Source organism: Streptomyces sp. NPDC059852 (genome assembly GCF_042731455.1).
Lineage (GTDB): Bacteria > Actinomycetota > Actinomycetes > Streptomycetales > Streptomycetaceae > Streptomyces.
Window position 1 is genome coordinate 1 of record NZ_JBHWJK010000025.1, and the last position, 56,975, is coordinate 56,975.

The following is a 56,975-nucleotide window of genomic DNA, read 5'->3' on the forward strand; positions in this document are numbered from 1 at the left end:
CCCCGGCACCCACCACGGGAGCCGGGGCCTTCGCCGTGCCGCGGGGCGCCATGTGTGTGTACCGGACGCCGCGGGCTGTGCGATGCGGGTGTCAGCCGCCCGTCACCGGGCGGGCCGTGGAGGCGGCGCCGCGCGTGGTGCGCTCCGTGTGCGGCGGCCGGCGGCTCCCGGTCGGCGTCCCCGGGGCGCGCTCGGCACGGGCGGTGTGCGGGCCGGGCGCCAGATAGACCGGCGCCCGGGGGGAGCGGGAGGGAAGGCCCGCCTCCCGGGCCGCGACCTCCTCCTCCGCGGCCGTGGGGCGCGAGGGCAGCAGCACCGGGGCCTCGACCGGCGTGACCGGCACGGCCGCTCCGGCGGCCCGGCGCTCCCGCCAGCGGTCGCGCAGGTCCAGCAGCCAGGTCTCGGCGCGGGCGATCAGCGGCTCGAACCAGGGCAGGGCGAGCAGGATCAGCAGGCCGGCGGTCCAGCCGAGCACCACGTCGCTCAGCCAGTGCGTACCGAGGTAGACGGTCGACATGCCGACGCCCAGCGAGGTCACCGCCGACAGGGCGGACAGCCAGCGGCGGGCTCTCGGGGTGGAGGCCAGGTAGGCGAGGATGCCCCACGTGACCACGGCGTTCGCGGTGTGACCGCTCGGAAATATATCGCCGCCGAGCCACATCTCGTTCGAGCCGATCGTGGTCGCGTAGTGCGGTCCGAGACGTCCCATGCCGAGCTTGGCCGCGCCCACGGTCACGTTCAGCAACAGCAGGGAGACGCCGAGGGCGAGCAGCGGGCGCAGGGTGTGCTGGCGCCAGGAGCGCCAGCCCAGCCACGCGGCGACCATCACGGCGGTGGGGCCGCGCTGGCCCAGCACCACGTAGTAGTCGACGAAGGCGTGGATCTCGGCCCACTGCTGGTACGGGCGGAAGAACATGACCTGCCAGTCCAGCCGGACCAGCCACGAGGTGACGACGACGGCCCACACGATGGCCCCGTAGAAGGCGAGGGCCGCCGCGAACAGCACGACCCGGTGCGGGGTCATCCGCGGCACATCGATGTGGGCCGGGCGTTCGGGCTCCCGGTCCAGCCTGGCGAAGACCCGGTCCAGACGGGTCAGCTTTGGTTCGGTACACACCCAATCGACGTTACAGCGAGTGAGCGGGGTACAACGGCGATTCCCCGTCTTTGTGATGACGATGTGATGTGGCATTCCTCTCAGCGGGGCTGCCAATTCCTGTGAATCGCCAATCGGCAGGCGTTCTCTCCTTCAATTCCATTGATCGCCGCGGCCCTTTGTTATTCGCGCCTTATGAATTCGTTCATCGGAGCCTCGGGTGACCTTTGCCCGCCGATCACCCTCCGGGGTGGGCCGGACGGGGGGCCGGTACGGCCGATGGTGTGGCGTACGCCACAGAGGTGCGGCGGAGCTCTGAGAGGTCCGCCACTCGGCGCCCTCGTGGACTCGCGTACTCTGACGAGTCACTCGCCCTTCGTCGCGCGGGCCGGAGACACACCGCTTGCTCCGGCCGAGTCTCGGGGAGTCCCCACCCCGTGAGCCCGCCGGGGCGAGGGAACATCTGGGAGGTACGTACATGTCCGGGACGACCACGGCCGCCGCTGCGCTGCGCCGTCGGGCGGCCGGGGCCGGTGCCAACCGCTGGGTCGTCCTCGTCGTCCTCTGCGTCAGCCTGCTGCTGGTCGCCGTCGACGCCACCGTCCTGCACGTGGCGGTGCCCGCCGTCACCGAGGACCTCCGGCCCGGCGCGATAGAACTGCTCTGGATCGTCGACATCTACCCGCTCGTCTGCGCCTCGCTGCTGATCCTCTTCGGCACGCTCGGCGACCGCGTGGGCCGCAGACGGGTGCTGCTCCTGGGGTACGGCCTCTTCGGCCTCGCCTCCGGGCTGGCCGCCCTCGCCCACGATCCACAGGTGCTGATCCTCGCCCGCGCGCTGCTCGGCGTCGGCGGCGCCATGATCATGCCGGCCACCCTGTCCCTCCTGCGCCAGGTCTTCCCCGACCGGCGCGAACGCGCCCTCGCCATCGGCATCTGGAGCGCCGTCGCCGCCGTGGGCGCGGCGGTCGGGCCCCTGCTCGGCGGCTTCCTGCTGGAGCACTTCTGGTGGGGCTCGGTCTTCCTCGTCAACATCCCGCTGATGCTGGTCAGCCTGCCGGTGGGACGCCTGCTGCTGCCCGAGTCGAAGGGTGACGGCCGGGGCCCCTGGGACGTCGTCGGCGCCCTCATGGCGGCGGCCGGACTCTTCGGCGTCGTGCTGGGCGTCAAGCGGCTCGGCGGCGGGGAGCCCGTCGTCAGCGCGCTCACCCTGGCGCCGCTCCTGGCCGGCGCGGCCCTGCTGGTCCTCTTCGGGCGACGGCAGCGGCGGCGCACGTACCCGCTGGTGGACCTCCGGATGTTCGCTCGGCCCGCGTTCAGCACCTCCGTCGGGTGCATCGTGCTGGCCATGCTCGCCCTGGTCGGCCTCGAACTGATCGCCGCGCAGTACCTCCAGCTGGTCCTCGGGCTGTCCCCGCTGGAGACCGGGCTGCGGCTGCTCCCGCTGACCTTCGCCGCGATGGCGGCCGGCCTCGCGGGGGCGCGGATGCTGCGCCGGTTCGGGCCACGGGCCATGGTGTGCTTCGGCTTCTGCCTGACGGCCGCCGCCGTGGTGCTGCTGACGTTCATGGGACGGACCGACAACTCCGCCCTCATGGTCGCCGGTTTCATCCTGCTCGGCTTCGGGCTGGAGACGACGCTCTTCGGGGCGTACGAGTCGATGCTCTCCGAGGCGCCGCAGGAGCAGTCAGGCGGCGCGGCGGCCATCGGCGAGACGTCCTACCAGCTGGGCGCCGGCATCGGCATCGCACTGCTCGGCAGCGTGATGAACGCGGCCTACGCCCCCGGGCTCAGCCGCGTCGACGGCGTACCCGCGTCCGCCTCCTCGTCCGCCTCCCACTCCCTGGGTGAGGCCTACGAGGTCGCCACGCAGCTCGGCGGCCGCGCGGGCCTGGCCCTGCGGCACGCGGCCCGCGACTCCTTCGTGCACGGGCTGCATGTGACGCTCCTCGTCAGCGCCGGCCTGCTGCTGCTCGGGGCCGTGATGGCGCTGCGCCTGCCCCGCGTCATGCAGTGCGAGGCCCCGCCCGTGGAGCTGCCCAAGCCGCGGGAGGCCGTGGAGCCCCGCGTCTCGGCCTGAGGCTGGTCCGCGCGGTCCCGGTGCGCACTGGACGTGCGGGGGAGCGCGTCGTAGCGTCGGGCCAGTCGATGATGATGAGCGGTGCTAGTTTTCGTGCTGCCGGAGGGTGTCCCATGTCCGCGTCCGTGAAGTTGCCCCCGTTCGACCCCGCCGACCCCCTCGGCATCGACGACCTGCTCGAACCCGAGGACCTCGCGGTCCGGGACACCGTGCGGCAGTGGGCGGCGGACCGGGTCCTGCCCCATGTCGCCGAGTGGTACGAGAAGGGCGAGCTGCCCGAGATCCGGGAGCTGGCGCGGGAGCTCGGCGGGATCGGCGCCCTCGGGATGTCCCTCACCGGCTACGGCTGCGCCGGCGCCTCCGCCGTGCAGTACGGCCTGGCCTGCCTGGAGCTGGAGGCCGCCGACTCCGGCATCCGCTCCCTCGTCTCCGTACAGGGCTCCCTCGCGATGTACGCCATCCACCGCTTCGGCAGCGAGGAGCAGAAGCAGACCTGGCTGCCCCGGATGGCCTCCGGCGAGGTCATCGGCTGCTTCGGGCTGACCGAGCCCGACCACGGCTCCGACCCCGCGTCCATGCGCACCTACGCCAAGAAGGACGGCGCGGACTGGGTGCTCAGCGGCCGCAAGATGTGGATCACCAACGGGTCCGTCGCCGGGGTCGCCGTCGTCTGGGCGCAGACCGACGAGGGCATCCGCGGATTCGTCGTGCCGGCCGACAGCGCCGGGTTCTCCGCACCGGAGATCAAGCACAAGCTGTCGCTGCGGGCCTCCGTCACCAGCGAGCTGGTCCTGGACGACGTACGGCTTCCGGCCGACGCCGTACTGCCGGAGGTCGTCGGGCTGAAGGGCCCGCTCAGCTGTCTCTCGCACGCCCGGTACGGGATCGTGTGGGGGGCCATGGGGGCGGCGCGGTCCTGCTTCGAGGCCGCCGTCGACTACGCGAGGACGCGGGAGCAGTTCGGCCGGCCGATCGGGGGCTTCCAGCTCACCCAGGCCAAGCTCGCCGACATGGCGCTCGAACTGCACAAGGGGATTCTGCTCGCCCACCATCTCGGGCGGCGGATGGACGCCGGCCGCCTGCGTCCCGAGCAGGTCAGCTTCGGCAAGCTCAACAACGTCCGCGAGGCCATCGACATCTGCCGTACGTCCCGGACGATCCTCGGTGCCAACGGGATCTCGCTCGAATACCCGATCATGCGGCACGCGACCAACCTCGAATCGGTGCTCACCTACGAGGGCACCGTCGAGATGCACCAGCTCGTGCTGGGCAAGGCGCTCACCGGGCTGGACGCCTTCCGGTGAACCCCGTGCGGGGCAGGGCCGGTGAGCGGCCCTGCCTCAGCTCTGGTTGTAGAAGCCGTCCGCGCGGTGCGCCGCCGGCTCGCCGCTGACGATCTCGGTGTCGGCCGGGGACAGCAGGAACACCCGGTTGGACACGCGGTCGATCGAACCGCGCAGACCGAAGATGAGCCCCGCCGCGAAGTCGACGACGCGCTTGGCGTCGGCGGGCTCCATGGCCGTGAGGTTCATGATGACCGGGACGCCCTCCCGGAACAGCTCGCCGATGGCGCGGGCGTCCCGGAAGCTGTCCGGGGTGACCGTGCCGATGCGGCGGCCCTTCTCCTCGGCGACGTCCGTGGCCACCTTGACCCGCGGGTCGGTGACCCAGGCATCCCCGGACTCGGTCCCTTCGGAGTAGTCGTCGTCGTAGTAACGCTCGTCATCGTTGTCGTCAACGAGGCCCAGCCAGGCACTCGCCTTGCGCACCGATCCCATGGACGCCTCCTCTCACAGCGGTCTTTCTTTCCATTCCGCATCCCTATGGTCATCCATGATGCGGACGTCGCGCCAAGTGGATAGACGCCGCGCGGGGGGTTTGTGACGGTACTGGTGCACAGCGAATCCGTCGAGAGTCCGTGTCCCCCAAGGGGCGTGCCACAAACGGCTGCTGACTGTGAGTGAAATATGATTCTTCGCGGCGTCCGGGTGATCAGGGGTGCGTCCGGGTGAACGACGCGCCCGGGGGAAAGGCACGGACGGCCGGTACGATGCGGCAGCTCGGCACAGCGGAACAACCTCGGGGGAGTGTCATGTTCGGAATGGTCAGGCCCTGCCGGCATCGGCTCGGAGAGCGGTTCACCGGTGAATGGATGGCGCATCTGTGCGGGCTGTGCCTCGCGCTGCGCGGGGACCACGGGCAGCTGGCCCGGGTGGTCACGAACTACGACGGGCTGCTGATATCCGTCCTGACGGAGGCTCAGTCCGACCCGACCGGAGCGCTGCGGCGTACGGCGGGGCCGTGCCCGCTGCGGGGAATGCGCACCGCGTCCGTCGCTCAGGGTGAGGGCGCCCGGCTCGCCGCCGCCGTCTCGCTGGTGCTCGCCTCGGCGAAGGTGCGTGACCATGTGGCCGACGGGGACGGGCTGCTGGCCCGCAGGCCGGTGGCGCTCGCCGCACGGCGGGTGGCCGCGGGCTGGGGTGCGGCGGGGCTGCGCTCCGGCTCCGCCGTCGGCTTCGACACGGGCGTCCTCGTCGACGCCGTCGACCGGCAGCTCGGCATCGAGACGCTCGCCGGGCCCGGCACGCCGATCCTGACCGTCACCGAGCCGACGGAGACCGCGACCGCCGCCGCCTTCGCGCACACCGCCGTCCTCGCCGGGCGGCCGGGCAACGCCGGGCCGCTGGCCGAGGCGGGGCGGCTCTTCGGGCGGCTGGCGCACCTCCTGGACGCGGTGGAGGACCTGGCCGCCGACGCCGAGGCCGGTGCGTGGAACCCGCTGACCGCGACCGGGACCTCGCTCGTGGAGGCGCGGCGGCTCGCCGACGACGCCGTGCACGGCGTCCGGCTGGCGCTGCGCGAGGTGGAGTTCACCGAGCCCGGGCTCGCGCATCTGCTGCTCGTGCACGAACTGCGCCGCTCCGTGGACCGGGCGTTCGGCACGACGCCGGTCTGCTCCTCCCATCAGCCGGGCCCGTACGGGCAGCCACCGCAGCAGGGGCCGTACGGCGCGCAGCAGAACCCGTACGCCGGTGGCGGGAATCCGTACGCCGGGGGCAACCCCTTCGCCGGGGGCGGGGGAGTGCCCGGTGGGGGTGGGGGAGGCTTCGGCGGCTTCGGTGGCGGTCCGGCACCGCAGCCCCCGAAGGGGCGGCGCGGGTTCTGGGCCGGCTGCGGGATGTTCTGGCTGCTGTGCTGTACCTGCAAGCTGTGCTGCGCGAAGGAGTACGAGGGCCCCTGGTCCCGGAAGAAGCGCGAGGGCTGCTGCCGTGACTGCGACTGCGACGGGTGCGACTGCTGCTGCCCCTGCGACGGTTGTTAAGGGGGAGCGAGGGTCGTTCGCCCGGATCAGGTGAGGGCGTGGGCATCATCCGGAGGGGCTAATTCCGGCCACGCGGTGGACGGCGGAGGCGTGCGCGGGAGCGGGGCCGGCGGGTCGATGCGCGGCGGGGCGCGTGGCGCGGGAAGTCCCGGGGGCGTGCACGCCGGGTGCCGGAGTGGGGTGCCGGGCGTCGGCCGGTGCCCCGCCGCGACCATGGCCCGCGCCCCTCTTGTGCGGGCGCCGGGTGCCTCGCCGCCCCCTTGTGGACCGCTGGGGGCGCAGGGGGGCGCAACCTGCGCTGACCGGCGCCGATGGGGACAGCCTCGGCCAAGACGTGCACATCGTTCAAATGTTGACGGCCGAAAGGCACCCTTGTGCCGACCGGTCGTTCGGCCGAATACTCCCCTCAGCGCTTGTCAGGGGCACGGCATGTTCGGAACCCGGACATCCGGCCCGCTGACTGCGCCTCACCGGCCCCGACCCCACGCGGGCCCCCGACTTCCCTTGGAGGGAACGAAACGTGAGGATCAAGCGCACCACTCCCCGCAGCGGCATCACCAGACGGACCCGGCTGATCGCCGTGTCCTCCGGACTCGTCGCCGCGGCGGCGTTCGCGATCCCCAACGCGACCGCCGCGGAAACCCCCACCACCTTCAGCGCGTCCCAGCTCAAGAGCGTCAGCGGCTCCGTGCTGAAGGCCGACGTCCCGGGCACCGCCTGGGCCGTCGACAGCAAGACCAACCGCGTGACGGTGACCGTCGACAGCACGGTCTCCCAGGCGGAGATAGCGAAGATCAAGGAGCAGGCCGGGTCCAACGCGGACGCGCTCATGATCAAGCGCACCCCCGGCAAGTTCCAGAAGTTCATCCAGGGCGGCGACGCCATCTACGCGAGCAGCTGGCGCTGCTCGCTCGGCTTCAACGTCCAGGACAGCAGCGGAAACCAGTACTTCCTGACCGCCGGCCACTGCACCGACGGCGCGGGGACCTGGTACTCCAACTCCGCCCGCACCACGGCGATCGGCTCGACCGCCGGTTCCAGCTTCCCGGGCAACGACTACGGCATCGTGCGCTACACCGGCTCCGTCAGCCGGCCCGGCACCGCCAACGGCGTGGACATCACCCGCGCCGCCACGCCGAGCGTGGGCACGACCGTCATCCGGGACGGCTCGACCACCGGTACGCACAGCGGCCGGGTCACCGCCCTCAACGCGACCGTCAACTACGGCGGCGGCGACATCGTCTCCGGCCTGATCCAGACCACGGTCTGCGCCGAGCCCGGCGACTCCGGCGGTTCGCTGTACGGCAGCAACGGCACGGCGTACGGTCTGACCTCCGGCGGCAGCGGCAACTGCACCTCCGGCGGCACGACCTTCTTCCAGCCGGTCACCGAGGCCCTGTCCGCCTACGGCGTCAGCGTCTACTGACCGTCGTGCCGGCACGGCACATGTGAGGTCCGCCCGGCATCGGGCCGAGCCCCCGCACGCGATCCGCGTGCGGGGGCTCGTCGTTGTGCCCGCACACCCGAGGAGCGATTTCAGGACAGGAGTAGACCTCACCCGCTGCTGATGCCCCGCTCGCTCGCGGTGTTTGCTGTGCGAACACGGCAGGCGTGACTGTGCATGGTCAAAAGTTGGGGGGTGAGTGCGTGCGTTCTGTGCCCGTCCTGAAGTCGACCTTGTGTGCTCCTGTCGAACATAGGAATAGTGAGGCGTGTTCAACCGGCGCGGGTGTGGCTTTTGTTGTGAGTCGCCCCCGTGGCCGTACGCCTTCCGGTCCGACGAGGTCCCCACAACCTCCCGGGCCGACCCCCCCACAGGAGGACGTGAGTTGAAGCACCGACGCATACCCAGGCGCCGTGTCGCCGTGGCAGGTGCGGGCATCGCCGCGCTGGTCGCCGCGGGAGTGACCTTGCAGTCCGCGAACGCGAGTGAGACGCCGGAGGCGTCCGCGCCGAAGACCCTGTCGGTCGGCGCGGCCGGAAAGCTCGCCTCGACGCTCGTGAAGGACCTCGGCGCCGACGCCGCGGGCACCTACTACGACGCCGAGGCCAAGAGCCTCGTGGTGAACGTCCTCGACGAGGCCGCCGCCGGCGCCGTCGAGGCGGCCGGCGCCCAGGCGCGGGTCGTCCAGAACTCGCTCGCCGAGCTCAGAAGCGCCCGCACCACGCTGCGGAAGGACGCCACCATCCCGGGCACCGCCTGGGTGACGGACCCGACCGCCAACAAGGTCGTGGTCACCGCCGACCGCACGGTCTCCAAGGCCGAGTGGGCCAAGCTCACCGAGGTCGCGGGCAAGCTGGGCGCCACGGTCGAACTGAAGCGCTCGAAGGGGGAGTTCAAGCCCTTCGTCGCGGGCGGTGACGCGATCACCGGTGGCGGTGGGAGGTGCTCGCTCGGCTTCAACGTCGTCAAGGGCGGCGAGCCGTTCTTCCTGACGGCCGGCCACTGCACCGAGTCCATCTCGACCTGGTCCGACTCCAGCGGTCAGCAGATCGGCACCAACGCGGACTCGAGCTTCCCGGACAACGACTACGGCCTGGTCAAGTACACGGCCGACGTCGACCACCCGAGCGAGGTGAACCTCTACAACGGTTCCGCGCAGGCCATCAGCGGTGCCGCCGAGGCCACCGTGGGCATGTCGGTCACCCGGAGCGGTTCGACCACCCAGGTGCACGAGGGCAAGGTGACCGGCCTGGACGCCACCGTGAACTACGGCAACGGCGACATCGTCAACGGGCTGATCCAGACCGACGTCTGCGCCGAGCCCGGCGACAGCGGCGGCTCGCTGTTCTCCGGCGACAAGGCGGTCGGCCTCACCTCCGGTGGCAGCGGTGACTGCACCTCCGGCGGCGAGACCTTCTTCCAGCCGGTGACCGAGGCGCTGTCCGCCACGGGTACCGAGATCGGCTGACGCCTCTGCACGAGAGCCCCGCCCCCGCTGTCGGGGGGCGGGGCTCCTCGCCGTCTGGTCACGGGGTGCCGGCGGTGTCCGCCCGGTCCCGCTCCCGGCCCCGCAGGACCGCCATCAGCAGGGCGACGGCCACGCCGCCGACCGCCCACGCCGACATGACCAGCAGGGAGCCCGTGGAGTCGTTGCCCCGGAAGTAGGCGATCGAGCGGGCCGCCCAGGTGCCCGCGCCCGGGGGCAGGGCGGGGCCGATGTCCTTCCAGAACGGAGGGAGCAGCGGGGGCGGCAGGGCGCCGCCCGCGCTCGGGTTGCCCAGGATCACCACGATCAGGATGGCCAGGCCGATGCCGGCCAGACCGATGAGGGACTGGAAGGCGAGGGTGGCCGCGCCGACCGCGAAGACGGTCAGGGCGCCCAGGCCCCACAGGGCGGGGACGCCGCCCGGGAGCGCGCCGAGGATCGGCCCGACGATCAGGGCGCCGCCGAGTCCCGCGACGGCGGCGACGACGGCCATCGCGAGGAGGCGGATCAGGGTGCGCCGTGGGGTGGGGCGGCGGGCGCCGGAACTGATCGTCATGATCGACGCGCACAGATAGCCGCCCACGCACCAGCCCACGACCAGGTAGAACGACGTGAGCCCGTTGGCGTCCTGGGGGTCGGCCGGGACCACGTCGACCGTGCGCAGGGTGCGGCCCTGCGTCCGCTCCAGGTCGGCGAAGACCGTCGTCAGCGTGAGGGCCAGGACCTTCCCTCCGCCGCTGGCGACCAGGAGGGTGTCCCGGGTGCCGGCCGGGTCGATCACCAGGGCGCCGTCGATGTCGCGGTTCAGGATCTGGGCGCGGGCGGTCTTCGCGTCGGGGAGCGCGCGGGGGTCCAGGGGGCTGCCGGGCAGCCCGGCCAGCCGGTCCACCGTCTGTCCGGCGACCGCCGGGGGCGCCACGACACCGACGGGGACGTCCTTGGGCTTCGGGTCGTGGAGCGCGCCGACGTAGGACGTGATGAAGAGCAGGCTGAGGGCGAGCACGCCGGCCACGAGCAGGGTGGCCCGGGGGGTGACGGCCTCCTTCACCTCGGCGAGGAAGGGGACGGGCTGCGTCATGCCTCCACGGTCCGTGGGCGGCGGCGTCCGCGCAGGTGGGGGAGGCCCGAACAGGTGTCGTACGGGTGTTCGATAAGGGGGTCGAGATGGTCTATGGTGAGGGAGTAGGGAACTGATGTTCGAGGGTCGATCTCGGGCCCGCGAGGGAGGTGCGTGTGTCGGGCTTCACGCATCTGCGCACCGTCTCCGGGTTCTCCCTGCGGCACGGCGCCTCCCATCCGGAGCGGCTGGCCGAGCGGGCCGCCGAGCGGGGCATGGACGCCCTGGCCCTCACCGACCGCGACTCGCTCTCCGGTGCCGTCCGCTTCACCAAGGCCTGCGCCGCGGCCGGGGTGCGCCCCCTGTACGGCGTGGAGCTCGCGGTGGAGGAGGCCGCGCCGCGCGGGGAGACACCGGGGCGCCGGCGGACCCCGGTGCGCGGCGGCGCGTTCGTCGACGAGCCCGCGCAGCGGGTCACCTTCCTCGCCCGGGACGGGGCCCGCGGCTGGGCCGACCTGTGCCGGCTGGTCTCCGCCGCCCACCGCGGCGACGGCCCGCCCCTGCTGTCCCGGGCGGACAACCGGGGCGACGGGCTGACCGTCCTGCTCGGACCCGCGTCCGACGTGGGCCGCGCGCTCGCCGCCGGCCGCCCCGACCGGGCGGCCCGGCTGCTCGGGCCCTGGCGGGAGGTCTACGGCGACGCCCTGCGGCTGGAGGCCGTGTGGCACGGGCGCCAGGGCACCGGGCCGGGGTCGCTGCGGCTCGCCGCCCGGACCGTGGGCTTCGCCGCCGAGCAGCGGGTCCGGCCCGTACTGAGCAACGCCGTGCGGTACGCCGACCCCGGCCTCGGACCGGTCGCCGACGTGCTGGACGCCGCCCGCCGGCTCATGCCCGTCGACGCCCTCGGGGAACGGGACTCCGGTCAGGCCTGGCTCAAGGGCCCCGAGGAGATGGAGCGGGTCGCCGAACGGATCGTGGAGGCGGCGGGCTTCCGGCCCGACACCGCCCGGCGGCTGCTGGAGCAGACCGCGGCGACCGCCGCCGAGTGCCGCGTCGACCCGGAGGACGACCTCGGCATCGGCACCGTCCACTTCCCCGAGCCGTATCTCGTCGGCGCCGGCCGGCGCACCGCCCAGCGGGCGCTCGCCTCCCGGGCGGTGGCCGGAATGGTGCGGCGCGGCTACGACGGGCGGCGGGCGTACTGGGAGCGGATGCACCACGAGCTGGACATCATCGCCCACCACGGGTTCGCCTCCTACTTCCTGACGGTGGCCCAGGTCGTCGACGACGTGCGGGCCATGGGGATCCGGGTGGCGGCCCGGGGGTCCGGCGCGGGCTCGCTCGTCAACCACCTGCTGGGCATCGCGCACGCCGACCCCGTCGAGCACGGGCTGCTGATGGAGCGTTTCCTGTCCAAGCGGCGGCTGGTGCTGCCGGACATCGACATCGACGTGGAGTCCGCGCGACGGCTGGAGGTGTACCGCGCGATCATCGACCGGTTCGGGAGCGAGCGGGTGGCGACCGTCTCCATGCCGGAGACCTACCGGGTGCGGCACGCGATCCGGGACGTGGGCGCGGCCCTGTCCATGGACCCGGCCGACATCGACCGCATCGCCAAGTCCTTCCCGCACATCCGGGCCCGGGACGCCCGCGCGGCCCTGGACGAGCTGCCCGAGCTGCGCCGGCTGGCCGGGGAGCGGGAGCGGTACGGCAGGCTGTGGGAACTGGTGGAGGCGCTGGACGCCCTGCCGCGCGGCATCGCCATGCACCCGTGCGGCGTGCTCCTGTCCGACGCCACCCTGCACTCCCGGACGCCCGTCGTGCCGACCAGCGGCGAGAGCCTGCCCATGTCGCAGTTCGACAAGGAGGACGTGGAGGACCTCGGGCTGCTCAAGCTCGACGTGCTCGGGGTGCGGATGCAGTCGGCGATGGCCCACGCGGTCGCCGAGGTGGAGCGGGCCACGGGCGAGCGGATCGACCTGGACGGGGTGCCGGACGGCGACCCGGCGACCTACGGGCTGATCCGGTCCACCGAGACGCTCGGCTGCTTCCAGATCGAGTCGCCGGGCCAGCGGGACCTCGTCGGACGGCTCCAGCCGGCCACCTTCCACGACCTCGTCGTGGACATCTCGCTCTTCCGGCCCGGACCGGTCGCCGCCGACATGGTGCGGCCGTTCATCGAGGCCCGGCACGGACGGGCGCCGGTGCGCTACCCGCACCCGGACCTGGCGGAACCGCTGCGCGACACGTACGGGGTCGTCGTCTTCCACGAGCAGATCATCGACATCGTGCACCTGATGACCGGCTGCGGACGGGACGAGGCCGACCGGGTGCGGCGCGGGCTCTCCGACCCGGAGTCGCAGGCGCGGATCCGGGTGTGGTTCGCCCAGCACGCGGCCGCCAAGGGGTACGACGCGGAGACCATCGGGCGGACCTGGGAGATCGTCGAGGCGTTCGGGTCGTACGGCTTCTGCAAGGCGCACGCGGTCGCCTTCGCCGTGCCGACCTACCAGTCGGCCTGGCTGAAGGCCCACCACCCGGCCGCCTTCTACGCCGGGCTGCTCACCCACGATCCCGGGATGTACCCGAAGCGGCTGCTGCTGGCGGACGCGCGGCGGCGCGGGGTGCCGATCCTGCCGCTGGACGTGAACGTCTCCGGCGTCACCCATCGGATCGAACTGGTGTCTGATTCAGGGGTGTCCGGCGGCGCCTGGGGGCTGCGGCTCGCCCTCTCCGACGTGCACGGCATCAGCGAGGCCGAGGCGGCCCGGATCGCGGCCGGGCAGCCGTACGCCTCCCTGCTCGACTTCTGGGAGCGGGCCCGCCCCAGCCGCCCGCTCGCCCAGCGGCTCGCCCAGGTCGGCGCGCTGGACGCGTTCGGCGCCAACCGGCGTGACCTGCAACTGCATCTGACCGAACTGCACCGGGGCGCCCGGGGCGGCGGCGGGGACCAGCTCCCGCTGGCCGGCGGCCGGCGGACGGCCCCGGCCGGGCTGCCGGACCTGACCTCGGAGGAGCGTCTCAGCGCCGAGCTGGGGGTGCTGTCGATGGACGCGTCCCGCAATCTCATGGACGACCACCGGGAGTTCCTCCAGGAGCTGGGCGTGGTCGGCGCGCGCCGGCTGCGGGAGGCGCGGCACGGGGAGACCGTGCTGGTCGCGGGCGCCAAGGCGGCCACCCAGACCCCGCCGATCCGGTCCGGCAAGCGGGTCATCTTCAGCACGCTCGACGACGGGACGGGCCTGGTCGACCTCGCCTTCTTCGACGACTCGCACGACGCCTGCGCCCACACCGTCTTCCACTCCTGGCTGCTGCTGGTGCGGGGCGTCGTGCAGCGGCGCGGGCCGCGCAGCCTCAGCGTCGTGGGCTCTGCCGCCTGGAACCTCGCGGACCTGCTGGAGGTGCGCCGGCGCGAGGGGCTGGAGGGCGTCGCCGCCCGGCTGGCCGGTGACGGCGGCCCCGGTGACGGCCCGGGCGCCGACGGCGAGGGAGCGGCGCGCCGCCGGCTCGCCGGGTCGGAGGGGGCACCCGCGCCGGCCGGCTCCGCGGCCCAGGACCGCATGGAACGGCAGCGGACGATCCGCATGTCCACGGGGTACGAGATGCACCCCTGGGCCGATCTGCGTCCCGCGGGCGAAGGGCCCGCGGGTGGACGGAAGTTGTGGCACCAGAGTCCGGGGAGTGCGGGATGACCATCCTCTGCGTACGTTTCCAGCTGCCGACCGGGGACGGGACGGCCCTGCCCGGGCTGCTCGGACTGCTGGAGGACTTCACGCCCGTCGTCCAGGCGCTGCCCCCGGATCTGGCGCTGGCCGATCTGCGCGGCGCCGAACGGTACTTCGGCCGGGACGCCGTCGAACTGGCGTCGGTGATCCGGGTGCGGGCCCTCGCCCACCACGGGGTCGACTGCGCGATCGGCGCGGGCCCCGGACCGATGCTGGCCCGCGTGGCCCTGCGGGACGCCCGGCCCGGCGTGACCGGCGTGGCTCCCGCCGAACCGGACGCCCTCGCGGAGTTCCTGGCCGGGCGGCCCGTCGCCGCGCTGCCCGGCGTCGGCCCGGCCACCGCCCGCACTCTCGACGCGTACGGCCTCGGCACCCTCGGCCAGGTCGCCGCCGCGCCCCTGTCCACCCTCCAGCGGCTGATCGGCGTCCGGGCCGGCCGGGACCTGCGCGAGAAGGCGAACGGGATCGACCGCGGCCGGGTCGTCCCGAACGCCGTGTCCCGCTCGCTGGCCGCCGAACGCCCCTTCCCCCGCGACGAACTCGACCCCGGACGGCACCGCCGCGCCCTGCTCTCCGCCGCCGAGGAACTGGGCGCCCGGCTGCGCGCCCTGGACAAGGTCTGCCGCACCCTCACCCTCACCGTGCGCTACGCGGACCGGTCGTCCACGACGCGCAGCCGCACCCTGAGCGAACCGACGGCCCACTCGGCGGCGCTGACCGCGACCGCCTACGGCCTGTACGAGGCCCTGGGCCTCCAGCGCGCCCGGGTCCGGGCGGTCGCGCTGCGCGCCGAGGGCCTCGACCCGGCCGAACGGGCCTCGTACCAGCTCACCTTCGACCCGGTGGACGAGAAGGCGCGCCGTGTCGAGGAAGTCGCGGACCGGGTGCGGGCGAAGTTCGGGGCGCGCGCCGTGGTGCCGGGGGCGCTGGCCGCGTGACCCTCAGCGGGCCCACGGGGGTGCGATGCGCGTCCCGTCCGCGAGTTCGGCCTCCAGGCCGACGAGCGTGGTCACCCAGGTGATCGCGGGACGCGCGCCCGGGTTCTCGACGGTGAGGGTGGCGCCGGCGTTGACGATGAGCGTGTCGCCCGCGGTGACGCGGGTCGTCTCCCCGTCGAGGGTGACGCGCAGTTCACCGTCGAGGACGTGCAGGATCTCCTCCTTGCTGACGGTGTGCGCGGGCGCGCGGGTGCCGGCGGGCACCTCGCCGCGCCAGGCGCACAGCTCCCTGCTGCCGGTGAGCGGGGTGGCGTACGAGACGAAACGGGCGCCGTGCATCTCGTGCACCACGGCGTCGGACGGACGGACGACGGGCATGACGGACTCCTTCACATTGGTCAAGTTGCTTGACTACATGGTCAAGCAGCTTGACCAATTGCGCAAGGGTGTTTCAATGCCTGCGTGCAGAACTCCGACGCCATGGCCCTGTCCGCCGCCCTGCTCGCCGCCGCCGGCGACCTCACCCGGCGCATCCACGACGGCGTGGTCGCCCGGGGCTTCGAAGGGCTGCGGCCCGCGCACGGGTTCGCGTTCGCCCGGCTCGCCCCGGACGGCGCCACGGTCACCGAGCTCGCCGCCCACCTCGGGGTCACCAAGCAGGCCGCGAGCCAGCTCGTCGACGAGATCGTCCGCAAGGGCTACGCCGAGCGCCGGCCGCACCCCGGTGACGCGCGCGCCCGGCTGATCGTGCTCACCGAGCGGGGGCGGGCCTGCACCCGTGCCGCCGAGGAGGCCGCGGCGGAGGTTGTGGGGACCTGGGCCGAGGAGCTGGGCGAGGGTGACCTGCGGGCTCTGCTGCGCGGGCTGACGCGCATCGCCTCCGACGGGCCGGTCCGTCCCGGTTGGTGACGTTCTGTCAGGGGCACTATCAGATCCCCCGGTTACCACTGGAAGTTTTTACCGACGCGTAACTTCCCACTGGTGCTACTCGCCCGTAACTTGACGAGTGAACAGCATCCTTCGTGATCCGGATCACAGGGCGCAAGGCCGTCGCACCTCCCCCCTGAGCCGCGAGGAGATCACCCGATGCTGCCCTGGAAACGAGTGCTCAGACCGCTGGCCGCACTGCTGCTGACCGCCGCGGTCGCCGTCGTCCCCGCCACCGCCGCCCACGCCGCCCCCACGGCGGCGGCACCCAGCAGCGGCTGGAACGACTACTCCTGCAAGCCCTCCGCCGCCCACCCCCGCCCCGTCGTCCTGGTGCACGGCACCTTCGCCAACTCCGTCGACAACTGGCTGTTCCTCGCGCCCTACCTGACCGACCGGGGCTACTGCGTCTTCTCCCTCGACTACGGCCAACTGCCGGGCGTGCCGCTCTTCCACGCCCTCGGACCCATCGACAAGTCCGCCGAACAGCTGTCGGCCTTCGTCGACAAGGTGCTCGCGGCCACCGGCGCCGCCAAGGCCGACCTCGTCGGCCACTCCCAGGGCGGCATGATGCCCCGCTACTACCTCAAGTTCCTCGGCGGCGCTCCCAAGGTGAACGCCCTCGTCGGCATCGCGCCCAACAACCACGGCACCACCCTGTCCGGGCTCGCCAACCTGCTGCCGTACTTCCCCGGCGCCGGCGACCTCCTGAACGCCGCCACCCCCGCCCTCGCCCAGCAGGTCGCCGGATCCGACTTCATGAACCGGCTCAACGCGGGCGGCGACACCGTCCCCGGGGTGCGCTACACCGTCATCGCCACCAGGTACGACGAGGTGGTCACCCCGTACCGCACCCAGTTCCTGTCCGGCTCCTCCGTGACGAACGTCCTCATCCAGGACAAGTGCGCGATCGACCTGTCCGAGCACGCCCTCGTGGGCCTGACCGACCGCATCGCCTTCCACGAGGTGGCCAACGCGCTCGACCCGGCCCACGCCACCCCGACCACCTGTGCGTCCGCGATCAGTTAGCGGCTGACCGCGGACACACCGCCGGGGCCTGACCGGCCTGAGCCGCCGTTCAGGCCCCGGAACCCAGGGGGCGTCCTCCCGGGGTCAGCGCCGGGCGCCGCCCGCCGCCCGCCGGCGCACCGACGCGAACAGGACCGCCGAACCCAGCGCCAGCGTCGCCGCCCCGCCCACCGCCAGATACCCGGTGGAGGCGTCCCCTCCCGTCTCCGCCAGGTTCTCCCCGGCGCTCGCCGCCTTCGGCCGGTTCGCCGCGACGGACGGCGCCGCTTCGGCAGCGGCCGGCTCCGCCGACGTGCGGGCGTCCTGGTCCCCGTGCCCGCCGTGCTCGACCGTCGACTTCTCCGTACCGGCCTCGATCTGCTCCTCGGAGGGCGCGGACGCGCTGGGTGCCGCCGACGACTCGGGAGCCGTCGGGGAACCGCCGCCCGCGGTGCCGCCACCGCCGCCGCCGAAGGTGACGTCCGAGCAGGAGTAGAACGCCTCCGGGCTGTCCGAGCGCTGCCACACCGCGTAGAGGACCTGCTTGCCCGACCGCTCGGGCAGCGTGCCGGAGAACGTGTAGAAACCGCCCTCCGCCACCGGGTCGACGGCGCTCGCCACCGGGTGGGCCAGATCCAGGTCGCCCCAGGCCAGCGGCTTCGACGGGTCGTAGCCCTGCTTGGTGACGTACACCTTGAAGGTGCCCTTGTGGGGGGCCGTGACCCGGTACTTGAAGGTGTACGACCCGCTGCTCACGCTCGTCGCCGGCCAGTCCGCGCGGGCCAGGTCGAGCCCTTTGAACTCCTCGTGGCCCGCGCTGCACAGCCTGCCGTCCGGGATCAGCTCCTGGTGCCGCCCGCCGGCGTCCCCGATGCGGATGCCGTTCCAGTCGTACAGGGCCTGGGTGCCGCCGGCCGCGACGGCCGCCTTGCAGGCGGCGGACTTCGGGCTCTCCGGGCCCTCCGCGTAGCACTGCGAGACCCGGCTGACCGGGTCGCCCATCGACCCGTGCGCCGAGGCGGGCGCGGCGGCGAGTGCGGTCAGGGCGAGCGGCGTCAGACCGAGCGCGGCGACGGCGGCGGCCTTGCGGCGTGCGGGCATGGCGGATCTCCTCAGGGGCCTGGTGCAGGGGGTGAATCCCGTGGGGGCGATCAGAAGTTAGCCCGTACGAACGGCGAAATCGCCTGCCGGAGAGGCGTGATGGCGATCTTTAGGGTCGCCTTAAGGAACCGCTCAGCCTGGGATCAGGTAGCTACCGTCGTCCCATGACGAGCGAGCAGATCCGGCCGGCCACCGCCGCCGACGTGCCGGCCGTGAAGGCGGTGACCGAGGCGGCGTTCACGCCGTACATCGAGCGCATCGGGGTGGTCCCCGTGCCCATGGAGGCCGACCACGCGGCGAACGTGGCCGCGGGGAAGGTGTACGTGACGGGGCGGCCCGTCACGGGACTGGTCGTGGTCGAGGCGCACCCCGACCATCTGTACCTCGACACGGTGGCCGTGCACCCCGACGCCCAGGGGCAGGGTGTCGGGGGACGGCTGCTGCGGTTCGCCGAGGCACACGCGCGTGCGCTCGGCCTGCCCGAGGTCAGGCTCTACACGAACGCGATGATGTGGGAGAACCAGAAGATCTACCCGAAATACGGCTACGAAATCGTCGAGCGGCGCGTGAGCGGTCCCTACGACCGCCTGCACTACCGCAAGCGGCTCGGCTGATCCGGTCCGGTACGGCGGACGGCGCGCCGTCTCAGCTTTCCGGCCACCAGGTGCGGGCGATGTCCTTGCGGATCTCGGGTCGTCCCGACGGGGACTGCTCCGCCTCCTCGCGGACCTTGCGGGCATCCGACTTCTTCAGGGGCTTCTGCACGGTTGTCCGGCGCATGGCTGCCTCCTTCAGTGCAGTGCCTACCGTGTTCCGCGTTGGCACGGAGGTAGACGCGTCCGGGGAGAGTTCCTCATCGCCGCAGGTCCTGTCAGTGGCGGCCGTCACGAATCCCGTTGTCAGTGGCGGGTGTCACGCTGGGGCGATGACCAACGGTGAACAGCCCCTCAGCAGCCCGTACACGGACTGGGACGCCGCCGCGCCCGCCTTCGACGACGAGCCCGACCACGGCCTGCGCGACCCCGAGGTGCGGCAGGCGTGGGCGGACCGGCTGCGCTCCTGGCTGCCCGCGCGCCCCGGCGACGTCCTCGACGTCGGCTGCGGCACCGGCAGTCTGTCGCTGCTCGCGGCCGAGCAGGGACACCGGGTGACGGGCGTGGACCTGTCCCCGGCGATGGTGGAGCGCGCCCGCGCCAAGCTCGCCGGACGTGACGCGGTGTTCCTCGTCGGTGACGCGGCGGCGCCGCCGGTCGGCGAGGACCGCTTCGACGTCGTGCTCGTCCGGCACGTCCTGTGGACGCAGGCGGACCCCGCGCGCGTGCTGCGGCACTGGGCGGGGCTGCTGCGGCCCGGGGGACGGCTGGTGCTGGTGGAGGGCGTGTGGGGCACGGTCAGCCCGGTCGGCATACCGGCGGACCGGCTCACCGGCCTGCTCGCGCCCCTCACCGGGGACGCCCGCGTGGAGCAGCTGTCGGGCGACGCCCGGCTGTGGGGGAGGACCGTGACCGACGAGCGGTACGCGGTCGTCGCCGTCCCCGTACCCGGCGTCTAGCACCCCGTCCGGCACCGGCCTCTAACCGAGCAGCGACTCCAGGCCGCCCTCGCCCCTCGCGCGCGCCTCCAGTTCGTCCAGGGCGGCGACCGCCGCGGCGGCGGCCTCGGGGTCCGCCTCGGTCAGACCGCTCTCGGCGAACTCGTCCTCGTCGAGCCGGCGCACCTCGGCCCCGTCGGCCGAGCACCACAGGTCCAGGTCGAGGTCCTCCACCACCAGCTCGCCGCCGGACCGCGTGGCCGGGCGGGTGACGTCGCAGTACCAGCCCTTGCGGGCACCCGAGGCGGCGCGGACCTCCTTCACCGAGTACCAGCGGTCCCGCCAGTAGTACTCGGTGAAGACGTCGCCCGGCTCGAAGCGCACGAAGCCGAAGTCGCGGACCCCGGAGCCCGCCCACGGGGCGCGGACGGCGACCCGGACGCCGTCGTCGTCCAGCAGCTCCGCCGCGTAACGGATCTTCGTACGCCCGCCCTTGACGAGCACCACGTCCAGCCGGACGGGCCGGTCAGCCGAGTTCGCGGACATACCGCACCTCCGTCGCACGGATCTCGTACCCGAACCGGCGGTTGATCGCCAGCATGGGTGCATTGTCGCTGTCGTTGCCGGTCAGCGCCTCCTCGTACCCCGCGGCGCGGGCGCGGTGCAGCGAGTGGCTCTTGACCAGCCGGGCCAGGCCCCGCCCGCGGAAGGCCCGCGCGGTCCCGGTCATGGCCGTCGCGTAGCGGGCCGTGCCGTCCGTGTGGGCGAGGCTGAACGCCACGGGACGGCCGTCGGTCACCGCGACCGTGGTGAGGTCGAGGTCGAGGAGGGGATGCCGCCAGGTCTCCCGCAGCCACGCCTCGTAGTCGGTGAACTCGGCCGGAACATCGCTCGGTTCGTCCGCGGTCACCTCGGTGTCCAGCAGGAACAGCGGGCGCGGGTCGTCCGCGAAGTCGGCCGCCGTGCGCAACTCCACGCCGGTCGGCGGGTCCAGGGGTGGGGGCGGCGCCCCGCCGCCCAGGTCCAGGCGCAGGAAGTGGGAGGAACGGCTGGGCCGGTAGCCGCGGCGCCCGGCGAACGCCCGGTGCCCCGGCTCGTCCAGGACCCAGGAGAACAGCCTCGTCGCGCCGCGCGCCGCCAGGTGCTCCTCGGCGACCCGCACCAGCAGCCCGCCCGCGCCGCGCCCCGTACGGTCCGGCCGCACATAGATGTTGAGGTACCCCTGACCCGGCTCCGGGCTGTCGTACGCCAGTCCGGTCTGGGCCGTGCCGATCGTCTCGCCGTCCTCCTCCGCCACCAGGGAGCGGTAGTGGGCGTCGGGGTGCGTATGCCTCTGGTGGTGGCGGACCGCGTCCTCGTTCCACAGCATGTGCGGAAGGGCGAGACGCCGGCAGTGGACGAACCGCCCGACGTCGCCCGGGTCTTCGATACGGAGGTCGCGCACGATCACGGTCATGGCGCGCACGCTAGACGGGGACCTGCCGGGGGTGCCTCCCATTTTCCGGCGGGTACGGGACAATCGGCCTGTGACCTTGAAGATCCACATCGACGACAGTGCCGTCGCGCCGTACGAGCAGGTGCGGGCGCAGATCTCCGAGCAGGCACGGTCGGGGGTGCTGCCGGTGGGCCACCGGCTGCCGACCGTGCGCGGGCTCGCCCAGTCGCTGGGGCTGGCCGCCAACACCGTCGCCAAGGCGTACCGGGCGCTGGAGAACGACGGGGTGATCGAGACACGGGGACGCAACGGCACCTTCGTGGCCGCCGCCGGCTCCGCCGCCGAACGGGAGGCCGCGTCGGCCGCCCAGGGCTACGCCGAGCGGGTCCGCAGGCTCGGCCTCGACGAGGACGCGGCGCTCGAGGCCGTACGGGACGCACTGCGGGCGGCCTACGAGGACTGAGCCGCCTCCTGGGCCGGGCGCAGCAGGCGCTCCGGCGTCCGGGTCGGCTCCCGGCCCGCCCGGCGCGCCGCCCGCGCGAACGTCATGGCGTCCTCGACCGCCGCGCCCGTCGGGTCGTTGTTGAAGTACGCGTACACGTCCTCGCCGGCGGACCAGGTGCCGGCAAGGCGCCGCACCCAGGTCTCCAGCGCCTGCCGGCCGTAGTGCGGCCAGCGCCGGGCGCGGCCCACGTGGAAGCGGACGTACCCCCAGTCAGCGGTGCGCCACAGCGGGGTCACCGGGCGCGACCCCACGTCGGCCCAGCACAGGGCGGCGCCCCGGGCCTCCAGGACGTCCCGGGTCACGGACGTCCACCAGCTGTCGTGCCGGGGCTCCACGGCGACCCGGACGCCGGCCGGGAAGCACGCCAGACAGGCGTCCAGCAGCCCGGCGTCCGCCCGCAGCGTGGGCGGCAGCTGCAGGAGGACCGGGCCCAGCCGGTCGCCGAGGCCCTCGGCGTGGGTCATCAGCCGGTGCACCGGCTCCTCGGGGTCCTTCAGCCGCTTGATGTGGGTCAGATAGCGGCTCGCCTTCACCGCGACCACGAAGTCGCCGGGCACCCGCTCCCGCCACGCCTCGAAGTTCTCGCGCGACGGCAGCCGGTAGAAGGCGTTGTTCAGCTCGACGGTGGCGAAGTGGGCCGTGTACTCCTCCAGCCACCGCCGCACGGGCGCGTCCGCCGGGTACAGGACGCCCCGCCAGTCCCGGTACTGCCACCCCGAGGTGCCGACGAACAAGGTCATATGTCCATCAAAGCACCCAGGGCGCCGGTCACAGGTACAGCCCGGCGTCGGCGCCGTCCCGTGGGTCCGGGAGCGAGGTCGGAGAGGTGCCCCGCTTCAGCGCGTACAGCTCGGCCAGGGTGGCGCCCTCGCGGCCCACGCCCTCGTCCGTGCCGAGCCAGCCGATCGCCTCCGGGCGGGTCAGCGGCCCCACCTCGATCCGGGCCAGACAGCGGCCCGGGCGGACCACGGCCGGGTGCAGCCGCTCCAGGTCCTCGTTGGTGGTGACGCCGACCAGGACGTTGCGGCCCTGGCCCAGCAGGCCGTCCGTCAGGTTCAGCAGCCTCGACAGGGCCTGGCCCGCGGTGTGCTTCGCCTCGCCCCGGATCAGTTCGTCGCAGTCCTCCAGGAGCAGCAGCCGCCAGCGGCCCTTGCCCGTGGAGTCGTCCTCGCCGATCGCGATGTCCATCAGATACCCGACGTCGCCGAACAGGCGCTCGGGGTCCAGCACGCAGTCGACCTGGCACCAGTCGCGCCACGAGCGGGCCAGGGTGCGCAGCGCCGACGTCTTCCCGGTGCCGGGCGGGCCGTGCAGCAGCAGGAGCCGGCCCGCGATGTCCTCCGGCGTCGTCTTCATCAGCCGGTCCATCGCGTCCGCCACCGGCGCCGTGTAGTTGGGCCGCACCTCCTCCCAGGTGCCCGCGGAGATCTGCCGGGTCGTACGGTGCGGTCCGCGCCGCGGGGAGACGTACCAGAAGCCCATGGTCACGTTCTCCGGCTGCGGTTCGGGTTCGTCGGCCGCGCCGTCCGTCGCCTCGCCCAGCACCCGCGCCGCCAGTTCCTCGCTGGTGGCGGTCACGGTGACGTCGGCGCCGCGGTTCCAGCGGGAGACGAGCAGCGTCCAGCCGTCGCCCTCCGCCAGGGTCGCGCTGCGGTCGTCGTCGCGGGCCGCGCGCAGCACCCGCGCGCCCGGCGGCAGCAGGGTCGCCCCGGACCGCACGCGGTCGATGTTCGCCGCGTGCGCGTACGGCTGCTCGCCCGTCGCGAAGCGGCCGAGGAACAGCGCGTCGACGACGTCGGACGGCGAGTCGCTGTCGTCGACGTTGAGCCGGATCGGCAGAGCGTCGTGTGGGTTCGCAGACATGCGGCCATGATCCGTCACCGCGGGTCGGCGTGCACCCGGTTTCCCCGTCGCGTCCCCGTTCCGTGCCGCCGTGGCACCGTGTGCCGACGAAACCCGCCCGGGCGGCGGTCACCCCCGTTACCGTTGTCCTCGATGGGACGTCATGGGTGGAATTCGGGGGCACGGCGGTGGCGGTTCACCGCGCTGCTCGGGGTGGGCGCGGCGGCTCTGGCCCTGATCGTGACCCTCGTGAGCACACTCCCCGGCAACGGCGTGGACACCGACGGCACCACACGCGACGGCGACAAGGTGCACGGCACCCCGACGGCCGCGCCGCACGCGCGCGACCCCGAGGTCGGCTGGGGGTTCACCCACACCCAGCACAGCGCCGACGAGGGCGCCCCGGCCGCCGTGGCACGCGTCGAGCGGCGGATCGCCGGCGACGGGGGACTGCCGCAGATCCAGCACCTCATGGGCTGGGGCGCCGACAACCCCGAGCCCGTGCGCGGCCGTTACGACTTCGCGGCGATGGACCGGCGCATCGACTTCGTGCGCGCCTCCGGCGGCACCCCGGTCGTCACCCTGTGCTGCGCGCCGGACTGGATGAAGGGGGGAGAGCCCGGCGTCGACGCCACCGACTGGAGCCAGGCGGCCCTGGAGACCGCGCCCGACCCCGAGCACTACGACGACTACGCGGCGCTCGCCGCGACGGTCGCCCGGCGCTACCCGGACGTACGGCACTTCGTCGTCTGGAACGAGTTCAAGGGGTTCTGGAACGACGCCGAGGCCCGCTGGGACCACGAGGGCTACACGAAGCTCTACAACCTGGTGTACCGGGCGCTGAAGAAGGTCGACCGGGACATCATGGTGGGCGGGCCCTACCTGGTGATGGACAGCGTCGATCCCCGCGCGCACGAGGCGTCCAAGGCGCTCACGGGCCCGTGGGGCGCCCTCGACCGGCGGACCGTCGACGCCTTCCGGTACTGGAACGAGCACAAGGCCGGCGCCGACTTCGTCGTCGTGGACGGCTCCAGCTACACCCGCGACGACGAGCTGCTGCCCGACGAGTTCACGGCCACGGAGAAGTTCACCGACGTCAGCCGCTGGGTGCGCGAGCAGACCGATGACCTGCCGCTGTGGTGGGCCGAGTACTACGTCGAGCCGGCCGACGGCGACGACGAACGCGAGGGCTGGTCCGAGGCCCGCCGGGTCGCCGTCCACGCCACCGGCCTGATCGCCCTGGCCGAGGGCGGCACCACCTCCGCGTTCTACTGGAATCCGGAGAACGAGAAGGGCACCGCCTGCGCGGGCTGCCTGTGGACACCGACCGACAGCGGGCGCGGTGGCGCGGAACTGCCCATGTACGGCCTGCTCTCCCGGTTCGGGAAGGAGTTCGGGCCGGGCACCCGGTTCGAGCGGGTGCCCGTGGACGGGGCGGGCGTACGGGTGCTGGCCACCGACGACACCGTGCTGGTCGTCAACACCCGCGACCGGCAGATCAGCGTCCGGGTCGACGGCAGGAAGGTCGCCCTGCACGCCTACCAGGTCGAGTGGCTCGAGCGCTGAGCCACCCGACCCCCGTCACTCGATCGTCAGGAACCGCTGCACCAGCGAGGCCAGCAGCACCGCCAGCAGCGGCAGCGAGAACCAGAAACTGCCCTGCAGCCGGCTCAGCTGCCGCACGCTCGGCGGGGTCGCCACCCGCACGATCTCCCGGGCCGCCAGCAGCAGGATCAGCGCCACCGCCGCCACACCGCCGACCACCGACCACGGCGTCCACGTCACCTGCGGCCCGATCGGCCCCGGATCGGCCTTCGGCACCGCGCCCGCCGGCTGCTCGCGCAGCGCGTACATCGTCACGTCCGCGTTGGCGAAGACCCGTTTCAGCTCCGGCCTGCGGTCCAGGTTCCCCAGCAGCCGGGTCTCCCAGGTCGGCGAGAAGCCCACGTCCAGCCGCAGGAACTCGACCTGACCGCGGCTGACCATCAGATACGAGTTCGGGCCCGCGTCCCTCAGCGCCTTCACCAGGCCCGACACCAGGACCGGGTCCGCCGGGGCCTGCGTCGGCAGATAGGAGACCTTCTCCATGTCCCGGGCGCCCCACGGCATCGCGGGCGTCACGTCCTCCACCGGGTCGCTGCTCAGCCACAGCAGCCGCAGACTCGGATCGTCGTGGGCGTACACGTACTCCATGGCGGCGACCTCGCCGGGCCGCACCCGCTCGAACGGCTCGTTGCCCCAGCGGGCCACCAGGAAGCCGCCCATGAGCACCAGACCCGCCATGAGCGCGGCCAGCGGGGCGAGGCTCACCCGGTCCTTCTCGCGCTCCTCGGCGGTGACGCCGGTGCGCGGGAAGAGCGCCAGCCCGGTGAGCAGGGCCGCCCCGGGCAGGGCGAACATGAAGACCCGCAGCGCCATCTCACCGCCGTACGACTGCATGCCGAAGCCGAGGAACGGCACGAAGGTCAGGACGAGCAGCGAGCGCTCCCGGTAGTGGTGGAAGCGCCGGCGCCACCAGCCCCAGCAGGCGAACGCCATCACCCCGCCGGCCAGCAGGACCCGGACGTACAGCACGAGCTGGTGGGTCGAACTGCCGCCCTCGATCCGGCCGGAGACGGAGGAGGTGACATTGCCGCCGACCCCGCCGACCCCGCCGAACAGCTCGTCGAAGTGCCCCGACCAGTACGGCTCGGCGAGGAAGCCGATCCACGCGGTCACCATCACGCCGAACAGGACGGGCAGGCCGCGCAGTTCGCTCCGGCCGACCAGCACCAGCGCCGTCACCACGCCCAGCATCACGAACGGCGTCAGTTGGTGGGCCGGGACACTCGCCGCGAACAGGCCCATCACGACCGCCAGCAGCACGGCCCGCTGCCGCCGGTTCGCCGGCTCCACCTCCAGCTCGCCCGGCCGGCGCCGCGACCAGATCACACGCGGCGCGCGGAACCAGACCAGCAGCACCGCCGCGAAGGCCAGGTACAGCAGATACGTGAAGCCCTGCGGGGAGAAGTAGTCCTGGCCCACCCAGCCGGCGAGCACGAACACCCAGATGCTGGTCCACTTGGCCCGCCAGCTCGCCCGCATATGGCGCACCAGCAGGAACATCGGGACCAGGTACAGCAGTTGCATGGCCGTCGGCCACCAGCGGACGACCTCGGTCAGATCCTCGACCCCGCAGGCCCGCGCGACGAAGGCGGCCGCCGCGAAGAATCCCGGCCAGCTCCAGCGTGCGTCCAGGTCCGGTACGGCCGAACCGGTGCGGTCGATGTAGTCGAGGAAGCCGAGGTGCTGCCAGGCGGTCGCGAACCGCGGCTCGGTCTCGATCAGCGCGGGCAGGGCGTGCAGCGACACCACCGTCGCCAGCAGGGTGAGCAGCAGCAGGGTCCGGTGCTCGCGGTTCAGCCACAGCAGCGAGGCGAACACGACGGCCAGCAGGGCCGCCCCCAGCAGCGTCGGCGGCGGCAGCACCGAGATCAGCCCGAGCCCGCCCATGCGGTCCAGGTCGCTCTCGCCGAGCCGTAGCGCGGGCACCCAGTACAGCAGCAGCGCCGCGACCAGCAGACAGCCCAGCACGACGCCCACCCGGGTCGGCAGCGGCCGCTCGCGCCGTCCGGCCGCGAGCCCGTCCGGCCGGACGGGCTCCTGCGGGGCGGGTCGTTCGGGTGCCGCTTCGGGGTCCGGCGGGGCGGCGGTCGCGTCGGGGTCCTCCACGGCGGCCGTCACCTCGCCCTTGCCCGCGTCGAACGCGTCCTCGAACGGCGCGTCCACCTCGGCGGGACCCGCCGACGCCTCCGAGCCCGGCTCCCGCCCCGATTCCGGCAGTTGCCCGGCCTCCGCCGCGCGGGCCCAGGTGGGCCGGTGCTCCGGGCGGACGCGTGGGGTGCCCGTGGGCGGGGTGCCCGGTCCCGGCCGGACGTCGGGCCGGCGTTCCAGATGGTCGAAGTCGACGTGGATGCCGAGCGCGAGGGTGTCGCTGTCCAGAGCCCAGCCGGGCCCGCGCCTGCGCGCCCCCGTGGACGCCTCCCGCGCCCCGAGGTCGGCCAGGTCCCCGTCGGGCGCCGCGTCCTCGGGCACGTCCGCCCCGGAGCCCCGCACCGTCCGGTACAGCCGGGGCGCGGCGATCGCCACGATCACCGAGAGCGCGGCGATCTCGGCGACCCCGGCGCCCGTCAACCCCATCCGGGGCAGCAGGAGCAGCGTCAGACCGAGCACCAGGGCGCACAACAGCCCCTGCAGCCACGCCAGTCCGGCCGTACGGCTCTGCGCGCGCAGGACCGCGAAGTACGTCTCCATGACGACCCGCAGCAGCCCGCCCACCGCGAACCAGCGCAGCAACGGGGTCGCCGCGTCCGCGTAGCCCGCGCCGAAGACGCCCAGGATCCAGGGCGCCCCGAAGAACAGCACCGCCGAGACCGGCAGCATGATGCGGGCCATCCGGGCCAGCGCCGCCCGGGTGTCGGCGGCCAGCCGCCCCGGCGCGTGCGAGCCCTCCACCGTCAGGGAGGCGCCCATGTTGATGGCGAGCAGGTTGACGGTGCCGCCGATGGTGGCGGTGATGTAGAAGTACGCGTTGTCCTCGGCGGAGACCCGGGCCGCCACGATCACCGGGATGAGGTAGACCACGGCCAGGGAGAACAGGGAGCCGGTGTAGTCCCCGGCCAGGAACCGGCCGACCTCCCGCAGCGACGGCGGGCGGGCGTGGTCGTCGGTGGCCGCCATGTGCCGGGGCACCAGTCGGCGGAACACCAGCCAGCCCAGCGGCAGCACCGACACCGCGATCGCCGCCACCCACGACACGAAGACGCCGGCGGTCGGGATCGCCACCGCGAACGCCACCAGCAGCCCCAGCTTCACCGCCGAGAACACGGTGTTGCCGACGGGCACCCACACCGCGCTGCGCAGCCCGGTCAGCACCCCGTCCTGAAGGGTGAGCACGTTCCAGGCGATGACGGCGGCGACGAAGAACAGCCCGTTCAACGGCCCGTGCAGGAACCGGTACGACGGCCCCCACAGGTCCAGCGTCAGCAGGAAGACCCCGGCGGCCAGCGCCACCACCACACAGCTTCCGGCGTACGTACGGAAGATCAGGCGGCCCGTCGTCCGCCCGGCCACCGGGATGAACCGGGCGAGCGCCCCGGTCAGCGTCACCGCCGTCAGCCCGGCGAGGAACTTCATCGCGGCGATCGCCGCCGACCCCTGGCCGACGGCGGACTCGGAGTAGTAGCGGGCGGCGGCCAGCCAGAAGCCCAGTCCCAGCACCGCCGAGACACCGGTGTTGATCATCAGGGCGTAGGCGTTGCGGAACAGCTGGCTGCCGCCTCCGGGGGACCTGCCCAGGCCGGGCAGGCGAAGGCGCCGCCCCGGCCGCTCGGGCGCCGGCGCGTCGGTCGAGGCGGGCTCGGTCGTGGTCGTCGTGTCAGACACGGGTACGGATGGCCTTCCGGCGGACCTGACGGGCTCTGCGGACCACGGCGTACCCCTTGGTCAGGGCGCGGTCCCTGGCGAACGTACGAGCGACGGCACGGCCTTCGACCAGCCGGCCGAACTCCTCGACGCCGGTGGTGCGGCGCACGGTGAGCCGCGTGAGCGCGTACGGCCCCTGCCGGCGGCGGGCGAGGCCGTTGTTGACGGCGAGCGCCTGGGTGTACCCGGTCTCCCGCACCGCCTCGCGCACCCGGCGGCTGGAGTAGCCGTACGGGTAGGCGAACGAGACCGGGGCGGTGCCCAGCTGGTCCGAGACGATCTCCTTGCAGAGGATCAGCTCCGAGCGCAGCCGGTCGTCGGGGAGCTGGTCCAGCTGCGGGTGGGTGTGGCTGTGGCCGCCGATCTCCACGCCGGCCGAGGCCAGTTCGCGCACCTGCTCCCAGTCCAGCATGGTGTCCAGTCCGCCGCCCATGTCGTGCGGGCCCTTGAGCCAGCCCGTGGAGACGAACACCGTGGCCGTGAAGCCGTGGGCGCGCAACACGGGCAGGGCGTGCCGGTGCACGCCCGCGTAGCCGTCGTCGAAGGTGATCAGCACGGGCCGCTCGGGCAGCGGCTTCCCGGAGCGCCAGTGCTCGGCGAGTTCCGCCGTCCGCACCGGCGTGAGCCCCAGGTCGCCGATCAGGGCCATCTGCTCGGCGAACGCCTCCGGTGCCACCGACAGTTCCCGGGTGGCGTCGTTCGGCGCGGTCGACACCGCGTGGTACATCAGGATCGGCACCGGCGTGTCGCTCATCCCGTCCCCCCTCCGGTGTCCGGCGATCCCTCGATCCCGGCCACCGCGTACGTGGCGCCGCCCCGGCGGGCGCGGACACTCCCGACGACGTACCCACCCGCTGCCGTCAGCACCCCCGCCACGATCGCGCCCGCCCGGCCAACGCCCCCGGGCCGGGCGAGCAGCGCGTCCCGCAGACCGCGCGCCACCCCGGCCGGCAGCACGCGCGTGGTGTACCGGCGTTCGGACTCCAGTCCCTTGTCCGCGCCGACACTGCGGGCCACCAGCGCCTTCGACAGGCCCTCCGCGTAGGTGCGGGTGCGGAAGTACCGGAAGCGCTCCCGCGGGCCGGGCACCCGGTGGTGGATGATCGCGCGGTCGTCGATCAGCAGCACCGCGTCGGGCCGGGCGCGGCTGAGCCGGATGCACAGCTCCGTCTCCTCGCAGCCCAGCGGCAGCCGGTCGCCGTCGCGGCCGATGCCGGTCGCGAAACCGCCCGCGACGTCGAACGCCGTACGGCGGAACGAGGCGTTGCCGCCGAGGACGTTGCGGACCTTCGTCCGGCCGCCGGGCAGGCCCCGGTAGGTGCAGCCCACGACCCAGTCGAACTCCTCCGGGAACCAGCCGGGCCGGCGGCCGGACGCCCAGATCGGCTCGGTGCGCCCGCCGACGGCCATGACCCGCGGGTCGTCGTACCCGGCCGCGAAGTACCCCAGCCAGTCCCGCTCGGCGACGGCGTCGTCGTCGAGGAACGCGACGACCTCGCCCCGGGAGGCCGCGATGCCTGTGTTGCGGCCGGCCGACAGACCGCGCGGGCCTGCGTTGGCCAGCACCCGCACCTCGGGCGTCTCCTTGTACTCCTTGGCCAGCCGGTCCAGGAGCGCCCGGTTGTGGTCGACGACCAGCAGGGTCTCCAGGGCCGGATACGCCTGCGCCCGCACCGAGGCGACCGCGGCGAGGATGTCCTCCCAGCGGTCCTCGGTGTAGACGCAGATCACGACGGAGACGCCGGGACCGCTCAAGACGTCTCTCCCCGGGCCTGGGAGCGCGAGCCGACCGAGGTGAGGACGGGGGAGTGCGCGGCGGCGCTGCGGCGGCGCAGCGCACGCCGGTTGGAGCGCTCCTTGAGGATGACCCGCAGCACCCGCAGCCCGTCGCGTACGGCCCGCAGATTGCTGGTGCCGTGGATGCGGAGGTACTCGTGGCTCGGTATCTCCTGCACCTTCAGCCCCGCCTTGACGACCCGGATGTTCATCAGGGTCTCCACCTCGAAGCCGGTGCAGTCGAGGTCGATCTTGTCCAGGCAGTGCCGCCAGAACGCGTTGTATCCGTAGCAGAGATCGGTGTAGCGGGCGCCGAACTTGCGGTTGACGGCCGTGCACAGCGCCCAGTTGCCCAGCTTGCGGATGAGCGTCATGTCGTCGGTGCCGCCGCCGTTGGCGAACCGGGATCCCTTGGCGAAGTCCGCGCCCGAGACCAGGGCGGAGACATAGCTCAGGATCTCGTTGCCGTCGGCGGAGCCGTCCGCGTCGACCATGACGATGATGTCGCCGGTGGCCGCCTCGAACCCGGTGATCAGGGCGTCCCCCTTGCCCTTGCCGCGCTGGCGCACGACCTTGACCTCGGGCCACAGCTCGCGGGCCACCGCGACCGTGTCGTCGGTGGAGTTGCCGTCGACCAGGACCACTTCGTGGATCCAGTCCGGCAGGGTCTTGAAGACGTACGGAAGGTTCTCCGCCTCGTTCATGGCCGGGATCACCACGCTCACGGGCGGTGCGATGGCCAGGTGCGAGGAGACGGGCCGGTAGCCGGCCGGTGACGGATCATGGCCCGGGACCGCCGGGCGCAGCACAGAACTCATGAGTCGGTCCCTCTCGTCCGGTGGACCGCCCGCCCCTGGGCGGCCCGGTGAAGTGTCCGGTTCGAAAGGGGGGTTGTGTCACCCGAGCACGGCGACTGGCTCTCCCCGTGCGTGCGGTGAGCTGGCATGTCTGGCCGGCCACCCGGAAGTGCGGCGGCCGGTCGCGCGGCACGACTCGGTCGAAGATGCGGACACCTTCACCGAGCACCCCCCTACCGCGTCCCGCTCCGGTGCCGTCCTGCGGTCCTCGGTCCCTCCCCTGGAGCCGCGGGCCGACCGTCCGATGCGAGTGAGATGTACGACGGTATTGATGATTGCGCCTTTATGGCAAGAGCTGGAACCAGCTCTCACATTTTTGTTGGTTTGGCCGTTACGTACGTGCCGAGCGGATCCTTCCCATACGTTTCAGGAACCGGTCCGCCGGCCCGAAGAGTTCCGGCCGTGACTGCACGGTGTTGCGCAGCGCCCGGACCGGGGCACGCCGTGCCCGGTGTCCGAACGCGATCGGGTGACGCCGGGTCACCCACCCCTCCGACACCGTCAGCTCGCGTGTCTTCAGGGAGTCCTTGTACTCCTTCTGGCCCCGGCCGAGATCCAGGTGCGCGATGCCGTCGGCGGCGGCCGCCTCGGCCATGCGCAGATGCAGCACCAGGCCCGGCGAGTACTTCGAGAACGCCGGGTCGTAGGCCGGGAACCAGCAGGCCAGGATGCGTTCGCTGCGCAGCCCGAAGTGCGCGGCGATCGGAGCGCCGTCCGCGTACAGCACGGACAGGACGCCCGCGAACGAGTCCGAGCGGGTGTGGAACAGGTGCTCCACGAGCCGGGTGATCCACTCCTGGGCGAAGCGGTCGCTGCGTCCCGTCCTGCGGTACTGGGCCGACTTCCAGGACATCAGGGTGCGCAGCGCGGCGGGATCACGCTCGTCGTGCACGTACCGCACGCCCTCGTGGTCGCGGGCCAGCTTGCGCTCCTTGGCCAGGGTCGTGCGGGTGAACTTCGGCGCGTGCTCGCGCAGATGGGCCAGATAGGCGTCGTACCCCTGGTCCACGTCCATCACGGGCGACGGGTAGCCGCCGGTGGCGGCCGGCGCGAACGCCGTCTGGCCGTCCACCAGGTGGTCGAACTCCCACACGGCGAGCCCGCACGCCTTCAGCAGCTCCTGGGCGTCGACCGTGAACCCCGGCCGGTGCACGAGGCCCTGGGCGTCCGAGACGCCGAGGCCGATGGCCCGGCCGACGCCGGTGGCCGTCCGCTGGAACGGCAGGAACGCGGCCGGTTCCCCGCCCTCCCGGACGACCGCGATCCGCACCCCGCGCCGGCAGCGGCCCACGGCGAGCGCGAACTCCGGCGACAGGAAGGGGTTGCCCAGCTCGGGCGCGCCCTGGAGATGGGCCTTGGACTGGATGGAGGACCAGGCCGCCCGGTCGGCGGCGCTGAGCTCGCCGGGGCGGTACACGCTGATGTCCACGTCAGACCGTCCGCTCTCGGGTCATGCGGCCGCATGGCCGCCGTACCGTGACCAGCAGGAGGATGAGCGCGCTGATCGTGGTCACCGCCACGATCCCGCCGCGCACCGACCACTGGTGCAGGGCCAGCATGGCCTGGGCCACCAGCATGTCGAGGACGACCGCGCCCGCGACCGAGGCCACCACACGGCCGAAGGGATCCAGCCCGCGCAGCGCGGCGGCGATCGCCGCGGCCGGTGCCGCGAGCAGGAAGAACAGGGTGAACGGGCCGCGCAGCGGCGAGTCGGAGCCGGCGAGCGCGAGCACCGCGCCGATTCCCCCCACAGCCGTCGCGGCGCCCGCGAGCAGTGGCGTCAGGTCCCTCCCCGGACCCGGTCGCGCACGCTCGGCGTCGTCGGACACAGCTGGTGTGCCATGGATGGTCTGCATGGGCGACTTTGCCCCCCGAAGCGCCGGATGCCGGGCTTCAATGTGGCTCAGGGGCATATCGGCCGTCAAGATGCCGATGGCCCCTTGACAACGGTTCGTCCTCGGTGTGAGCGGGGACGGCCCCCGGGGGCGTGACGCCTCCGGGGGCCGGTGGTTCAGGTGGTGCGGGGGCGTTTCATCGGACGAGCTTCAGCAGCCGGTTCGGGGAGCCGCTGCCCGGGCTGGTGACCACGTCGGCGGTGGCGCCCGAGGTCAGGGCCGAGGCGACCGCGGCCGGGGTGGCCGAGGTGTGGCCCGCCAGGTAGACGGCGGCCGCTCCGGCGACGTGCGGGGTCGCCATCGACGTACCGGAGATGGTGTTCGTCGCGGTGTCGCTGGTGTGCCAGCCCGCCGTGATCGAGGAGCCCGGCGCGAACAGGTCGAGCACCGAACCGTAGTTGGAGTAGCCGGCGCGGGCGTCCGTGCTGGTGGTGGCCCCGACGGTGATCGCCTGGGTGACCCGCGCCGGGGAGTACGAGGAGGCGTTGGCGCTGGAGTTGCCGGCCGCCACGGCGTAGGTCACGCCGCTGGAGATGGAGGTGCGGACGGCGGTGTCGAGGGCGGTGGAGGCGCCGCCGCCGAGGGACAGGTTGGCCACCGAGGGACCGGAGTGGTTCGCCGTCACCCAGTCGATGCCCGCGATCACGCCCGCCGTGGTGCCGGAGCCGTTGTTGTCCAGCACCCGGACCGCGACGACCTTCGCCTTCTTGGCCACACCGTAGGTGGAGCCGGCGATGGTGGTGGCCACATGGGTGCCGTGGCCGTTGCCGTCGGAGGCGGTGGTGTCGCCGTCGACGGCGTCGTAGCCGTAGGACGCGCGGCCGCTGATCTGCTGGTGGGTGATGCGCACACCGGTGTCGATGACGTACGCGGTCACCCCGCCGCCCGCGCTGTCGGGGTAGGTGTAGGTGCCCGAGAGCGGCACGGCGCTCTGGTCGATGCGGTCCAGGCCCCAGGGGGCGCTGCCCTGGGTGGTGTCGGCCAGGCGGACGGTCTGGTTCTGCTCGACCGACGCGACGGCCGGGTCGGCCGCGAGTCTCTTCGCCTCGGTGGCCGAGAGGGTGGCGGAGTAGCCGTTCAGCGCGGCGCCGAACGTCTTCCTCACGGTGCCGCCGTACCGCTTGACGAGGCTCTTGCCCGTGCTGGAGGCGGCCTTCAGCCCGGCGGTCTCCTTGAGCGTGACGATGTAGCTGTCCTTGACGGCGGTCGGGGAGCCGGCGGCCAGGACCGTGCCCTCGGCCGGGGCGGCCTGGGCGGGCAGCGAGCCGGTCCCGCCGACGAGGGCGGCGGCGGCCAGGGCGGATATCGCGGCGTACCGGAGCTTGGTGCTACGCAGTGGTGCCATTACGAGGGGGTCCTCCTCAAGGCGGTGCGCAGGGGTGGTGCGCGCACATGTGGGGGGTGCGTACGTCGTCGCACGCACAGCCCGGTGCGGGGAGTCCCGCGCCGGGCCGAGGTCAAGGCTCCGCAGAGTCCGTGCGCCGGACAAGGGAGTTGACGACCTGTCCATGACCTTGTCATGTACGCGAAATGAAACACCGACGCGAAGGGGTCGTTCGAGCAGGTGGTGCCCGAAAAAGTTTTGGCATGGACACTTCCACTCAACACGCGTAGTTGGTACGACGGTTACGGCAGAGATCCTGCTATAGGGAGGTTCCATGAGACGTTCCCGACTTTCCGTACACGTCGCCTCACTCCTCCTCGCCGTCGGCACCGCCCTCACCGGGGCTGCCACGGCGCAGGCCGCCGACACCGCCGCCGCGGGCGGCTACGTGGCACTCGGCGACTCCTACTCCTCGGGCCTCGGCGCCGGCAGCTACCTCAGCAACAGTGGTGACTGCAAGCGCAGCTCGAAGGCGTACCCGGCCCTGTGGGCCGCCGCCAACTCACCCTCGTCCTTCGACTTCACGGCCTGCTCGGGCGCCAAGACGGGTGACGTCACCGCCAGTCAACTCGGTCCGCTCAGCTCATCCACCGCACTGGTGTCCGTGTCCATCGGCGGCAACGACGCCGGATTCGCCGACATCATGACGACCTGTGTGCTCCAGGGCGACAGCGCCTGCGTCTCCCGCATCAACACCGCGAAGGCGTTCGTCGACTCGACCCTGCCGGGCCGGCTGGACACCGTGTACAACGCCATCCGCTCCCGGGCACCCGCCGCCCGGGTCGTCGTCCTCGGCTACCCCCGCTTCTACAAGCTGGGCGCCTCGGGCTGCGTCGGCCTGTCCGAGACCAAGCGCCGGGCGCTCAACGACGCCGCGGACCACATCGACGCCGCCATCGAGAAGCGGGCCCGTGACCACGGCTTCGCCTTCGGCGACGTACGGACCACGTTCGCCGGGCACGAACTGTGCTCCGGCAGCCCGTGGATGCACTCCGTGAACTGGCTCAGCATCTCGGAGTCGTACCACCCGACGGCCGCGGGCCAGTCGGGTGGATATCTGGCGGCGCTCAACTCCGCCGGCTGAGCGATTCGGAGCGACTACGCGTCCGGTGACGAAGGCGAGACCCCGCCCGACGGGGTCTCGCTCGCACACGTCACCGAGAACGGCACCGACGCGGACTTCGTCCGCACCGGATCGCGCACCTCGACGGCGATCCCGCTCGCGAAGGTGCCGCTCCCGTCGTACGTCGTCAGGAACACCCTGTCCTGCCGGGTCCGTTCGCCGTCCGCCGGGAACGACAGGGTCTTCCAGTCCTCGTCCAGGACGTCGCCGTCCTCGGACACCCAGCGGTAGGTGACCTGCGCGGGCAGCCTGCCCACCGTGAACGTCGCCGTGAACACCGGAGCCTGGCCGCGGGGCGGCGGGCAGGCTCCGGAGTAGTCCGTGTGGGAGCCGGTCACCGACACCCGCACGGACTGCGGCGCGGCCGACGGCGACGCGCTCCGGCTCGGACTCGGCGTCGGGGTCGGCTTCTTGGTGGCGGGCTCCTCCTTCGTGCCGGTCGCCGTCGTCCGCCCGCCCGTCGCCGTGGCGGTCTCCCCGCCGGCGGCCTTCCCGCCGTCGCCGCCCCGGTTCAGCAGCGCGTACGTCAGTCCCCCCACCGCGAGGGCCAGCACCACGACGCCCGCGACCAGCACCGGCGCGGCACGGCGGTCGCGCCCGGAGCGCACCGGAGCCGTGCCGGCTGCCTGGGCGCCGGTGGGCCGGGTCGGGCCGGGCGGCGGCACCGGGGCCGTCGGGGCGGTCCCGGACGGCGCCGGGAACGCGGCGATCGTCGGGGCGTACGCGGCCGCCCCCGCGCCGCCGCCGGGAAGCGTGCCCCCGGCCGCGACGAGCCGCAGATCCTCCTGCGCCCGCGCCGCCGGCAGCCGCTCGGCCGGATCCTTGCGCAGCAGCCCCTCGATGACGGGGGCCAGCGGCCCCGCCCGGCGCGGCGGCGGCAGCTCCTCGTCGACGATGGCGCGCAGGGTGCTGAGCGGCGTGTCGTGACGGAACGGCGAGTTGCCCTCCACGGCCGCGTACAGCAGGACGCCGAGCGACCACAGGTCGGACTCCGGGCCGGGCGTGCGGCCCAGCGCCCGCTCCGGCGCGAGGAACTCGGGGGAGCCGATGACCTCGCCGGTCATGGTGAGCGCCGAGCTGCCCTCGACCATGGCGATGCCGAAGTCGGTCAGCACCACGCGATCGTCGTTCGACAGCAGCACGTTGGCCGGTTTCACATCCCGGTGCAGCACGCCCGCCCCGTGCGCGGCCCGCAGCGCGGACAGCACCTCGGCGCCGATGTGCGCCGCCCGACGCGGATCCAACGGCCCGTCGGCGTCCAGCAGTTCGGCCAGCGAGATGCCCCGGACCAGCTCCATCACGATCCACGGCCGCCCGTCCTGGGTGGCCACGTCGTACACCGTGACGACATTGCGGTCGGCGACCCGCGCCGCCGCCCACGCCTCGCGCTCCAGCCGGGCGTACATCCGCTCGACGTCCGAGGCGGCCAGCCCGGCGGGCGCGCGGACCTCCTTGACGGCCACCTCGCGGTGCAGCAGCTCGTCGCGGGCCCGCCACACGGTCCCCATGCCGCCCTCGCCGAGCGGGGAGAGCAGGCGGTAGCGGCCCGCGATCATCCGGTCGGCACCATGGTCCTCGGACACGGGCATCCCCCCTTCGCATCCGTGCGCATTCTCCACAAAAGTAGCTCAGCCGAGTGCGGACGCCGCCCCCTGGACGACGAGTCCGGCCCCGATCAGGACGACGAGCACCGCGGACGCCAGCGGCGCCGTACGGCGGACGAGGACCGTCACGGGATGGGTCAGCGCGCGCGGACGCCGGTCCAGCACCCGCATCGCCCCTGTACCCAGCCGGACGACGGCGAACCCGGCCGCGGTGAGCGTGAGCGCCAGCCCGGCGCCGTAGGCCACGACGAGCAGCAGCCCGAACCAGGCCTTGCCGAGGGCGGCGGCGCCGACCAGCACGACGACGGCGGACGGGCTGGGGACGAGCCCCCCGGCGAAGCCGAGCAGGATCGTGCCGCGGAGGGTCGGGGCGGTGGGGTGCGTGTGGGGGACACCCCCGTGGGTGTGGGTGTGACCGTGTTCGCCGTGTTCGTGCACGTGGTCGTGGTCGCGGGGGTGCGGGTGCGCGTGGTCGTGGGGATGGGGGGCGACCGGGGCGGCGGACGGTGCCGGGGCGGTGCCGGCGGGGGCGCCGACCAGCACCGGCCGGCGCGCGGGGGCGTGGCCGGCCGCGGGCTCCCCTGGGTGCGGGTGCGGGTGCGGGTGCGGGTGCGGATGCGGGTGGCTGTCGTGGTCGTGCGGGTGCGCGTGGCCGGGACCGCGCGCACGCCAGGCCCGGCGTGCCAGGGTCACGCCCGCCGCCGTCACCAGGGTGCCGCTCGCCACCCCCAGCCAGGTGATCACCGAGGGCGCCGCCGCCGAACCGGCGGTGACCAGCAGGCCCAGTGTCACCACGCCCAGGGTGTGGGTGACCGTCACCGAGGCGGCCAGCGGCAGGACGTCCCGGGGCCGGGCCCGGCCCCCGCGCGCGGTCGCCACCGCCGCCATCATGGTCTTGCCGTGCCCCGGGGCGAGCGCGTGCAGCGCGCCGAGGAACAGCGCGAGGAGCAGGGCGAGCGCCGCGAAGCCCACGGTCAGCTCGCGGCGGGAGACCAGGTCGTCCAGGGCCCGCGTCCAGCGGTCGGCGCCGCGCGGCAGGACGGAGGAGGCCTCCGGGGCGTCCTCGCCGGACGCGGCGAGCGCCGGACCGCCGGGCCGCACCCGCAGGGACGCGGTCCGTGTGTCGGCGGGGGACGACAGCAACGCGCGCGGATAGGCGGTCAGTTTCCCCGAGGCCGACTCTCCCGGCACGTCCGAGGCGGTCAGCGTCGTCCGGTCGCCGCGCGCCGTGATCTCCCGCCAGCCGGGCCCGCTTCCGCCGCCCGCGCCCCGGAACTTCAGGGCCAGCGGCGCGCGTTCGGGGAGCGGTGCCGTCAGCTCGCATTCCACGCGGAGCGTGTCGAGCCCCGCCTGGCCGGGCCGCACACGCGCGTGACCGCCCGTCACCTTCAAGCGGACCGTGCGGCCCTCCACGGTGACCTCGCTGTCCCGCGCCGCGCTCGCGCAGCGCTCCCGGGCCCAATTCGTCAGGCCCGCCTTCTCGATCGCGGGCCCGGCCTGGGTCGCCGGGATCTCGGCCAGGTCCTCGACGTGGTCGACGCGCAGCTCTCCGGGGGCGACGACCAGGCCGTCGTACCGGTTGACGGTGAAGTTGCCGAGGGGGTGCGCGCTCGCGGGCGACGAGGGCGCCAGGGCGAGCGCGCAGGCCGCCGTGAGGACGGCGGCGCCCGAGGCGGTGAGCCGGCGAAGGGTCACTGGTCCGCCTCCAGGGCCTTCAGCGCCGCCCGCGCGTCGCGGGCGCCCAGCGGTGCGAAGCCCGGGTTCAGCTTCAGGGCGGCCCGCAGACGCGTGCGGGCGTCGTCCGCGCGGCCGGTGGCGCGCTCGATGATCCCGCGGTGGTACAGGAACACGGCGTTGCGATAGCCGGTGGCCGTGGCCCGGCGGGCGTACGGCAGGGCCTCGTCGTCCTTGCCGTTGACATGCAGCGCCCAGGCGAGGGCGTCCGCGGTGTGCACCGTGCGGCGGCGGTCCCACTCGGCGCGGGCCGCCCGCAGCGCGGCCGCCCTGTCGCCGTGGTCGGCGGCCGCCAGCGCGGTGTCGAGGTCGGCGTCCACGCCGTTGGCGCGGGCCAGGGACGTCCAGGCGTCGACCAGGGCGTACTGGTCGGCGGCGGCGGCCCGGTCGCCTGCCGCCTCGTACAGCTCGCCGAGGGCGACGAGCGGGCCGGGCAGCGGGAAGCGGGCGACGACGTCCTTCAGGCCCGCGATCGCGCCGGCCCGGTCCCCGTTCGCCGCCTGCGCGCGGGCCCGGCCCTCCAGCGCGGGGACGTAGTCCTCGTCGGCGGCGAGCGCGCGGGCGTAGTGGGTGAGGGCCGTGCCGTACTCGCCCTGGTTCCAGGCGAGCTGGCCCAGCTGGGTGGCGACGTAGGCGATGTCGCCGGGGGCGGACGCCGAGGACAGCGCCTGCTCCAGCACGCGCCGGGCCGTACGGACGTCGCCGCGCAGTTCGTGGACGTACGCGTACCGCGTGAAGACCGGGATGCCCGGGCGGCGGTCGTCGGCGGTGTCCGCGGCCTCGGCGGCGTCACGGTACCGGCCGAGTTCGACCAGGGCGTCCACCCGGACGCACAGGGCGCGTTCGCTGTACGGGTTCTCCTTCAGGGCCCGGTCGGCGTTCGCCAGGGCCCCTTCGAAGTCGTGCCGGGCGGCCGCGAGGGCGGCGCGGCCGGCCAGGGCCTGGTCGTTGCCGGGCGCCAGCGCGAGGGAGCGCTCGAACGCCCGCTCGGCCTGCGGATAGCGGGAGGGGTCGCCCTTGGTCCGGGCCTGCTCGACGTAGGCGAGGCCCAGGGTGGCCCAGCCGCCGAAGTCCCGCGGCTGGGACCGCAGATGGGACTGGAGGGCCGTGATGCCCGCGTCCAGGTCGCCGGAGGCGAGGAGACCGGGGGAGACGGCCGCCGAGGCGGGCGCGACCCGCGGGGAGGTTCCGTCGCCCCCGGCGCCGAGCGCGACCGAGCCGCCGGTGACGGCCACGGCCAGCAGGGCCGCGCACCCGGTGAGGTGCAGGGCGCGCCGGCGGGCGGCGGCGAAGCGGCGCAGCGCGGCGACCCGGCCGCCGTCCTGTGGCCCGGCCCCGGCGTCCGCGGCCGTCCCGTCCTCCGGTGGCCCCGCCCCGTCGCCCCCGGACGGGGCCGCCGTGTCCGGACCCGGGTCACGCTCGGGCGTGGGGTCCTGCGGGCTGTCGTGCGTGGGCGGGGCCATGCCCTCTCCTCGGTGGGTCTCGAAACGGTGGGCTCGAAACGGTGGTGCTCGAAACGGTGCTGCCCGGGTGGTGCGGCGCGGCCCGCGCCGTGGGGGATGGGTCCGCGGGCCGCGCCGGGTCGACGATCGGCGGCCGGCTAGTACGCCCGGTCCCGCATCCGGCGCCACCACAGCAGGGCGCCGCCGATCAGCAGGATGCCCAGGGCGCCGGCGCCCGCCGATCCGGCGATCAGCGCCGTGTTCTCCATACCGCCGGACGCCCCGGCCGGCTGGAGCGCGTCACCGAGCTGGCTGCGGACGTCGGTCTCGCCGTCCGTGCCCTTGGCGAGCGGTCCGCGCGAGCCCTCCGTCGGCAGGGCCACGTACGGGAAGGACTTCTCGAAGTGCTTGTCGTTCTTGTCGACCGCGTCACCCAGGTCGTTCTTGGAGCCCAGCAGTTCGCCCTCGACGACCTGGAGGGAGGCGTCGATCACGTCGTCGGTGAGCCGGCGGCCGTTCGGGAAGCCCGCGTTGTCGCCGTCGAGCACGCCGAGCCGCTTGGGCTTGTCGGTCGGCTTGATCGACGTGTTCAGGCGCAGCATCTCCGACGGCGTCACGTGCGGCGGCTGGTTGAGGCCCTTCACGCCCTTGAGGAAGACGTCCACCAGGTCGTTGCGCGGCTCGGCGGGCGCCGGGATCTTGTAGATCGCCTCGATGAGCTTCGGCAGTTCCGGGTTGGTGACGTTCTTCAGGAACTTCGCGTCCTCCCAGGGCGAGGACGCGTTGAACCGGTCCTTGTCCTTCAGCGGGTTGACGACCTCGTTGACCAGCGGGCTGCCCAGGCGCGAGACCTGCTCGTAGTACCCCTTGGCGTTCTTGCGCTGGGTCGTCGACCAGATGCCGACGATCGGCTGGTCCGCCGACTCGGTGAGCATGTGGTTCGGGACCTGCAGGGCTATGGAGTTGACGTTGTAGCCCTTGAGGGTGTCGTTGCCGACCTCGGAGAGGTTCCCGCCGTACAGCAGGTCGAAGACCCGCAGGTCCAGGAAGAACGGGTCGTCGGCCTGGCCCGCGAACGACGAGGTGCCGCCGTGCAGTTCGTGCACGGCCTCCTCGCGCAGCTTCGCGTAGTCCGGCATCGACGCCTTGCCGACGTTCGACGGCGCCACGGGGACGTCGTTGGCGATCTTCGTCTTCGAGACCAGGTGCTGGTCCTTCAGCTTCAGCAGCTCGACGTCGTACGTCTGCGTGATGTTGAGGTCGGGGTCGTCGAGGCTCTCGACGGGTCCCGTGTTGTAGAGGAACGTCTTCTTGTTCTTCGTGTGCGTGTCGAAGGTGAAGCGGTAGAGCAGCTCGCCCTGCGCGTCCCCGTTGTTGTCGATGTGGATGTCGTACTGGGCGTCCTCGGCGAACGGGAAGAAGTTCGGTCCGCCCGCGGGCTCCTCGAACGGGATCCAGTTCGCCACGATCGTCGTCGTGTCCGGCTTGTCCGGGCTGACGAACGCGTACACGTCCGTGTTGTCGTACTGCGGTGTCCCCGAGATCAGCGGGGCCTCGCGGTGGCTGGAGGCGGAGGCCGCCCCCGGTTCCAGCGCGGTCACACCGGCGGCTGCGAGCCCGCCGGCGGCCAACGCACCGCATACGAGGGTCGCGAGTCCCCTGCGTCCCGCCCCGCTCCTGGAAGTAGGTGTCATGCCGTCCGTCCTCAGTGCCAACTTGCCTGACGCACCGGGATTCGGAGTGGGGGCGGGGCCGGATTGGTCGATCCCCAAAAGAATTTCCGTGCTCTTCGGACCCGCTTTTTCGGCTTCTCGATCCGTAACCCCATCCGGAGGTGTGTCTGTTGCGAAGACCTCGTAGGACGGGACGGCCGAGATGCGGTCTGGCTGGAGGGGGAGACGAGTTGGACGCGGACGAGCTGCTGGTGCTCGTGGCGGGCGGTGACCAGAAGGCGTTCGAAGACCTGTACGGGCTCGTGTCCGGACCGGTCTACGGACTCGTACGGCGGGTCGTGCGCGATCCCGCCCAGTCGGAGGAGGTGGCTCAGGAGGTGCTGCTCGAACTGTGGCGGTCGGCCGCGCGGTTCGACCCGCGGCGGGGCAGCGCCCTGTCCTGGGTCCTCACCCTCGCCCACCGCCGCGCCGTCGACCGGGTGCGCAGCGCCCGCGCCGCAGGCGAGCGCGAGCAGCGCGAGGCCCTGCGCTCCGGACAGCCCGCCTTCGACCATGTCGCCGAGGAGGTCGAGGCCGGGCTGGAGCGCGAGTGGGTGCGCCGCTGCCTCGAACGCCTCACCGCCCTGCAGCGCCAGTCCGTCACCCTGGCCTACTACGACGGCTACACCTACCGTGAGGTCGCCGAGCGGCTGTCCCTGCCGCTGGGCACGGTCAAGACCCGGATGCGCGACGGACTCACCCAGCTGCGCAAGTGCCTGGGAGGAGTCGCGTGAGCTTCGTCGCCCGCCTGCTGAGGCGCGAGGACCTGCACTCCCTCGCCGCCCCCTACGCCCTGGACGCCCTGGAGCGGGCCGAACGGCGGCGTTTCGAGAAGCATCTGAGCACGTGTGAGATCTGCGCCGCCGAGGTGCGCGCGCTCACCGAGGACGCCGTCCGGCTGGCCTGGTCGACGGCCGCGCCCCCGCCGGCCGCCCTGCGCGAGCGGGTGCTGTCCGCCGTACGGACCCTGCCGCAGGAGGGCGCCGGGGCGCCGGCCCGCGCACGGTCGCCCCAGTTGCCGCCGCATGTGTGGGGCAACCAGCCACCGCCGCGCGGCCGTTCGGTCCGGCGCCCGCTGTTCGTGCCGTTCGCCACCGCCACCGCCGCCGCGGCACTCGTCGTCGCCTCCCTGTTCGCCGTCCAGGCGAACGAGGCGCGGGACGATCTGGCCGCGCAGCGGGCCCGGGCGAGTGAGATCGCTAACGTTCTGGGCGCGCCCGACGCCCGCGCGAGCACCGGCGAGGACGCGAAGGGCCGGCGGATCGGAGTCGTGGCCTCCGCATCGGAGGGGCGCGCGGTCGTCACTCTGAGCGGATACGGACAACCCCCCGGCGGCCGGGTGCATCAGCTCTGGCTCATGCGCCCCGGCGCGCAACCGCGCTCCCTCGGGCTCTTCGACCGCGACACGCCCCTGATCGCGTCCGGTCTGGACACCTCGTCGACGTCACTCGCCGTGACCGTCGAGCCCGGCGGAGGATCTCCGCAACCGACCAGCCAGCCCATTGTCCAACTCGCCCTGAAATCGGTCGGATTCGGAGAGTAATCGCCTACGGGTCGTCAACACCCTTACGGGGAAGGTGAATCCTGTGACCGCGATACACGCGTGCTCCACCGGGACGATAGGGTTAACCTGCCCGGGCCGGGTGGACTCGTACGGGTGGGGAGTGACATGGATCAGATAACAGTGCGCAGCAGGGCCAGGGTCCCTGCGATCACCTGCGGGAGCAGCGCGACCAGTTCGCGCCTCGACCGCCATCTCTCGGTGCTGGCGGGTCCCGCCGTGCCCCAGCGGGAGGCGGCCGAGGCGACGTCACTGATGCGTGAGCTGACCACGCGGGACACCGTGCACGAGCGCAGTGACCGGACCGCGCGCGTACGCCGCGTCTCGCTCTTCGCCCCACTGCGCAGGCTCCGTCGCTCGCTGTTCGGCGGACACTGACCCGCACGGGTCACCGCCGAGCGACGTCTTCAGGCCCGTACCCGGCCGGCCCCTCCGTCCCGGTGCCGCCGCGCTGTCGCCGCCGTCATCCCCACGGCACCGCGGTGGCGTCCCGGAGTGCCACCCGGGTGCGGGCAGTTCCCCCGGAATCCACTCCCGCGCTCCCGGCCCCCGTCCTCCCCGTGTCACGGCCCGGCCCCGCCACGGAGGGCGACGGGACCTTCGCCGTGCTCCCCGCCGGACCCCTCAGCCCGCGCCGCGCGCGTACCGGCGCACCGCCAGCGGCACGAACACCCCGAGCAGCACCGCGCACCAGGCCAGTGAACCGGCGACCGGGTGCGCGACCGGCCAGGCCGCCCCGTCCGGCACCGGCGCGTTCCCGAACAGGTCCCGCAGTGCCGTCGTGACCGCGCTGATCGGGTTCCACTCGGCGACCGTGCGCAGCCACCCCGGCAGCCCGTCGGCCGGGATGTAGGCGTTGGACAGCAGCGGCAGCAGGAACGTCGCCCCGCCCAGCTGCCCCGCGGCCTCCTCGCTGCCGGTGAGCAGCCCCAGGAACACCCCGACCCATGTCATCGCGAACCGGAACAGCAGCAGCAGCCCCAGCGCGCCTGCGGCTCCGAGCGCGGACCCCTCGATCCGCCAGCCCACCGCGAGCCCCGTCAGCAGCAGCGGCACCGTCCCCAGCGCCGTCACCACCAGGTCCGCGACCGCCTGCCCGAGCGGGGCCGCCGCCCGGCTCATCGGCAGCGTCCGGAACCGGTCCGTCACACCGCGATGCGTGTCCTGCGCCGCCTGGAACATGCCGGTCATGATCCCGTTCGCGGCGGTCGCCACCAGCAGACCCGGCAGCAGGAAGGACCGGTACCGCTCGCCGGGCATGGCGAGGGCGCTGCCGAAGACGTACCCGAAGAACAGCAGCATGCTGATCGGCATCGTCTGGGTGAGGATCAGCAGCCCCGGATTGTTCCGGACCCGCCGCAGCTGCCGGCCCAGCATCGCGCCGCCGTCGTACACCAGTGCGCTCATGCCGCACGCTCCTCGGTCAGGCGAAGGAAGACGTCGTCCAGGGTCGGCGGCCGCAGGCTCGCGTCCACCAGGGGCACGCCCGCCGCGTCGAGTTCCCGGACGAGGCGGGGGAGGGTGAGGGTGCCGTCCCGGGTGAGCGCGCCCACGGCCCGCCGCTCGGGGTCGAGCGAGGGCTCGGCGCCGGTCAGCCGGTCCAGCACGGCGGCGGCGTCCACCATCGTGTCCACGTCGCCGACCACCACCTCGACGTGCGTGCCCAGGACCGCCTTGAACTGCGCCGGAGAACCCGTGTGCGCGATCCGCCCCCGGTCCATCAGCGCGATGTCGTCGGCGAGTTGATCGGCCTCCTCCAGATACTGCGTGGTCAGCAGGACGGCCGTGCCGTCCGCGGCCAGCTCCCGCACCGCCTCCCGGACGCGGCCCCGGCTCGCCGGATCGAGCCCGGTCGTCGGCTCGTCCAGGAAGAGCACGTCGGGCCGGCGGACGAGGCTCGCCGCGAGGTCGAGGCGGCGGCGCATCCCGCCGGAGTAGGTGGACGCGGGCCGGTCGGCGGCCTCGGTCAGCCCGAAGCGGCCCAGGAGTTCGTCGGCCCGCTCCGCCGGACCGCGCACCCGGTGCAGCCGGGCGAACAGCCGGAGGTTCTGGCGGCCGGTCAGATCTCCGTCGACGCTGGCGTACTGGCCGGTGACCCCGATGTGGCGGCGCACGGCCGCCGGATCCCGGAGCAGGTCGTGCCCGGCGACCCGGGCGGAACCGGCGTCCGGCCGCAGCAGCGTGGCGAGCAGCCGTACGGCGGTGGTCTTGCCGGCGCCGTTCGGCCCGAGGAGGCCGCAGACCGTGCCGCGCGCGACGGCGAGATCGAGCCCACGCAGGGCCTCCACCTCTCCGAACCGTTTGCGCAGACCTTCACTAAGTACAGCGTACGTAGAAGTCATGGCCCGACCATAGCGCACTACGTACGGTGTACGTAACTAGGATGGAGGCCGAGGTGATGATCCATGGCCGGCAAGGCGTCCGTACCGAGCGTGATCTGGGCGCGACCCGAGCGGACGGGACGCGGCCCCCGGCCCGCGTTCACCCGCGCGGACATCGCGGCGGCGGCGGTGCGCATCGCCGACGACGGCGGGCTCGACGCCGTCTCCATGCGGCATGTGGCGGCGGAACTCGGCTGCGGCACGATGTCGCTCTACAACTACGTCCCCCGCAAGGAGGACCTGTACGAGCTGATGATCGACGCCATCGGCGCCGAGCACGAGATCCGACCGCCCTCGGGCGACTGGCGGGCCGACATGATCCGCAACGCGCTGGAGACCCGCGCGATCATGCACCGGCACACCTGGGCGCCCCGGCTGATGTCCGGGGTGTACGGCTTCAGCCCCAACAGCCTGCGCTACCTGGAGCACTGCCTGGACTGCCTGGAGCCGCTCGACGCCCCCTACAGCGAGAAGATGGAGCTGGTCGCGCTCCTCAACGGCGTCGTGACGACCTACACGGCGAACGAGATCGCCACATCCGAGCGCACCCGCTCCATGCCGTGGTCCGAAGAGGAGGAGAACGCGGTCCGCATCGCCTATCTGGGCGGCCAGGTCGCCACCGGCGCCTACCCGAGGCTCGCCGCCGCCTTCATGGAGAGCAGTGGCCCGATCGACCTGGAGGGGGTGTTCCGGCGGGCCCTGGAGCGAGTGCTGGACGCCTTCGACCCCGACCGCTGACGGCTCAGATCAGCGCGAGCTGACCCTCCGGGCCCTCCTCCTGCCCCTCCAGCACCGACGCCGGCCGGCGCGCCGCGTGCGGGACCGGCAGCACCCCGGCCGCCCGCAGATCCGCCGCCGTGACCGTGGACTCCAGGTCGTCGCCCAACGGCTCGGACTCCGCCAGCAGGGCCAGGACCGTGATGAGTTCCAGCAGCTCCGAGGTCCACTCCCGCGGCCAGGCCGCCGGGCGGATCGCGGCCAGCGTGCCCGGTTCCGGGGCGGCCGTACGCGCCGCGAACCACTGCTCCAGCACGCGCTCCCCGCCCACCGTGAAGTCCCAGGCGGACGCCGGTACGGGCGAGACACGGCCCTCGCCGAGCGACAGGACCTCCTCGGCGCGGTCGTACTCCAGGGCCGGCGGCCGAGGCGGCAGGGGGGCGCGGACGTACGGGCGGCGCCCGCCGGGCAGCTTGGGGCGGTCGCCGTCGCGGCGCATCAGCCACAGGAGCCGCCGGCCCGCCCGCACACCCCGCGCCCACAGCCCGGGGTCGTCGGTGAGCGGCACCCGCAGGTCCGGGCGGACGGCCGCGAACGTCCAGGCGAGCACGTCGAACGGCTCGACCGGGACACCCAGGCGGCCTTCGAGGTACTGCGGCAGGCCCGGCGCCAGATTGGGTTCGGTGCCGTGCGGGCGCCGGTAGAGGGGGCGGACGCGGCCCGGCCGGACCAGCGGGAGCAGCGAGGTCGCCAGCAGCCCGGACTCCGGTGTCTCCACGACGAAGACCTGCCGGTCGTCCGCCACCCGCCACAGCTCCGGCCGGGCCGCGTCGATCAGCCGGTGGTCGGGGATGAGCCACTGCTCGTCGAACGGGGCGGCCAGGACACGCACCGGCTCCGGACAGGGGCCACCGGCCCGCAGCAGCTTCCCGGTGCCGGTCGCCTGACCGGGCAGCTGCGCGGCCGCCGAGTGCAGGGTGCGCGAGCGGGTCGGCTCCAGCAGGGCCTCCCGGTCGGCACCCTCGGCCTTCACGAACGCGTCCCAACGGGCCTTCAGGGACGCCGCGTCGGGGCCCGCCGGCCAGCCCCGGCCGAGCCGCGGCGGTGCGACGGACCACGGCATGAGGTCCGCCAGCGGCGGAGCGTCGTCGTGCGTCACGCCCGGCATCGTACGGCCTGGAGGCCGCCCGGGGGTCAGGTGGCCTCCAGGGTCACCGTGAAGGAGAAGCGGTCGCCGCGGTAGTGGATGACCGCCGCGTCCAGCACCCGGCCGCCCGCGTCGTAGGTGAGGCCGGTGTAGTGCAGGATCGGGCTCAGCAGCGGGACCTGGAGCAGCCTCGCCGTCTCCGGGTCGGCGAGCCGGGCCTCCACGGTGTCCGTGATGCGGCTGATGTCCGCCCCGACGACGTCCCGCAGCACCTTGGTCATCGGCCAGCGCAGCAGGTCGTCCGGGTCGATGCGCGCGGCGAGTTCGGGGCGGACGTAGTTGCGGGCGTGGTTGGTCGGCTCGCCCGTCGTCCCGTCGCTGCGCAGCCGGTGGTACGTCGCCACCTCGTCGAGGTCCGGGAAGTGCTCGGCGACCTCGGCGGGCACCGGGGCCGGGCCGTGGTCCAGCAGTTCGGCCGTCATGCCGGACTGCTGGGCCACGATCGCGTCCACCGAGCCGAGCAGCCGCACCGGTGCGCCACGGCGGGCGTCCGGCTCGATGAAGGTGCCGCGCCGCCGGTGCCGCGTGATCAGCCCCTCGTCCTCCAGCTCCTTCAGGGCCTGGCGCATCGTCAGCACGCTCACGCCGTAGTGCTCCGCGAGCTGCTCCTCGGTGGGCAGGCGCAACGGGTCCTGCGGCCGGCGGCCCAGTATGGAGGCGCGCAGCGACTGCGACACCTGGTACCAGAGCGGCAGTTTGCGGTTCAGGACGATGGAGTCCGGGGCGAAGGGGGTCACGGGCTATCCGTACCTTCCGCGGATCGGTCAGCGCAACGGACGGAAGTGCCGCTCCAGGCCGTCCCAGACGTCGTCGTACCGTCGCTGCAGGTGCTCGGCGCCGGCCGCCTGGGGGGTGAGCGTCACCGGCCAGCGGGTCTCGAACATGAACGCGAGACCGTCGTCGATCTTCTGCGGCTTCAGCTCGGCGGCGCTCGCGCGGTCGAACGTCTCCCGGTCCGGGCCGTGCGCGGACATCATGTTGTGCAGCGAGCCGCCGCCGGGCACGAAGCCCTCCGCCTTGGCGTCGTAGGCGCCCTCGACGAGTCCCATGTACTCGCTCATCACGTTCCGGTGGAAGTACGGCGGCCGGAAGGTGTCCTCGCCGACCAGCCAGCGCGGCGCGAAGACCACGAAGTCGACGCCCGCGAGCCCGGGGGTGTCCGACGGGGACGTCAGCACCGTGAAGATCGACGGGTCGGGGTGGTCGTAGGAGATGGTGCCGATCACATTGAAACGGCGCAGGTCGTAGACGTACGGCACATGGTTGCCGTGCCAGGCGACCACGTCGAGGGGGGAGTGGTCGTAGGTGGCGGTCCACAGGTTCCCGCAGAACTTGTTCACCACCTCCACCGGGCCCTCGGTGTCCTCGTAGGCGGCCACCGGCGCCTTGAAGTCCCTGGCGTTCGCGAGGCCGTTGGCGCCGATCGGGCCCAGGTCGGGCAGCCGGAACGGCGTGCCATAGTTCTCGCACACATAACCCCGCGCGGAGTCGTCCAGCAGCTCCACACGGAAGCGCACCCCACGAGGGATCAGCGCGATGTGTCCCGGTTCCACATGCAGCAGTCCGAACTCGGTGCGCAGCAGCAGCCCGCCGCGCTCCGGGACGATCAGCAGCTCGCCGTCGGCATCGCTGAAGATCCGGTCCATCGAGGCGTTGGCGTGGTAGAGGTGCACGGCCATCCCGGCGCGCTGGGTGGCGTCGCCGTTGCCGCCGAGCGTCCACAGCCCGGCCAGGAAGTCGGTGCCGGGCGCCGGCTCGGGCAGCGGGTTCCAGCGCAGCCGGTTCGGGTCCGGCACCGTCTCGGTGAAGGGCGCCGTGCGGAGCGCGCCGTTGCCGGTGCGGGTGAACGCCGGGTGCTGGGCGGAGGGGCGGACGCGGTAGAGCCACGAGCGGCGGTTGTGCGCCCGCGGCTCCGTGAACGCCGAACCGCTCAGCTGCTCCGCGTACAGGCCCAGCGGGGCGCGCTGGGGGGAGTTGCGGCCCTCCGGGAGGGCGCCCGGCACCGCCTCCGAGCTGTGCTCGTTGCCGAACCCGGACAGATAGGACAGGCCCTCGGCGGTCTTCCGCGCGTCCCCGCTCATGCTCGCTCCCTCGCGATCCGATTCCTATGCTTCACCGTAGGATTGCGGTTCGCCGTGCGCAAGAGATCGGCCCGACTCGTCCGTAAGGATCCGCCGGGAGCCCGCCCCCCTACTCCGCGAGGCGGACACGGACCCGACTCAAGGGGGATCCCGGCTGTCAGACCCGTGTTCTAGTCTCCGGGCATGTCGTGGACACGGTCCCTTTCCGCGGCCCTCGTGGCCGCCCTCCTGCTGGCCGGATCGGCCGCCTGCGGCTCCGGCACGCCCGGAGGGCAGGACGGCATCGCCTCCTCGCCCGTCGGCAAGGTCCTGGACGACACGGACGGCGAGGGCCGGCACTACCGCGAGGTCGAGGAGAAGGACGCACCCGGCGTCGGCATCGAGGTGCAGCCCGACCCGGCCCGCGCCGGCGACTGGGACGTCCGGCTGACCCTCCGGAACTTCCGTTTCTCGCCCGCGGGCACGGGCGCGGAGCCCACCGCCGGGCGGGGCATGGCCCACCTCCTCGTGGACGGCCGCCTCGTCACCGAGTTGCGCACCGACCGGTACCGCATCCCCGCCTCCCTCGTCCCGCGCGGCACCCATCAGGTCACCGTCCGCCTCTACGCCGACGACGGCACGGTGTGGGCGGTGGGCGACGAGCCCGTCGAGCGGACGGCCGACATCACCGCCTCCGAGGCGGAGGCGACGGGCAGTCCGGCCCCGTGACGGGGTGCTCCGGGCGCCCGGGGGCCGATGTTCACCGGGGCGCGGCCGAGGGGCATCATGTGGGCGTGCCCCATCCCGCATCGCTCCGCCGGGCGCCCGTGCAGCGGCGCAGCGCCGAACGGCTCACCAGGATCCTGGACGCCTGCGCCGACCTCCTCGACGAGGTCGGCTACGACGACCTGAGCACCCGGGCCGTCGCCCAGCGCGCGGGCGTCCCCATCGGCTCGGTCTACCGGTTCTTCGGCAACAAACGCCAGATGGCCGACGCCCTGGCCGCGCGCAACCTGGAGCGCTACAGCGCCCGCGTCACCGAGCGCCTGAAGGAAACCGGCGGAGGCTGGCAGGGCGCGCTGGACGCCCTCCTGGACGAGTACGTGGCCATGAAGCGCACCGCGCCCGGGTTCTCCCTCGTCGACTTCGGCAACCAGATCCCGGTCGGCACCCGGGGCGAGCCCAACCGCCGCGTCGCCGACCGGCTCACCGACCTGCTCGCCGGCCACCTCGGCCAGGAACCGGACGACGACCTGCGCCGGACCTTCCTCGTCGCCGTGGAGACCGCCGACACCCTCGTCCACCTCGCCTTCCGGATGGCACCGGAGGGCGACGAGCGGATCCTCCAGGAGGCGCGGGAGCTGCTGGGGGCGTATCTCGGCCGCGTCCTGGACTGAGGGCTGCCGCCCGGGCTCAGGGCTCGCCACCGTTGGACCGGCGACCGATGCCCCGCCCGGGGGCTCCCCACCATGCGTACCGGTCGGTATGCTCGGCGCACGGCGGCGCGCACCGCCGCCGTCACCCACCCCGGGAGGACCCGTGTCCCGCACCGCACTGCGCATCTGCCCCCTGTGCGAGGCCACCTGCGGCCTGACGCTCACCATCGAGGGGACCGAGGTCACCGGCGCCCGCGGCGACCGCGACGACGTCTTCAGCAAGGGGTTCATCTGCCCCAAGGGCGCCGCCTTCGGCGCCGTCGACGCCGACCCCGACCGGCTGCGCACCCCGCTCGTGCGCCGGGACGGTGTCCTGCGCGAGGCCACCTGGGAGGAGGCCTTCGACGCCGTGGCCGCCGGCCTGCGCGCGGTCGTCGACCGGGACGGACCGGACGCCGTGGGGATCGTGCTCGGCAACCCCAACGTGCACACCATGGCCGGCGCCCTCTACCCGCCGGTCCTCATCGCCGGCCTGCGCACCCGCAGCCTGTTCACCGCCTCCACGGCCGACCAGATGCCCAAGCACGTCTCCAGCGGACTCCTCTACGGCGACGCCAACGCGATCCCCGTCCCGGACCTCGACCACACCGCGCACCTGCTGCTGATCGGGGCCAACCCGCTGGAGTCCAACGGCAGTCTGTGCACCGCCCCCGACTTCCCCGGCCGGCTGAAGGCCCTCAAGGCCCGCGGCGGCACCCTCACCGTCGTCGACCCGCGCCGCACCCGCACCGCCCGGCTCGCCGACCGGCACATCGCCATCCGGCCCGGCACGGACGCGCTGCTCCTCGCGGCCATCGCGCACACCCTGTTCGAGGAGGACCTCGCCGACCCGGGGGACCTCACCCCGCACCTCCAGGGCCTCGACGAACTCCGGGAGGCGCTGCGGGACTTCACCCCCGAGGCCGCCGCCGGGGCGTGCGACGTGGACGCCGGGACCATCCGGACCCTCGCCCGGGAGCTCGCCGCCGCCCCCACCGCCGCCGTCTACGGGCGCATCGGCAGCTGCACCGTCCCGCACGGCACCCTGGCCAGCTGGCTCGTGGACGTCTGCACCCTTCTCACCGGCAACCTCGACCGCCCCGGCGGCGCCCTCTTCCCGCAGGCCGCCACCGACCGCACGCCCCGCCCCGCCGGACCCGGCCACGGCTTCGCGCTCGGACGCTGGCGCTCCCGGGTGAGCGGCCACCCCGAGGCCAAGGGCGAACTGCCGCTGTCCGCGCTCGCCGAGGAGATCGACACCGTCACCGACGAGGGCACGCCCGTCCGCGCCCTGATCGCCGTCGCCGCCAACCCCGTGCTCTCCGCGCCCGACGGCGACCGCCTCGACAAGGCGCTGGACTCCCTGGAGTTCATGGTCAGCGTGGACCCCTACCTCAACGAGACCTCCCGGCACGCGCACGTGGTCCTCCCGCCGCCCCCGCCGTCGCAGAGCCCGCACCACGACTTCGCCTTCAACACCCTCGCCGTACGCAACCAGGTCCGCTACACCCGGCCCGCGGTCCCGCTCGAGCCGGGCCGCATGGCCGAGACCGAGATCATGGCCAGGCTCGTCCTGGCCGCGACCGGCCTGCACGGCACCGACCCCTCCGCCGTGGACGACATGGTGATCGGGCAGACCCTCGGCAAGGCCGTCACCGAACCGCACTCCCCGGTCCACGGCCGCGACCCGCGCGAACTCGCCGACCGGCTCACGGGCGTCAGCGGTCCCGAGCGGCGCCTCGACATGATGCTGCGCCTCGGCCCCTACGGTGACGGCTTCGGCGCCCGCCCGGACGGGCTCACCCTCGACCGGCTCCTCGCGCACCCGCACGGCATCGACCTCGGGCCTCTCGCCTCCCGGCTGCCGCAGCCGCTGAAGACCGCCAGCGGCAAGGTGGAGCTGCTGCCCGGCCCCCTCGCGGGCGACCTGCCCCGGCTCAGGGCGGCCCTGCGCGAGCGCCCCGACGGGCTCGTCCTGGTCGGCCGCCGGCATCTGCGCTCCAACAACAGCTGGATGCACAACGTGCCCGCCCTCACCGGCGGTTCCAACCGCTGCACCCTGCACATCCACCCCGACGACGCCGAACGCCTCGGCGTCCGCGACGGGGCACCCGTACGCCTCAAGGGCGCCGGGGGAGAGGTGACCGCGCCCGCCGAGGTCACCGACGCCGTGCGCCCCGGCGTGGTGAGCCTGCCGCACGGCTGGGGCCACGACCGCCCCGGCACCCGGCTCGGCCACGCCTCAGGCGACCCCGGAGTCAACGTCAACCAGCTCCTCGACGGCCGCGCGCTCGACCCGCTGTCCGGCAACGCGGTGCTCAACGGCGTGCCCGTCGAGGTGTCACCGGTGGCCGAAACGATCAGCGCGCTGACCTGAGCAAAGCTCTGACCTGGAGTTCTGCGCTTATTGCTCGCATGTCAACGTCTTGTTAAGGCTGTTCGGCGGGACCTAACGTCCAACGCACCGCCGGCCCTGGTGGGTCGTTCAAGGGCGAACGTTAGGTATCCACTCATGCTGACCCTTCTCGGCTTCGCCATGATCGCGACCTTCCTGGTCCTGATCATGATGAAGAAGATGTCCCCGATCGCGGCACTCGTGCTGATCCCGGCCGCGTTCTGCGTCTTCGTCGGAAAGGGCGCGAAGCTCGGCGACTACGTCATCGACGGCGTCACCGGCCTCGCGCCCACCGCGGCGATGCTCATGTTCGCGATCGTCTACTTCGGGGTGATGATCGACGTCGGCCTGTTCGACCCGATCGTGCGGGGCATCCTGCGGTTCTGCAAGGCCGACCCGATGCGCATCGTCGTCGGCACGGCGGTCCTCGCCGCGGTCGTCTCCCTCGACGGCGACGGCTCGACCACCTTCATGATCACGGTCTCGGCGATGTACCCGCTGTACAAGCGCCTGAAGATGAGCCTCGTCGTGATGACCGGCGTCGCCGCGATGGCCAACGGCGTGATGAACACGCTGCCTTGGGGCGGCCCGACCGCCCGCGCCGCCACCGCGCTCAAGGTCGACGCCGGCGATGTCTTCGTCCCGATGATCCCGGCCCTCGCCGTCGGCCTGCTGGCCGTCCTCGTCCTGTCGTACGTCCTCGGGGTGCGCGAGCGCAGGCGCCTCGGCATGCTCGCCCCGGACGAGGTCCTGGTGACGGAGAAGGAGCCGGAGACGGTCCTCGTGGGCGCGGGCGGCACCGGTTCCGTTACGGCCGACTCCCCGACGGCCGCTGGGGGTTCCGAGGATGCCGACGACGAGCGCTTCGCCGCGCTCGACCCGGACCGGCCCACCCTGCGCCCCCGCCTGTACTGGTTCAACGCGCTGCTCACGGTCGCCCTGCTCACCGCGATGATCATGGAGCTGCTGCCCATCCCGGTGCTGTTCCTGCTCGGCGCCGCGCTCGCGCTCTCCGTGAATTTCCCGCACATCCCGGACCAGAAGGCCCGCCTGGCTGCCCACGCCGACAACGTCCTCAACGTCTCCGGCATGGTCTTCGCCGCCGCCGTGTTCACCGGGGTCCTCCAGGGCACCGGCATGGTCGACCACATGGCCACATGGATGGTGGACGTCATCCCCGAGGGCATGGGACCGCACATGGCGCTGGTCACCGGCGTGCTGAGCCTCCCGCTCACCTACTTCATGTCCAACGACGGCTTCTACTTCGGCGTCCTGCCCGTCCTCGCCGAGGCCGGCGCCGCCCACGGCGTCACCCCGCTGGAGATGGCCCGCGCCTCCCTGGTCGGCCAGCCGCTGCACATGTCGAGCCCGCTCGTCCCGGCCGTCTACGTCCTCGTCGGCATGGCCAAGGTCGAGTTCGGCGACCACACCCGGTTCGTGGTCAAGTGGGCCGCGCTCACCTGCCTCGTCGTCCTCGCGGCGGGCGTCCTCTTCGGCACCGTCTGACCCGCTCCACGGAGGAATTCGCTCATGGCGCCCGGTGGGAACCGCAGCTGGCTGCTCCGCCTCGTCATCGCCTTCAGCTTCGCGCAGGGGGCGGTGTCGATGGCCCGGCCCGCCGTCTCCTACCGGGCCCTCGCGCTCGGCGCCGACGAGCGGGCGGTCGGCGTGATCGCGGGGGTGTACGCCCTGCTCCCGCTGTTCGCGGCGGTCCCCCTGGGCCGCCGCACCGACCACGGGCGCTGCGCCCCGCTGCTGCCCGTCGGCGTCGTGCTGATCTCCGGCGGCTGCGCGCTGAGCGGCCTGGCCGGCTCGCTGGGGGCGATGGCCGTCTGGAGCGGGGTGATGGGCCTCGGGCACCTCTGCTTCGTCATCGGCGCGCAGTCCCTCGTCGCCCGGCAGTCCGCCCCGCACGAACAGGACCGCAACTTCGGGCACTTCACCATCGGCGCCTCGCTCGGCCAGCTCGTCGGGCCGATCGCGGCGGGCGCGCTGATCGGCGGCCCGGACCGGGCGCACGGCAGCGCGCTCGCCCTGCTGGTGGCGGGCGCCGGATGCGCGGTCGCGCTCTCCTCGCTGTGGCGCATAGAGAGCCGTACGGCCGCCGAGTCCCGGAAGGCGCCCGGCGACCGTGTGCCCGTCCGGCGCATCCTGCGCTCCCGCGGCGTCCCCGCCGGCATCCTCGTCAGCCTCTCCGTGCTCTCCGCCACCGACGTCCTCACCGCCTACCTCCCGGTGGTCGGCGAGCACCGGGGCATCGCACCCTCCGTGATCGGGGTGCTGCTCAGCCTGCGCGCCGCGGCGACCATCGCCTGCCGTCTGGTCCTCACGCCCCTGCTGCGGCTCCTCGGCCGCACGGCGCTGCTGACGGTCACCTGTCTGTTCGGCGGCCTGCTGTGCGCGGGCGTGGCGCTGCCGGTGCCGGTGTGGGCGCTCGCGGCGATGCTGACGGTGCTCGGCTTCTGCCTGGGCGTCGGCCAGCCGCTGTCCATGACGACGGTCGTCCAGGCGGCCCCCGAGGGCGCCCGCTCCACCGCCCTCGCGCTGCGGCTGACCGGCAACCGCCTCGGGCAGGTCGCCGCCCCGGCGTCGGCGGGCCTGGTGGCGGGACTGGCCGGGGTGGCGGCGCCGTTCGTGATGCTCGGCGCGCTGCTGCTGGTCTCGGCGGGGACGGCGCTGCGCTCACCCGCGCGGCCGTCCGGGGAGGCGGGGGACGGCGGCGCGCGACGCGGGCCGAAGGCCGTATTGCGTC

Annotated in this window: 49 protein-coding genes (1 of these 49 running past the window's edge); 23 read left to right on the forward strand and 26 right to left on the reverse strand. The window is 73.3% G+C overall.

Features of this window, described 5'->3' with window-relative positions; translation table 11 throughout:
- Positions 1–91: 91 nt before the first annotated feature.
- Complete coding sequence (locus ACFV46_RS26810) at positions 92–1,117, reverse strand: phosphatase PAP2 family protein (RefSeq protein WP_361931959.1); 1,026 nt, start codon at positions 1,115–1,117, stop codon at positions 92–94.
- 457 nt (positions 1,118–1,574) lie between these two features.
- On the opposite strand from ACFV46_RS26810, the gene ACFV46_RS26815 reads away from it, so the two are divergent.
- Positions 1,575–3,176: an MFS transporter gene (locus ACFV46_RS26815; RefSeq protein ID WP_361931956.1), complete on the forward strand. Its 1,602-nt coding sequence runs from the start codon at positions 1,575–1,577 to the stop codon at positions 3,174–3,176.
- A 113-nt stretch (positions 3,177–3,289) separates the two neighbouring features.
- Positions 3,290–4,480 carry an acyl-CoA dehydrogenase family protein gene (locus tag ACFV46_RS26820; RefSeq protein ID WP_361931953.1) on the forward strand — a complete coding sequence of 397 codons (1,191 nt, stop codon included), beginning with the start codon at positions 3,290–3,292 and terminating at the stop codon, positions 4,478–4,480.
- A gap of 36 nt (positions 4,481–4,516) precedes the next feature.
- Here the strand turns inward: ACFV46_RS26820 and ACFV46_RS26825 are convergent, their stop codons facing one another.
- Positions 4,517–4,954 (reverse strand): cell division protein SepF, encoded by a 438-nt coding sequence (locus tag ACFV46_RS26825; RefSeq protein WP_115506258.1) that lies wholly within the window; start codon positions 4,952–4,954, stop codon positions 4,517–4,519.
- 314 nt (positions 4,955–5,268) lie between these two features.
- Between ACFV46_RS26825 and ACFV46_RS26830 the strand changes: the two genes are divergently transcribed.
- The 3 genes from ACFV46_RS26830 to ACFV46_RS26840 all read left to right on the forward strand — a co-directional run bounded on the left by ACFV46_RS26830 (position 5,269) and on the right by ACFV46_RS26840 (position 9,410).
- Positions 5,269–6,498, forward strand: a complete 1,230-nt coding sequence (locus ACFV46_RS26830) for a DUF5685 family protein (protein WP_385500058.1) — start codon at positions 5,269–5,271, stop codon at positions 6,496–6,498.
- A 520-nt stretch (positions 6,499–7,018) separates the two neighbouring features.
- On the forward strand, positions 7,019–7,924 hold the full coding sequence (locus tag ACFV46_RS26835) for a S1 family peptidase (protein WP_376729653.1): 906 nt from the start codon (positions 7,019–7,021) through the stop codon (positions 7,922–7,924).
- 403 nt (positions 7,925–8,327) lie between these two features.
- Positions 8,328–9,410 carry a S1 family peptidase gene (locus tag ACFV46_RS26840; RefSeq protein WP_385500060.1) on the forward strand — a complete coding sequence of 361 codons (1,083 nt, stop codon included), beginning with the start codon at positions 8,328–8,330 and terminating at the stop codon, positions 9,408–9,410.
- A gap of 58 nt (positions 9,411–9,468) precedes the next feature.
- Here ACFV46_RS26840 and ACFV46_RS26845 read toward each other — a convergent pair whose 3' ends face one another.
- The gene (locus tag ACFV46_RS26845; RefSeq protein ID WP_361931941.1) at positions 9,469–10,506 is read right to left on the reverse strand and encodes a DUF3533 domain-containing protein; all 1,038 of its coding nucleotides are present in this window, start codon (positions 10,504–10,506) and stop codon (positions 9,469–9,471) included.
- 155 nt (positions 10,507–10,661) lie between these two features.
- On the opposite strand from ACFV46_RS26845, the gene ACFV46_RS26850 reads away from it, so the two are divergent.
- Both ACFV46_RS26850 and ACFV46_RS26855 read left to right on the forward strand, forming a co-directional pair.
- Entirely contained in the window at positions 10,662–14,177 is a 3,516-nt protein-coding gene (locus ACFV46_RS26850; protein ID WP_385500063.1) for a DNA polymerase III subunit alpha, read from the forward strand.
- Positions 14,174–15,148, forward strand: coding sequence for a hypothetical protein (locus ACFV46_RS26855; RefSeq protein WP_385500065.1), 975 nt, complete (start codon positions 14,174–14,176; stop codon positions 15,146–15,148). The genes ACFV46_RS26850 and ACFV46_RS26855 overlap by 4 nt, the downstream gene beginning before the upstream one ends.
- Before the next feature lie 3 nt (positions 15,149–15,151).
- Here the strand turns inward: ACFV46_RS26855 and ACFV46_RS26860 are convergent, their stop codons facing one another.
- A complete protein-coding gene (locus tag ACFV46_RS26860) occupies positions 15,152–15,526 on the reverse strand; it encodes a cupin domain-containing protein (protein WP_151788029.1) in 375 nt (124 codons plus the stop codon).
- Positions 15,527–15,610: 84 nt separating this feature from the next.
- Here ACFV46_RS26860 and ACFV46_RS26865 point away from each other — a divergent pair, with 84 nt between their 5' ends.
- Positions 15,611–16,057 (forward strand): MarR family winged helix-turn-helix transcriptional regulator, encoded by a 447-nt coding sequence (locus ACFV46_RS26865; RefSeq protein ID WP_385500067.1) that lies wholly within the window; start codon positions 15,611–15,613, stop codon positions 16,055–16,057.
- A 177-nt stretch (positions 16,058–16,234) separates the two neighbouring features.
- Positions 16,235–17,104: an esterase/lipase family protein gene (locus ACFV46_RS26870; RefSeq protein WP_376729657.1), complete on the forward strand. Its 870-nt coding sequence runs from the start codon at positions 16,235–16,237 to the stop codon at positions 17,102–17,104.
- 84 nt (positions 17,105–17,188) lie between these two features.
- On the opposite strand, the gene ACFV46_RS26875 is transcribed toward ACFV46_RS26870, so the two are convergent.
- Positions 17,189–18,184 (reverse strand): lytic polysaccharide monooxygenase, encoded by a 996-nt coding sequence (locus tag ACFV46_RS26875; protein WP_385500068.1) that lies wholly within the window; start codon positions 18,182–18,184, stop codon positions 17,189–17,191.
- Positions 18,185–18,348: 164 nt separating this feature from the next.
- Between ACFV46_RS26875 and ACFV46_RS26880 the strand changes: the two genes are divergently transcribed.
- Positions 18,349–18,798: a GNAT family N-acetyltransferase gene (locus tag ACFV46_RS26880; RefSeq protein WP_385500070.1), complete on the forward strand. Its 450-nt coding sequence runs from the start codon at positions 18,349–18,351 to the stop codon at positions 18,796–18,798.
- Positions 18,799–18,829: 31 nt separating this feature from the next.
- Here ACFV46_RS26880 and ACFV46_RS26885 read toward each other — a convergent pair whose 3' ends face one another.
- A complete protein-coding gene (locus ACFV46_RS26885) occupies positions 18,830–18,964 on the reverse strand; it encodes a hypothetical protein (RefSeq protein ID WP_385500073.1) in 135 nt (44 codons plus the stop codon).
- A gap of 145 nt (positions 18,965–19,109) precedes the next feature.
- Between ACFV46_RS26885 and ACFV46_RS26890 the strand changes: the two genes are divergently transcribed.
- The gene (locus ACFV46_RS26890) at positions 19,110–19,736 is read left to right on the forward strand and encodes a class I SAM-dependent methyltransferase (RefSeq protein WP_385500074.1); all 627 of its coding nucleotides are present in this window, start codon (positions 19,110–19,112) and stop codon (positions 19,734–19,736) included.
- Between the two features lie 21 nt (positions 19,737–19,757).
- Here the strand turns inward: ACFV46_RS26890 and ACFV46_RS26895 are convergent, their stop codons facing one another.
- Positions 19,758–20,261 (reverse strand): DUF402 domain-containing protein, encoded by a 504-nt coding sequence (locus ACFV46_RS26895; protein ID WP_361931917.1) that lies wholly within the window; start codon positions 20,259–20,261, stop codon positions 19,758–19,760.
- Positions 20,242–21,171, reverse strand: coding sequence for a GNAT family N-acetyltransferase (locus ACFV46_RS26900; RefSeq protein ID WP_385500076.1), 930 nt, complete (start codon positions 21,169–21,171; stop codon positions 20,242–20,244). Before ACFV46_RS26900 ends, ACFV46_RS26895 begins: the two co-directional genes overlap by 20 nt.
- 70 nt (positions 21,172–21,241) lie before the next feature.
- Between ACFV46_RS26900 and ACFV46_RS26905 the strand changes: the two genes are divergently transcribed.
- A complete protein-coding gene (locus ACFV46_RS26905; RefSeq protein ID WP_361931911.1) occupies positions 21,242–21,613 on the forward strand; it encodes a GntR family transcriptional regulator in 372 nt (123 codons plus the stop codon).
- Here the strand turns inward: ACFV46_RS26905 and ACFV46_RS26910 are convergent.
- A complete protein-coding gene (locus tag ACFV46_RS26910) occupies positions 21,601–22,395 on the reverse strand; it encodes a DUF72 domain-containing protein (RefSeq protein ID WP_361931908.1) in 795 nt (264 codons plus the stop codon). The two genes, ACFV46_RS26905 and ACFV46_RS26910, sit on opposite strands and share 13 nt — an antisense overlap.
- A 28-nt stretch (positions 22,396–22,423) precedes the next feature.
- A complete protein-coding gene (locus ACFV46_RS26915) occupies positions 22,424–23,518 on the reverse strand; it encodes a DUF5925 domain-containing protein (RefSeq protein WP_376729661.1) in 1,095 nt (364 codons plus the stop codon).
- A 132-nt stretch (positions 23,519–23,650) separates the two neighbouring features.
- On the opposite strand from ACFV46_RS26915, the gene ACFV46_RS26920 reads away from it, so the two are divergent.
- Positions 23,651–25,063: a xylan 1,4-beta-xylosidase gene (locus ACFV46_RS26920; protein ID WP_385500078.1), complete on the forward strand. Its 1,413-nt coding sequence runs from the start codon at positions 23,651–23,653 to the stop codon at positions 25,061–25,063.
- 15 nt (positions 25,064–25,078) lie between these two features.
- Here the strand turns inward: ACFV46_RS26920 and ACFV46_RS26925 are convergent, their stop codons facing one another.
- From ACFV46_RS26925 to ACFV46_RS26955, 7 genes are all read right to left on the reverse strand, one after another.
- Complete coding sequence (locus tag ACFV46_RS26925; RefSeq protein WP_385500080.1) at positions 25,079–28,921, reverse strand: lipopolysaccharide biosynthesis protein; 3,843 nt, start codon at positions 28,919–28,921, stop codon at positions 25,079–25,081.
- Positions 28,914–29,714, reverse strand: coding sequence for a polysaccharide deacetylase family protein (locus ACFV46_RS26930; protein WP_385500081.1), 801 nt, complete (start codon positions 29,712–29,714; stop codon positions 28,914–28,916). The genes ACFV46_RS26925 and ACFV46_RS26930 overlap by 8 nt, the downstream gene beginning before the upstream one ends.
- Positions 29,711–30,715: a glycosyltransferase family 2 protein gene (locus ACFV46_RS26935; protein ID WP_385500083.1), complete on the reverse strand. Its 1,005-nt coding sequence runs from the start codon at positions 30,713–30,715 to the stop codon at positions 29,711–29,713. The genes ACFV46_RS26930 and ACFV46_RS26935 overlap by 4 nt, the downstream gene beginning before the upstream one ends.
- The gene (locus ACFV46_RS26940; protein ID WP_361931890.1) at positions 30,712–31,554 is read right to left on the reverse strand and encodes a glycosyltransferase family 2 protein; all 843 of its coding nucleotides are present in this window, start codon (positions 31,552–31,554) and stop codon (positions 30,712–30,714) included. The genes ACFV46_RS26935 and ACFV46_RS26940 overlap by 4 nt, the downstream gene beginning before the upstream one ends.
- Positions 31,555–31,924: 370 nt before the next feature.
- Positions 31,925–33,022 carry a GNAT family N-acetyltransferase gene (locus ACFV46_RS26945; RefSeq protein ID WP_385500085.1) on the reverse strand — a complete coding sequence of 366 codons (1,098 nt, stop codon included), beginning with the start codon at positions 33,020–33,022 and terminating at the stop codon, positions 31,925–31,927.
- A 1-nt stretch (position 33,023) separates the two neighbouring features.
- Positions 33,024–33,449 carry a hypothetical protein gene (locus tag ACFV46_RS26950; protein ID WP_385500086.1) on the reverse strand — a complete coding sequence of 142 codons (426 nt, stop codon included), beginning with the start codon at positions 33,447–33,449 and terminating at the stop codon, positions 33,024–33,026.
- A gap of 175 nt (positions 33,450–33,624) precedes the next feature.
- Positions 33,625–34,833, reverse strand: a complete 1,209-nt coding sequence (locus ACFV46_RS26955; RefSeq protein WP_385500089.1) for a S8 family peptidase — start codon at positions 34,831–34,833, stop codon at positions 33,625–33,627.
- A gap of 313 nt (positions 34,834–35,146) precedes the next feature.
- Between ACFV46_RS26955 and ACFV46_RS26960 the strand changes: the two genes are divergently transcribed.
- Complete coding sequence (locus ACFV46_RS26960; protein WP_361931879.1) at positions 35,147–35,956, forward strand: SGNH/GDSL hydrolase family protein; 810 nt, start codon at positions 35,147–35,149, stop codon at positions 35,954–35,956.
- Positions 35,957–35,970: 14 nt separating this feature from the next.
- Here the strand turns inward: ACFV46_RS26960 and ACFV46_RS26965 are convergent, their stop codons facing one another.
- From ACFV46_RS26965 to ACFV46_RS26980, 4 genes are all read right to left on the reverse strand, one after another.
- Positions 35,971–37,584, reverse strand: coding sequence for a serine/threonine-protein kinase (locus tag ACFV46_RS26965; protein ID WP_385500090.1), 1,614 nt, complete (start codon positions 37,582–37,584; stop codon positions 35,971–35,973).
- Between the two features lie 39 nt (positions 37,585–37,623).
- Positions 37,624–39,294, reverse strand: coding sequence for a nickel transporter (locus ACFV46_RS26970; RefSeq protein ID WP_385500091.1), 1,671 nt, complete (start codon positions 39,292–39,294; stop codon positions 37,624–37,626).
- Positions 39,291–40,796: a tetratricopeptide repeat protein gene (locus ACFV46_RS26975; protein ID WP_385500093.1), complete on the reverse strand. Its 1,506-nt coding sequence runs from the start codon at positions 40,794–40,796 to the stop codon at positions 39,291–39,293. The genes ACFV46_RS26970 and ACFV46_RS26975 overlap by 4 nt, the downstream gene beginning before the upstream one ends.
- Positions 40,797–40,933: 137 nt before the next feature.
- Entirely contained in the window at positions 40,934–42,469 is a 1,536-nt protein-coding gene (locus ACFV46_RS26980; protein ID WP_385500096.1) for a DUF4331 domain-containing protein, read from the reverse strand.
- 209 nt (positions 42,470–42,678) lie between these two features.
- On the opposite strand from ACFV46_RS26980, the gene ACFV46_RS26985 reads away from it, so the two are divergent.
- The 3 genes from ACFV46_RS26985 (at position 42,679) to ACFV46_RS26995 (ending at position 44,426) form a co-directional block, all read left to right on the forward strand.
- A complete protein-coding gene (locus tag ACFV46_RS26985; RefSeq protein WP_062670759.1) occupies positions 42,679–43,221 on the forward strand; it encodes a sigma-70 family RNA polymerase sigma factor in 543 nt (180 codons plus the stop codon).
- The gene (locus tag ACFV46_RS26990; RefSeq protein ID WP_385500098.1) at positions 43,218–44,030 is read left to right on the forward strand and encodes an anti-sigma factor domain-containing protein; all 813 of its coding nucleotides are present in this window, start codon (positions 43,218–43,220) and stop codon (positions 44,028–44,030) included. The genes ACFV46_RS26985 and ACFV46_RS26990 overlap by 4 nt, the downstream gene beginning before the upstream one ends.
- A 126-nt stretch (positions 44,031–44,156) precedes the next feature.
- Positions 44,157–44,426, forward strand: a complete 270-nt coding sequence (locus tag ACFV46_RS26995) for a hypothetical protein (RefSeq protein WP_151783248.1) — start codon at positions 44,157–44,159, stop codon at positions 44,424–44,426.
- 246 nt (positions 44,427–44,672) lie between these two features.
- Here the strand turns inward: ACFV46_RS26995 and ACFV46_RS27000 are convergent, their stop codons facing one another.
- A complete protein-coding gene (locus tag ACFV46_RS27000; RefSeq protein ID WP_385500100.1) occupies positions 44,673–45,455 on the reverse strand; it encodes an ABC transporter permease in 783 nt (260 codons plus the stop codon).
- A complete protein-coding gene (locus ACFV46_RS27005) occupies positions 45,452–46,390 on the reverse strand; it encodes an ATP-binding cassette domain-containing protein (protein ID WP_376729675.1) in 939 nt (312 codons plus the stop codon). The genes ACFV46_RS27000 and ACFV46_RS27005 overlap by 4 nt, the downstream gene beginning before the upstream one ends.
- Positions 46,391–46,453: 63 nt before the next feature.
- Between ACFV46_RS27005 and ACFV46_RS27010 the strand changes: the two genes are divergently transcribed.
- Positions 46,454–47,167 carry a TetR/AcrR family transcriptional regulator gene (locus tag ACFV46_RS27010; protein ID WP_361931855.1) on the forward strand — a complete coding sequence of 238 codons (714 nt, stop codon included), beginning with the start codon at positions 46,454–46,456 and terminating at the stop codon, positions 47,165–47,167.
- A gap of 4 nt (positions 47,168–47,171) precedes the next feature.
- Here the strand turns inward: ACFV46_RS27010 and ACFV46_RS27015 are convergent, their stop codons facing one another.
- Genes ACFV46_RS27015 through hmgA form a run of 3 tightly spaced genes read right to left on the reverse strand, consistent with a single transcriptional unit; the run spans position 47,172 to position 50,434 of the window.
- Positions 47,172–48,314 (reverse strand): type ISP restriction/modification enzyme, encoded by a 1,143-nt coding sequence (locus ACFV46_RS27015; RefSeq protein ID WP_385500103.1) that lies wholly within the window; start codon positions 48,312–48,314, stop codon positions 47,172–47,174.
- A 26-nt stretch (positions 48,315–48,340) separates the two neighbouring features.
- Positions 48,341–49,090, reverse strand: a complete 750-nt coding sequence (locus ACFV46_RS27020) for a GntR family transcriptional regulator (protein ID WP_361931850.1) — start codon at positions 49,088–49,090, stop codon at positions 48,341–48,343.
- Positions 49,091–49,117: 27 nt separating this feature from the next.
- Complete coding sequence (gene hmgA, locus ACFV46_RS27025) at positions 49,118–50,434, reverse strand: homogentisate 1,2-dioxygenase (protein ID WP_385500105.1); 1,317 nt, start codon at positions 50,432–50,434, stop codon at positions 49,118–49,120.
- Positions 50,435–50,617: 183 nt separating this feature from the next.
- On the opposite strand from hmgA, the gene ACFV46_RS27030 reads away from it, so the two are divergent.
- The 5 genes from ACFV46_RS27030 to ACFV46_RS27050 form a co-directional block, all read left to right on the forward strand.
- Positions 50,618–51,142 (forward strand): hypothetical protein, encoded by a 525-nt coding sequence (locus ACFV46_RS27030; RefSeq protein ID WP_376729679.1) that lies wholly within the window; start codon positions 50,618–50,620, stop codon positions 51,140–51,142.
- 65 nt (positions 51,143–51,207) lie between these two features.
- Positions 51,208–51,810, forward strand: a complete 603-nt coding sequence (locus tag ACFV46_RS27035) for a TetR family transcriptional regulator (protein WP_385500107.1) — start codon at positions 51,208–51,210, stop codon at positions 51,808–51,810.
- Positions 51,811–51,952: 142 nt separating this feature from the next.
- Positions 51,953–54,205 carry a molybdopterin oxidoreductase family protein gene (locus ACFV46_RS27040; protein ID WP_385500110.1) on the forward strand — a complete coding sequence of 751 codons (2,253 nt, stop codon included), beginning with the start codon at positions 51,953–51,955 and terminating at the stop codon, positions 54,203–54,205.
- Between the two features lie 99 nt (positions 54,206–54,304).
- Positions 54,305–55,729: a CitMHS family transporter gene (locus ACFV46_RS27045; protein WP_376729681.1), complete on the forward strand. Its 1,425-nt coding sequence runs from the start codon at positions 54,305–54,307 to the stop codon at positions 55,727–55,729.
- 24 nt (positions 55,730–55,753) lie between these two features.
- Positions 55,754–56,975 carry the 5' portion of an MFS transporter gene (locus ACFV46_RS27050; protein WP_385500112.1) on the forward strand. Its footprint extends 17 nt past the window's final position, so the window shows 1,222 of its 1,239 coding nt (coding positions 1–1,222); the start codon lies at positions 55,754–55,756; its stop codon lies beyond the right edge, outside the window.

Coding starts and splice junctions, on each gene's coding strand:
- ACFV46_RS26915 (WP_376729661.1), bottom strand. CDS start 23,518: ATGTCTGCGAACCCACACGACGCTCTGCCGATCCGGCTCAACGTCGAC.
- ACFV46_RS26910 (WP_361931908.1), bottom strand. CDS start 22,395: ATGACCTTGTTCGTCGGCACCTCGGGGTGGCAGTACCGGGACTGGCGG.
- ACFV46_RS26880 (WP_385500070.1), top strand. CDS start 18,349: ATGACGAGCGAGCAGATCCGGCCGGCCACCGCCGCCGACGTGCCGGCC.
- ACFV46_RS26860 (WP_151788029.1), bottom strand. CDS start 15,526: ATGCCCGTCGTCCGTCCGTCCGACGCCGTGGTGCACGAGATGCACGGC.
- ACFV46_RS26890 (WP_385500074.1), top strand. CDS start 19,110: ATGACCAACGGTGAACAGCCCCTCAGCAGCCCGTACACGGACTGGGAC.
- ACFV46_RS26825 (WP_115506258.1), bottom strand. CDS start 4,954: ATGGGATCGGTGCGCAAGGCGAGTGCCTGGCTGGGCCTCGTTGACGAC.
- ACFV46_RS27030 (WP_376729679.1), top strand. CDS start 50,618: ATGTCGTGGACACGGTCCCTTTCCGCGGCCCTCGTGGCCGCCCTCCTG.
- ACFV46_RS26965 (WP_385500090.1), bottom strand. CDS start 37,584: ATGCCCGTGTCCGAGGACCATGGTGCCGACCGGATGATCGCGGGCCGC.
- ACFV46_RS26995 (WP_151783248.1), top strand. CDS start 44,157: ATGGATCAGATAACAGTGCGCAGCAGGGCCAGGGTCCCTGCGATCACC.
- ACFV46_RS27015 (WP_385500103.1), bottom strand. CDS start 48,314: ATGCCGGGCGTGACGCACGACGACGCTCCGCCGCTGGCGGACCTCATG.
- ACFV46_RS27005 (WP_376729675.1), bottom strand. CDS start 46,390: ATGACTTCTACGTACGCTGTACTTAGTGAAGGTCTGCGCAAACGGTTC.
- hmgA (WP_385500105.1), bottom strand. CDS start 50,434: ATGAGCGGGGACGCGCGGAAGACCGCCGAGGGCCTGTCCTATCTGTCC.
- ACFV46_RS26845 (WP_361931941.1), bottom strand. CDS start 10,506: ATGACGCAGCCCGTCCCCTTCCTCGCCGAGGTGAAGGAGGCCGTCACC.
- ACFV46_RS26870 (WP_376729657.1), top strand. CDS start 16,235: ATGCTGCCCTGGAAACGAGTGCTCAGACCGCTGGCCGCACTGCTGCTG.
- ACFV46_RS26975 (WP_385500093.1), bottom strand. CDS start 40,796: ATGGCCCCGCCCACGCACGACAGCCCGCAGGACCCCACGCCCGAGCGT.
- ACFV46_RS26855 (WP_385500065.1), top strand. CDS start 14,174: ATGACCATCCTCTGCGTACGTTTCCAGCTGCCGACCGGGGACGGGACG.
- ACFV46_RS27000 (WP_385500100.1), bottom strand. CDS start 45,455: ATGAGCGCACTGGTGTACGACGGCGGCGCGATGCTGGGCCGGCAGCTG.
- ACFV46_RS26950 (WP_385500086.1), bottom strand. CDS start 33,449: ATGCAGACCATCCATGGCACACCAGCTGTGTCCGACGACGCCGAGCGT.
- ACFV46_RS26980 (WP_385500096.1), bottom strand. CDS start 42,469: ATGACACCTACTTCCAGGAGCGGGGCGGGACGCAGGGGACTCGCGACC.
- ACFV46_RS26930 (WP_385500081.1), bottom strand. CDS start 29,714: ATGAGCGACACGCCGGTGCCGATCCTGATGTACCACGCGGTGTCGACC.
- ACFV46_RS26875 (WP_385500068.1), bottom strand. CDS start 18,184: ATGCCCGCACGCCGCAAGGCCGCCGCCGTCGCCGCGCTCGGTCTGACG.
- ACFV46_RS26940 (WP_361931890.1), bottom strand. CDS start 31,554: ATGAGTTCTGTGCTGCGCCCGGCGGTCCCGGGCCATGATCCGTCACCG.
- ACFV46_RS26960 (WP_361931879.1), top strand. CDS start 35,147: ATGAGACGTTCCCGACTTTCCGTACACGTCGCCTCACTCCTCCTCGCC.
- ACFV46_RS26885 (WP_385500073.1), bottom strand. CDS start 18,964: ATGCGCCGGACAACCGTGCAGAAGCCCCTGAAGAAGTCGGATGCCCGC.
- ACFV46_RS26815 (WP_361931956.1), top strand. CDS start 1,575: ATGTCCGGGACGACCACGGCCGCCGCTGCGCTGCGCCGTCGGGCGGCC.
- ACFV46_RS26830 (WP_385500058.1), top strand. CDS start 5,269: ATGTTCGGAATGGTCAGGCCCTGCCGGCATCGGCTCGGAGAGCGGTTC.
- ACFV46_RS26955 (WP_385500089.1), bottom strand. CDS start 34,833: ATGGCACCACTGCGTAGCACCAAGCTCCGGTACGCCGCGATATCCGCC.
- ACFV46_RS26895 (WP_361931917.1), bottom strand. CDS start 20,261: ATGTCCGCGAACTCGGCTGACCGGCCCGTCCGGCTGGACGTGGTGCTC.
- ACFV46_RS26920 (WP_385500078.1), top strand. CDS start 23,651: ATGGGACGTCATGGGTGGAATTCGGGGGCACGGCGGTGGCGGTTCACC.
- ACFV46_RS26820 (WP_361931953.1), top strand. CDS start 3,290: ATGTCCGCGTCCGTGAAGTTGCCCCCGTTCGACCCCGCCGACCCCCTC.
- ACFV46_RS27010 (WP_361931855.1), top strand. CDS start 46,454: ATGGCCGGCAAGGCGTCCGTACCGAGCGTGATCTGGGCGCGACCCGAG.
- ACFV46_RS26900 (WP_385500076.1), bottom strand. CDS start 21,171: ATGACCGTGATCGTGCGCGACCTCCGTATCGAAGACCCGGGCGACGTC.